This window comes from Mesorhizobium sp. M1004, from assembly GCF_040318795.1.
In the GTDB taxonomy this organism is placed as follows: domain Bacteria; phylum Pseudomonadota; class Alphaproteobacteria; order Rhizobiales; family Rhizobiaceae; genus Mesorhizobium.
Window position 1 is genome coordinate 1 of record NZ_JAMYNB010000024.1, and the last position, 56,679, is coordinate 56,679.

General features: G+C 62.9%; 52 protein-coding genes (1 of these 52 only partly in view). 26 read left to right on the top strand and 26 right to left on the bottom strand.

Going from position 1 to position 56,679, the window contains the following annotated elements; translation table 11 throughout:
• The 4 genes from NKH54_RS32580 to NKH54_RS30370 form a co-directional block, all read left to right on the top strand.
• On the top strand, positions 1-636 hold a 636-nt coding region (locus NKH54_RS32580; protein WP_502907580.1), incomplete at its 5' end, for an endonuclease domain-containing protein.
• 18 nt (positions 637-654) lie between these two features.
• The gene (locus NKH54_RS30360) at positions 655-3,225 is read left to right on the top strand and encodes a GcvT family protein (RefSeq protein WP_353029562.1); all 2,571 of its coding nucleotides are present in this window, start codon (positions 655-657) and stop codon (positions 3,223-3,225) included.
• A 98-nt stretch (positions 3,226-3,323) separates the two neighbouring features.
• The gene (locus tag NKH54_RS30365; protein ID WP_353029563.1) at positions 3,324-4,826 is read left to right on the top strand and encodes an ArnT family glycosyltransferase; all 1,503 of its coding nucleotides are present in this window, start codon (positions 3,324-3,326) and stop codon (positions 4,824-4,826) included.
• 112 nt (positions 4,827-4,938) lie between these two features.
• Positions 4,939-6,246, top strand: a complete 1,308-nt coding sequence (locus tag NKH54_RS30370) for a M24 family metallopeptidase (protein WP_353029588.1) — start codon at positions 4,939-4,941, stop codon at positions 6,244-6,246.
• On the opposite strand, the gene NKH54_RS30375 is transcribed toward NKH54_RS30370, so the two are convergent.
• Positions 6,211-7,038, bottom strand: coding sequence for a phosphate/phosphite/phosphonate ABC transporter substrate-binding protein (locus NKH54_RS30375; RefSeq protein ID WP_353029564.1), 828 nt, complete (start codon positions 7,036-7,038; stop codon positions 6,211-6,213). The two genes, NKH54_RS30370 and NKH54_RS30375, sit on opposite strands and share 36 nt — an antisense overlap.
• Positions 7,039-7,124: 86 nt before the next feature.
• Positions 7,125-8,135, bottom strand: a complete 1,011-nt coding sequence (locus NKH54_RS30380) for a fatty acid desaturase (RefSeq protein ID WP_353029565.1) — start codon at positions 8,133-8,135, stop codon at positions 7,125-7,127.
• A gap of 223 nt (positions 8,136-8,358) precedes the next feature.
• Here NKH54_RS30380 and NKH54_RS30385 point away from each other — a divergent pair, with 223 nt between their 5' ends.
• Both NKH54_RS30385 and bmt read left to right on the top strand, forming a co-directional pair.
• Entirely contained in the window at positions 8,359-9,216 is an 858-nt protein-coding gene (locus NKH54_RS30385) for a helix-turn-helix domain-containing protein (protein ID WP_023681768.1), read from the top strand.
• Between the two features lie 115 nt (positions 9,217-9,331).
• Positions 9,332-10,354: a betaine--homocysteine S-methyltransferase gene (bmt, locus tag NKH54_RS30390; protein WP_352859260.1), complete on the top strand. Its 1,023-nt coding sequence runs from the start codon at positions 9,332-9,334 to the stop codon at positions 10,352-10,354.
• Between the two features lie 8 nt (positions 10,355-10,362).
• Here bmt and NKH54_RS30395 read toward each other — a convergent pair whose 3' ends face one another.
• From NKH54_RS30395 to NKH54_RS30425, 7 genes are all read right to left on the bottom strand, one after another.
• On the bottom strand, positions 10,363-10,629 hold the full coding sequence (locus NKH54_RS30395) for a hypothetical protein (RefSeq protein ID WP_023724232.1): 267 nt from the start codon (positions 10,627-10,629) through the stop codon (positions 10,363-10,365).
• A 226-nt stretch (positions 10,630-10,855) separates the two neighbouring features.
• The gene (locus tag NKH54_RS30400; protein WP_353029566.1) at positions 10,856-12,952 is read right to left on the bottom strand and encodes a vWA domain-containing protein; all 2,097 of its coding nucleotides are present in this window, start codon (positions 12,950-12,952) and stop codon (positions 10,856-10,858) included.
• Positions 12,953-12,954: 2 nt separating this feature from the next.
• Complete coding sequence (locus tag NKH54_RS30405) at positions 12,955-13,515, bottom strand: RNA polymerase sigma factor (protein WP_023688122.1); 561 nt, start codon at positions 13,513-13,515, stop codon at positions 12,955-12,957.
• A gap of 215 nt (positions 13,516-13,730) precedes the next feature.
• Complete coding sequence (locus tag NKH54_RS30410) at positions 13,731-14,909, bottom strand: BaiN/RdsA family NAD(P)/FAD-dependent oxidoreductase (protein WP_353029567.1); 1,179 nt, start codon at positions 14,907-14,909, stop codon at positions 13,731-13,733.
• Positions 14,910-15,004: 95 nt separating this feature from the next.
• Positions 15,005-15,742, bottom strand: coding sequence for a dienelactone hydrolase family protein (locus tag NKH54_RS30415; RefSeq protein ID WP_023691017.1), 738 nt, complete (start codon positions 15,740-15,742; stop codon positions 15,005-15,007).
• Positions 15,743-15,846: 104 nt separating this feature from the next.
• Positions 15,847-16,533: a hypothetical protein gene (locus NKH54_RS30420; protein WP_023700324.1), complete on the bottom strand. Its 687-nt coding sequence runs from the start codon at positions 16,531-16,533 to the stop codon at positions 15,847-15,849.
• Positions 16,534-16,622: 89 nt separating this feature from the next.
• Positions 16,623-18,197, bottom strand: a complete 1,575-nt coding sequence (locus tag NKH54_RS30425) for a trimethylamine methyltransferase family protein (RefSeq protein WP_023670403.1) — start codon at positions 18,195-18,197, stop codon at positions 16,623-16,625.
• A 259-nt stretch (positions 18,198-18,456) separates the two neighbouring features.
• On the opposite strand from NKH54_RS30425, the gene NKH54_RS30430 reads away from it, so the two are divergent.
• Positions 18,457-19,155 (top strand): cobalamin B12-binding domain-containing protein, encoded by a 699-nt coding sequence (locus NKH54_RS30430; protein WP_023688118.1) that lies wholly within the window; start codon positions 18,457-18,459, stop codon positions 19,153-19,155.
• 88 nt (positions 19,156-19,243) lie between these two features.
• Here the strand turns inward: NKH54_RS30430 and NKH54_RS30435 are convergent, their stop codons facing one another.
• A complete protein-coding gene (locus tag NKH54_RS30435; RefSeq protein ID WP_023688117.1) occupies positions 19,244-19,384 on the bottom strand; it encodes an entericidin A/B family lipoprotein in 141 nt (46 codons plus the stop codon).
• 65 nt (positions 19,385-19,449) lie between these two features.
• Here NKH54_RS30435 and NKH54_RS30440 point away from each other — a divergent pair, with 65 nt between their 5' ends.
• Positions 19,450-20,091 carry a DUF1638 domain-containing protein gene (locus NKH54_RS30440; RefSeq protein WP_023733763.1) on the top strand — a complete coding sequence of 214 codons (642 nt, stop codon included), beginning with the start codon at positions 19,450-19,452 and terminating at the stop codon, positions 20,089-20,091.
• Positions 20,092-20,106: 15 nt separating this feature from the next.
• Here the strand turns inward: NKH54_RS30440 and NKH54_RS30445 are convergent, their stop codons facing one another.
• Positions 20,107-20,745, bottom strand: a complete 639-nt coding sequence (locus NKH54_RS30445; protein WP_353029568.1) for a hypothetical protein — start codon at positions 20,743-20,745, stop codon at positions 20,107-20,109.
• 11 nt (positions 20,746-20,756) lie between these two features.
• Here NKH54_RS30445 and NKH54_RS30450 point away from each other — a divergent pair, with 11 nt between their 5' ends.
• The 10 genes from NKH54_RS30450 to NKH54_RS30495 all read left to right on the top strand — a co-directional run bounded on the left by NKH54_RS30450 (position 20,757) and on the right by NKH54_RS30495 (position 29,125).
• Entirely contained in the window at positions 20,757-21,332 is a 576-nt protein-coding gene (locus tag NKH54_RS30450; RefSeq protein WP_023670399.1) for a DUF4893 domain-containing protein, read from the top strand.
• A gap of 110 nt (positions 21,333-21,442) precedes the next feature.
• Positions 21,443-22,225, top strand: coding sequence for a formyl transferase (locus tag NKH54_RS30455; protein WP_353029569.1), 783 nt, complete (start codon positions 21,443-21,445; stop codon positions 22,223-22,225).
• A 188-nt stretch (positions 22,226-22,413) separates the two neighbouring features.
• Positions 22,414-22,716, top strand: coding sequence for a virulence factor (locus tag NKH54_RS30460; protein ID WP_023670397.1), 303 nt, complete (start codon positions 22,414-22,416; stop codon positions 22,714-22,716).
• Positions 22,709-23,332: a methylenetetrahydrofolate reductase C-terminal domain-containing protein gene (locus NKH54_RS30465; protein ID WP_353029570.1), complete on the top strand. Its 624-nt coding sequence runs from the start codon at positions 22,709-22,711 to the stop codon at positions 23,330-23,332. The genes NKH54_RS30460 and NKH54_RS30465 overlap by 8 nt, the downstream gene beginning before the upstream one ends.
• Positions 23,329-24,420 (top strand): methylenetetrahydrofolate reductase, encoded by a 1,092-nt coding sequence (locus tag NKH54_RS30470; RefSeq protein WP_023681780.1) that lies wholly within the window; start codon positions 23,329-23,331, stop codon positions 24,418-24,420. Before NKH54_RS30465 ends, NKH54_RS30470 begins: the two co-directional genes overlap by 4 nt.
• 80 nt (positions 24,421-24,500) lie before the next feature.
• Entirely contained in the window at positions 24,501-25,475 is a 975-nt protein-coding gene (locus tag NKH54_RS30475) for a methyltetrahydrofolate cobalamin methyltransferase (RefSeq protein WP_023670394.1), read from the top strand.
• Entirely contained in the window at positions 25,426-27,555 is a 2,130-nt protein-coding gene (locus NKH54_RS30480) for an ASKHA domain-containing protein (RefSeq protein ID WP_353029571.1), read from the top strand. Before NKH54_RS30475 ends, NKH54_RS30480 begins: the two co-directional genes overlap by 50 nt.
• A 186-nt stretch (positions 27,556-27,741) precedes the next feature.
• Positions 27,742-27,909 (top strand): hypothetical protein, encoded by a 168-nt coding sequence (locus NKH54_RS30485; RefSeq protein WP_196813564.1) that lies wholly within the window; start codon positions 27,742-27,744, stop codon positions 27,907-27,909.
• A complete protein-coding gene (locus tag NKH54_RS30490) occupies positions 27,909-28,082 on the top strand; it encodes a hypothetical protein (RefSeq protein WP_352791350.1) in 174 nt (57 codons plus the stop codon). The genes NKH54_RS30485 and NKH54_RS30490 overlap by 1 nt, the downstream gene beginning before the upstream one ends.
• 77 nt (positions 28,083-28,159) lie before the next feature.
• Positions 28,160-29,125, top strand: a complete 966-nt coding sequence (locus NKH54_RS30495) for an alpha/beta hydrolase (protein WP_353029572.1) — start codon at positions 28,160-28,162, stop codon at positions 29,123-29,125.
• Between the two features lie 124 nt (positions 29,126-29,249).
• On the opposite strand, the gene NKH54_RS30500 is transcribed toward NKH54_RS30495, so the two are convergent.
• Positions 29,250-30,149 carry a LysR substrate-binding domain-containing protein gene (locus tag NKH54_RS30500; RefSeq protein ID WP_023670389.1) on the bottom strand — a complete coding sequence of 300 codons (900 nt, stop codon included), beginning with the start codon at positions 30,147-30,149 and terminating at the stop codon, positions 29,250-29,252.
• A 201-nt stretch (positions 30,150-30,350) separates the two neighbouring features.
• Here NKH54_RS30500 and NKH54_RS30505 point away from each other — a divergent pair, with 201 nt between their 5' ends.
• From NKH54_RS30505 to NKH54_RS30515, 3 genes are all read left to right on the top strand, one after another.
• Complete coding sequence (locus NKH54_RS30505) at positions 30,351-30,536, top strand: hypothetical protein (protein WP_353029573.1); 186 nt, start codon at positions 30,351-30,353, stop codon at positions 30,534-30,536.
• A 363-nt stretch (positions 30,537-30,899) separates the two neighbouring features.
• Positions 30,900-31,034, top strand: a complete 135-nt coding sequence (locus tag NKH54_RS30510) for a hypothetical protein (protein ID WP_023681787.1) — start codon at positions 30,900-30,902, stop codon at positions 31,032-31,034.
• Positions 31,035-31,383: 349 nt separating this feature from the next.
• Positions 31,384-32,322: a GlxA family transcriptional regulator gene (locus NKH54_RS30515; protein WP_348524244.1), complete on the top strand. Its 939-nt coding sequence runs from the start codon at positions 31,384-31,386 to the stop codon at positions 32,320-32,322.
• Between the two features lie 13 nt (positions 32,323-32,335).
• Here NKH54_RS30515 and NKH54_RS30520 read toward each other — a convergent pair whose 3' ends face one another.
• The 14 genes from NKH54_RS30520 to NKH54_RS30585 all read right to left on the bottom strand — a co-directional run bounded on the left by NKH54_RS30520 (position 32,336) and on the right by NKH54_RS30585 (position 49,682).
• The gene (locus NKH54_RS30520) at positions 32,336-33,133 is read right to left on the bottom strand and encodes an ABC transporter ATP-binding protein (RefSeq protein WP_023696446.1); all 798 of its coding nucleotides are present in this window, start codon (positions 33,131-33,133) and stop codon (positions 32,336-32,338) included.
• Positions 33,130-33,903 (bottom strand): ABC transporter permease, encoded by a 774-nt coding sequence (locus NKH54_RS30525; protein WP_353029574.1) that lies wholly within the window; start codon positions 33,901-33,903, stop codon positions 33,130-33,132. Before NKH54_RS30525 ends, NKH54_RS30520 begins: the two co-directional genes overlap by 4 nt.
• A 90-nt stretch (positions 33,904-33,993) precedes the next feature.
• Positions 33,994-34,944 carry an ABC transporter substrate-binding protein gene (locus NKH54_RS30530; protein WP_023688106.1) on the bottom strand — a complete coding sequence of 317 codons (951 nt, stop codon included), beginning with the start codon at positions 34,942-34,944 and terminating at the stop codon, positions 33,994-33,996.
• Between the two features lie 98 nt (positions 34,945-35,042).
• The gene (locus tag NKH54_RS30535) at positions 35,043-35,888 is read right to left on the bottom strand and encodes a DUF1194 domain-containing protein (RefSeq protein WP_353029575.1); all 846 of its coding nucleotides are present in this window, start codon (positions 35,886-35,888) and stop codon (positions 35,043-35,045) included.
• Between the two features lie 90 nt (positions 35,889-35,978).
• Positions 35,979-38,540, bottom strand: a complete 2,562-nt coding sequence (locus NKH54_RS30540) for a GcvT family protein (RefSeq protein WP_353029576.1) — start codon at positions 38,538-38,540, stop codon at positions 35,979-35,981.
• Positions 38,541-38,694: 154 nt separating this feature from the next.
• Entirely contained in the window at positions 38,695-39,450 is a 756-nt protein-coding gene (locus NKH54_RS30545; RefSeq protein ID WP_353029577.1) for an FkbM family methyltransferase, read from the bottom strand.
• Positions 39,447-40,682: a hypothetical protein gene (locus NKH54_RS30550; RefSeq protein WP_353029578.1), complete on the bottom strand. Its 1,236-nt coding sequence runs from the start codon at positions 40,680-40,682 to the stop codon at positions 39,447-39,449. The genes NKH54_RS30545 and NKH54_RS30550 overlap by 4 nt, the downstream gene beginning before the upstream one ends.
• Positions 40,683-40,716: 34 nt before the next feature.
• Positions 40,717-42,147, bottom strand: coding sequence for an aspartate aminotransferase family protein (locus NKH54_RS30555; RefSeq protein ID WP_353029589.1), 1,431 nt, complete (start codon positions 42,145-42,147; stop codon positions 40,717-40,719).
• A gap of 67 nt (positions 42,148-42,214) precedes the next feature.
• The gene (locus tag NKH54_RS30560; RefSeq protein WP_353029579.1) at positions 42,215-43,222 is read right to left on the bottom strand and encodes an NAD-dependent epimerase/dehydratase family protein; all 1,008 of its coding nucleotides are present in this window, start codon (positions 43,220-43,222) and stop codon (positions 42,215-42,217) included.
• Complete coding sequence (locus NKH54_RS30565) at positions 43,219-43,662, bottom strand: EamA family transporter (RefSeq protein ID WP_352500482.1); 444 nt, start codon at positions 43,660-43,662, stop codon at positions 43,219-43,221. The genes NKH54_RS30560 and NKH54_RS30565 overlap by 4 nt, the downstream gene beginning before the upstream one ends.
• 124 nt (positions 43,663-43,786) lie before the next feature.
• Positions 43,787-45,139, bottom strand: a complete 1,353-nt coding sequence (locus tag NKH54_RS30570) for an FAD-binding oxidoreductase (protein ID WP_353029580.1) — start codon at positions 45,137-45,139, stop codon at positions 43,787-43,789.
• A 3-nt stretch (positions 45,140-45,142) separates the two neighbouring features.
• The gene (locus NKH54_RS30575) at positions 45,143-46,576 is read right to left on the bottom strand and encodes a UbiA family prenyltransferase (protein WP_353029581.1); all 1,434 of its coding nucleotides are present in this window, start codon (positions 46,574-46,576) and stop codon (positions 45,143-45,145) included.
• A gap of 207 nt (positions 46,577-46,783) precedes the next feature.
• Positions 46,784-47,047: a hypothetical protein gene (locus NKH54_RS30580; RefSeq protein WP_023670370.1), complete on the bottom strand. Its 264-nt coding sequence runs from the start codon at positions 47,045-47,047 to the stop codon at positions 46,784-46,786.
• 145 nt (positions 47,048-47,192) lie between these two features.
• Positions 47,193-49,682 carry a mechanosensitive ion channel family protein gene (locus tag NKH54_RS30585; protein ID WP_353029582.1) on the bottom strand — a complete coding sequence of 830 codons (2,490 nt, stop codon included), beginning with the start codon at positions 49,680-49,682 and terminating at the stop codon, positions 47,193-47,195.
• A gap of 319 nt (positions 49,683-50,001) precedes the next feature.
• Between NKH54_RS30585 and NKH54_RS30590 the strand changes: the two genes are divergently transcribed.
• The 5 genes from NKH54_RS30590 to NKH54_RS30610 all read left to right on the top strand — a co-directional run.
• Entirely contained in the window at positions 50,002-51,261 is a 1,260-nt protein-coding gene (locus NKH54_RS30590; protein ID WP_023670368.1) for a sarcosine oxidase subunit beta family protein, read from the top strand.
• A gap of 11 nt (positions 51,262-51,272) precedes the next feature.
• Positions 51,273-51,569, top strand: a complete 297-nt coding sequence (locus NKH54_RS30595) for a sarcosine oxidase subunit delta (RefSeq protein ID WP_023670367.1) — start codon at positions 51,273-51,275, stop codon at positions 51,567-51,569.
• Complete coding sequence (locus NKH54_RS30600) at positions 51,566-54,577, top strand: sarcosine oxidase subunit alpha (RefSeq protein ID WP_023833846.1); 3,012 nt, start codon at positions 51,566-51,568, stop codon at positions 54,575-54,577. Before NKH54_RS30595 ends, NKH54_RS30600 begins: the two co-directional genes overlap by 4 nt.
• A complete protein-coding gene (locus tag NKH54_RS30605; protein ID WP_050588551.1) occupies positions 54,570-55,187 on the top strand; it encodes a sarcosine oxidase subunit gamma in 618 nt (205 codons plus the stop codon). The genes NKH54_RS30600 and NKH54_RS30605 overlap by 8 nt, the downstream gene beginning before the upstream one ends.
• Positions 55,188-55,340: 153 nt before the next feature.
• On the top strand, positions 55,341-56,679 hold the 5' portion of the coding sequence (locus NKH54_RS30610; protein ID WP_352460727.1) for an MFS transporter. It continues 104 nt past the right edge of the window; 1,339 of the gene's 1,443 nt are visible here — the first part of the coding sequence; it begins with the start codon at positions 55,341-55,343; the stop codon falls past the right edge of the window.

A 56,679-nucleotide genomic window follows, 5' to 3' on the forward strand; every position in this document is an offset into this window, starting at 1 on the left:
AATAGAATTTCGCTGGGCGGCGCGCGTACTTTTTTTTTATTTTTTTTGTTTATTAACCTGCCCCCCCCAGGGGGTCTTGCTGCGCCCTACACCTCTCCCCCGATCGGCGGGGGAGAGGAAAGGCGCGAAGCGATTCCAGCTGGCTCCCTTCCTCTCCCTCCGGAGGGGGGAGAGGTGGCGCCGCGAAGCGGCGATGGAGTGGGGGACGGCGCTCATGAAACCCGCAGTCGCCGCAAGATGGGCACCACTCAACGCGCGCGAACGCTGAGGCAAGGCGGCCACCAGGCGGAAGCATTGCTGTGGCTTGAATTGGAGGCGCACAAGCTAGGGGGCTATCGCTTCACCCGCCAGTTTTCCATCGGACCCTTCTTTGCAGACTTCGCCTGTCGCGAAAAATGGCTTGTCGTGGAAATCGACGGCCATCAACACGCCGACAGCTCCTATGACCGTCGCCGTGACGATTTCATGCGCGCGCAAGGCTATTCGATCCTGCGTCTCTGGAACCATGACGTCCTGAACCATCGCACTTCCGTCTGCAAAACCATCCTTGCCGCGCTTGATGGCAGGTTCCGAGAACGTCGCTGCGGCCGATTCCGCTTTGTTTTCACGCCCCGCCCATTCGATTCAATCTCTTAAAAAACGGACCTATCTCTCATGAAATCTCATGTAAAAGCGGTTGTCATTGGCGGCGGCGTCGTTGGCTGCTCGGTGCTCTATCACCTGGCCAAGGCCGGCTGGACCGACATCATGCTGATCGAGCGGTCCGAGCTCACCTCCGGCTCGTCCTGGCACGCAGCCGGCGGCTTCCACACGCTGAACGGCGATCCAAACGTCGCCAAGCTGCAGGCCTATACGGTGCAGCTCTACAAGGAGATCGAGGAAATCTCCGGCCAGTCCTGCTCGCTGCATCTGACCGGCGGCGTGATGATGGCCGATACGCCCGAGCGCATGGATTTTCTGCGCCTGGCCCACGCCAAGGGCCGCTATCTCGGCATGGATACCGAGCTGATCACGCCCTCCGAAGCCAAGGCGATGTTCCCGCTGATGGACGAGACCAATTTCGTCGGCGCCATGTGGGATCCGGTCGAAGGCCATCTCGATCCCTCCGGCACGACGATCGCCTACTCCAAAGCGGCCAAGAAGCTGGGCGCCGAGATCGTGCTGCGCAACCGCGTCGTCGAACTGACGCAGGAAGTTGACGGCACCTGGAACGTCGTCACCGAACAGGGCACCGTCCACGCGGAGCATGTCGTCAACTGCGGCGGCCTGTGGGCGCGCGAGATCGGCCGCATGGTCGGCGTCGAACTGCCGGTGCTGGCCATGGAGCACATGTACCTGCTCACCGAGCCGATGCCCGAGGTCGAAGAGTTCAACAAATCGACCGGCCGCGAGATGATCGGCGTGCTCGACTTCAAGGGCGAGATCTACACCCGACAAGAGCGCAACGGCATCCTGCTCGGCACCTATGAAAAGGCCTGCAAGCCATGGTCGCCGGTCAACACGCCGTGGGATTTCGGCCATGAACTGCTGCCGCCCGACCTCGACCGCATCGCGCCGTCGCTGGAGATCGGCTTCAAGCATTTCCCCGGCATCGAGAAAGCCGGCATCAAGCAGATCATCAACGGCCCCTTCACCTTCGCGCTCGACGGAAATCCGCTGGTCGGGCCGGTGCAGGGTCTGACCAATTTCTGGTGCGCCTGCGCCGTCATGGCCGGCTTCAGCCAGGGCGGCGGCGTCGGCCTCGCGCTGTCCAACTGGATGGTGCATGGCGATCCCGGCTTCGACGTCTGGGGCATGGATGTCGCCCGCTTCGGCGAGTGGGCCGGCCTGCGCTACACCAACGCAAAGGTGCGCGAAAACTATTCGCGCCGCTTCTCCATCCGCTTCCCCAATGAAGAGCTGCCGGCTGCGCGTCCGGCGCAGACGACGCCGCTCTATGACACGATGCTCGCCAACAACGCCGTCATGGGCGATAGCTGGGGCCTGGAGACCCCGCTGTGGTTCGCGCCGAAGGGCAAGGAGCCGAAGGACGTCGTCTCCTTCCACCGCTCAAACGATTTCGGTCCTATCGGCGAGGAAGTGCGCGCCACGCGCGAACGCGTCGGCGTCACCGAAATCGCCAACTTCGCCAAATACGAAGTGTCGGGACCTGCGGCTGAGGATTTCCTCAACCGGCTGATGACCAACCGCATGCCGAAGATCGGCCGCATCGTGCTGACGCCGATGATCAACGAGTTCGGCAAGCTGATCGGCGACTTCACCATCGCCAAGGCAGGCGACGACAGATTTATGATCTGGGGCTCGTCCGCCGCGCAGAAATACCACATGCGCTGGTTCGAAAAGCACCTGCCGAAGGATGGTTCGGTGCGCATCCACCGCTTCGACCAGACGCTGGTGGGTCTCTCCATCGCCGGGCCGAAGTCGCGTGACCTCTTGCAGAAGCTGGTCGATGTCGACATCTCGACCAAGGCGTTTCGCTTCATGGATTTCCGCGAAATGGCGGTCGGCGGCGCGCCCTGCATGGTCAACCGCATCACCTATACCGGCGATCTCGGCTATGAAATCTGGATGGCGCCGGCCTATGAGCGTCTGGTCTACAAGGCGATCAAGGACGCCGGCGAGGAGTTCGGCCTCGTCGATTTCGGCATGCGCGCTTTGCTCTCCATGCGCCTGGAGAAGAACTTCCCGACCTGGTACCGCGAGCTGCGCCCGATCTACGGCCCGTTCGAAGGCGCGATGGACCGCTTCATCAAGCTGGAGAAGAACGACTTCATCGGCCGCGAAGCCGCCGCCAAGGAACAGGCGGAAGGGCCGAAACTGCGCCGTGTTTCCTTCATCGTCGATGCGGCCGACGCCGATGTCATGGGCGACGAGCCGATCTGGGCCAAGGTCGGCAAGGACTATGGCACGGTGGAAAAGCCGCATGGTTATGGCGCGCCGCGCTTCGACATGGCGGGCAAGGAAGTGCGTGGCTCGAAGGCTGCCGAAGGCGCTTCCGCCGTGCGCGGCATCGTCGACGGCGACTGGCGCGTGGTCGGCTGGGTCACCTCGGGCGGTTATGCGCACTATGTGCAGAAGTCGATGGCGCAGGGCTATGTGCCGGCGGCACTCGCCGAGGACGAAAGTGCCGGACTGTTCGAGATCGAGATCCTCGGCCACCGGCGTCCGGCGCGCATCAGTGTCGAGGCGCCCTTCGACCCCAGCGGCGAGAAGATGCGGACGTAACGACAGGGCTGCTACATTGTGCAGGGCGCGGTTCTCATGTTAGCGGAGCAGGCGGCAACTGGGCCAGCACGGGCAACGAGAATCCCTTGAAGTATCCCATGAGATGGGCCGAATGGCTTGCCGAAAGCAGGATCGGCCCCTTCCCCGCAGCGATCGTGATGGTCGCGGCTTATTTTCTGTTCCAGACGGTCACATTGTCCGTGTTGACCTTTTGGGCGGGAACCGGTGTCGGCATCGATGACGCAGAGCAACTGATCTATCTTCCGCACCTTTGGGCTGGATATGGCGGCTCGCAACCGCCTCTCTACACGTGGATCAATTGGCTAGCCGCGCAAATTCTTGGCACCAGCGTTTTCACCTTGAAGATCGTCAAATATTCCGTGCTGTTCCTCGCCGCTTGCTGCGTGTTTGCCGCCATGCGCCGGCTCGCCTACACGAAGACGACGGCCGTGGCGGCCATGTTCGGCCTTTTCACCATCCCGCAAATTGCCTGGGAATCGCAACGCGCCTTGTCGCACTCCGTCGCCGTCGTCGGCTTCTGCGCACTGCTCCTGCTCGCGATGGTTTACCTCCTTGAGCGGCGAAGCGCGATTGCCTATGCGGTGTTTGGCTTGGCCATGGCTGCAGCAATTCTCGCCAAATACAACGACGTCTTTCTGGTGGCGGCACTTGTTGCGGCAGCGCTGTCGCTGCGCGAATTCCGTGGGACGATCCTCCATCCGAAATTCGCAATCAGCCTTGCCGTGGCGGCATTGGCGCTGACGCCGACGGCATATTGGAGCTTCATGCATTCTGCCGAATCACTGGCGAGAGGCTACAAGTTCGGAATAGACCCGCAACAAGAGCTCATGGCGGCTGCGGCCATTGGCGCTGTCAAGTTCATCATGGGGACTTTCAATTTCGCTGTCATGCCGACGCTCATTTCTGCGTTGGCTTTCGCCGTGGCCGGGTTTCGTTTCTCCGAAAACCATCCCAAAGGCCCAGCCAAGGAATATCTACTGTGGCGTACCTTGGCGTTCGGCCTAGCGATCGTGGCAATACTTGTGCTGGCCAGCGGGGCGACGGAAGTCAAGAGCCGCTGGCTGCTCCCAATCCTGGCCATGTTGCCGCTAGCAATGGCTGCCTACATGGAACGGCTCGCACCGCGCGGCAGGAACGCCCAGCTCTTTGTGATCGCAGCTGGAGCGATCACCGCCGTCCTGCTTGCACCCGCTTCCTGGTACAATCAGATAAGCGGCGGCAACGGTCTCGCGCAGGTACTACGGATGGATTACCCGGCTCTATATCGCGAACTGACCGCTGACGGGCCAATCAAAACTGCAATATCCGACAATTCATGGGTCGGAAATTTGCGGCTGGTCGATCGAAATACAGTTGCGCTTGACGACGAAGTGCCGGATTTCGCCGCATTGCTGCAAGAGCCGGCCGTTCTGCTCTGGCTGGACAACCCAAGCCCGGAGCAGGAAATCTTCGATCGCCTCAATCAGGCAGGTTATGTCTTGGACGGAGAAAGCCGTAGTGTCAGGGTTCCTGAATTCTTCGGTTCGAAGGACGGCCGGGTCGTGACCTTCGTCAAGTTGAAAAAGCGGAACGCAAAATGACCGCCCGGCGATCGACTGACATCCGCCGGAGACATGCGCCACGATCCGGCGCAAGGATCGCAACTTGAGCGAGCAAGGCATCGAGCGACGGTTCGGTCGTCATCGCAAGATCATGCCGTTCGAGCTCGGCTCCGTCGAAGCCTTGCGCGAAACATCGCGCCAGAAGGCGGCGTCGCTGAACCAGCATGTGCTGGGCTATGGCGCGCTGGCTGAAGCCGAATGGCAAGCGGCAGGCATCGCCGCGCCCGATCTTGCCGCGATGCGCAAATACCGGCTCGAGCGCCTCCGCGCCGAACTGAGGCGCCGAAACTACGCCGGCGCGCTGCTCTACGACCCCGTCAACATCCGCTACGCCACCGATTCGACCAACATGCAGCTGTGGGTCGCGCACAATCCGACCCGCCACTGCTTCGTCGCCACTGAGGGACCCGTGGTGCTGTTCGACTATTTCTCCTGCGAGCATCTGTCCGATCATTCCGGCGTCGTCGACGAGGTGCGGCCGGCAGTGTCGTGGATGTATCTCTATGGCGGCGAGCTGACCGAGCACAAAGTCCGCCGCTGGGCGGCCGGCATCGCCGATCTGGTCAAGGAGCATGGCGGCGGCAACAGCCGCATTGCGGTCGACCACATCAACCCGGAAGGCGTCGAGGAACTCGCCCGGCTCGGCATTTCGATCGGCAATGGCGAAGCGGTGATGGAAAATGCGCGGCTGATCAAATCGCCGGACGAGATCCTCGCCATGCGCCGCGCCATCGTCGCCTGCGAGGCGGCGATGGGCGAGATGGAAGCGGCGTTGAAGCCGGGCATTTCCGAAAACGAATTATGGGCGGAACTGCACCGCGGCAACATTGCGCGCGGCGGCGAATGGATCGAGACCCGGCTGTTGGCCTCGGGGCCGCGCACCAATCCGTGGTTCCAGGAATGCTCATCGCGCGTGATCGAAGCAGGCGACCTCGTCGCCTTCGACACCGACCTGATCGGCCCCTACGGCTTCTGCGCCGATCTCTCGCGCACCTGGCTTTGCGGTGACGCCAGGCCGTCGAACGAGCAGCGCGACCTGTTCCGCATTGCCGCCGACCAGATCGCCCACAACACGCAATTGATGCAGCCCGGCATGTCCTTTCGCGACCTGGTCGAACGCTCCGTGGTGCCGCCGGGAGATTGCTTCCCGGCGCGCTACGGCGTGCTCTATCACGGCGTCGGCCTCGCCGACGAGTATCCAACCCTGCCACATGCCAGCGACTGGACGCCGGACACGCCCGATGGCGTGCTGGAGCCGGGAATGGTGCTGTGCGTGGAAAGCTATATCGGCCGTCTCGGCGACCATGAGGGCGTCAAGATCGAGGAACAGATCCTGATCACCGAGACCGGTAACGAGCAGCTTTCAACCTACCCGTTGGATGCGAGGCTGCTCGGCTGATCCGGCAAGCGCCTCGCGCAGAGCCTTGAGCGTCTTTTCCGGCGTCGTCCTGGCGGTGATGTAGGGCAGGCCTTTGCGCCTTGCCGTCCAGCCGACGACCTTCACGGCGTTTGCCGCAGGCTCGAAACGCTGCGCCAGCGCCCAGCACTCACAGTCGATGGCAGCTATATCCGCCTTGCCCTCGGCGACCGCGACGATCGAGCCGCGATGGCCACCGCTCTCGCTGCGCGAGGGAAACATATCCATGCTCTCGCCGGCGGCCTGCAGGTCGCGCGTCAGCGCGATGATGCCCGACATCGAATCGAGGCTGTTGTAGGTAAAACGCTTGCCACGCATCAGATCGAGCGGCAGCAAGGCTTTGCCATCCGCGGGCGAGCGAACTTCCGATCCCTCGCCTGTGCGCATCACCAGCGCGCTGGAATAGAGTTCGCCCTGGCCGCCTTCGTAAGCGTCGTAGCTCGGCTGGCCGACCACCCGCACATGCTTGTTCAGGCCGAGTTCCATCGGCCCCCAGCAGGTCTGCGCGAACAGCAGCGCCGGATGGAGCCAAAGCTGGTGATGGTCGAGTTCGTTCGGCGGCAGTGTCGCCGGATCGGGCGCGATCAGTCTGCCCTCGGCGTCCCGGATACCGCCCGGCACCGGCGGCAGGTCGCCACTGCGGCGCACGATTGTCTGCGGCGCATCGATGCCCTTGTGCCGAAAAGCCTCGCGCAACGCTGCCCATTGCGCGTCGACCTCGCCGCGCACTTCGGGCCAGTCGTACATCGGCAATGCCGCAATCAATTCACTCATGCCGACACTCAATCATCATGGCTCGGGAAAGGATCGCAAAAACGCGGCGTTCAATTAGAATTGGCCGACACCGGGATGTCCGGGGATTATTCCTTCGGCGGCTCGGCCGGAACCGGCGCGCTGCCAAGCCCGCTGATGCTGCGCGCCCTGATGCGGGGCTTGAAAGCCCTGCCCGGCTCGGGCTGGCGGCGCAGCACCGGGTGCACGATCGGCTCCTTGGCCTTGAATGCGTAGGCTTTGATCAGTGCGAAATAGTTCGGATAGGCGTAGCCATTGTTCATCCGCAGCCACTCGTCGCGGCGGTCGGCAAACAGTTTTGGAAGTCTGTACCAGGCAACCGTCGGCGTCTTGTGGTGGACGAAGTGCAGATTGTTGTTGAGGAACAGGAACGACAGCGGCGAGCGCTCGATGATCACCGTGCGTCCTTCAGGGTGCTCGGACCACTGATGTTCGGCGAAAGTCCGGACCGCGATCAGCGACTGGCCGAGCCAGACCGGCACCAGAATGTAGAGCCATACGGGAATGCCGAAGCCGAACTGCACGATCGGCACTACGATGGCGAGGCCGATCGCATGCAGCAGCCATGCCTTGCCGATCACCTTGTCGCCGGCAATCACATGCTTGGCGTCGTCGACGAAGAAACCGATGCAGGACAGCCAGGGGCCGAGGAAGAAACGGCCGGCCATGGTGTTGTTGATCTTGAGCAGGAATTTCATCGTCGGCGGTAGATCGTCATGCATCCACAACGCCTGGTAATAGCTCTCGGGATCGTCGAGCGGATCGGTCAGGCGCTCGTCGGCGTGGTGGCGCAAGTGAAGCGTCTTGAAGCGACGGAACGGCCAGACCAGGCCGATCGGCAGGAAGACGAAGGCTTCGTTGATGAGCGCGCTGCGCGTCGGATGGCCATGCAGCACTTCATGCATGATCGACGACTGCAAGGCCAGGATGAAGCCGAGGAGAAGAAGTGCCAGGACCGGATAAGAGGGCCAGAGCAGGAGCCCGGCAGCGAGCCACATTCCGTAACAGAAGAAAGCGAGGACCACGGTCGGCCACTCGATGGCCGCTGCGTCGCGTCGCTTGATGCGCTTGCCTGTCATGCTGTCGACCACTGTCCCTCAGTCGCCGGAATTGTTCCTGACAGCATAGTGTCAGGAGAAGCGATTCCGCTCAACGAGACAAAGTGTACAAAATGTTGCGATTGCGCATTTTTGGCCGCAGATGTTATACATTGTAAACAACCCTACGGATTCATTTACGCTGGAAGTGCTGATTCGACGGCTCGGGCGCAAATTTTTCCTAAGAGAGTGCGGAGAACGAACAGTGGACAAACGGGACCTTTCGGCAATCTTCCGGGAGCGCCTGAAGCTGCTCCTGACACGGTCCGATCTCAACCAGTCAGCTTTCGCGTCAGCAGTCGGCATCGACCGGTCGGCGCTGTCGCAACTGATGTCCGGCGCCTCGACGCGCCTGCCACGCGCCGAAACGCTGCTCAACATCGCCGCCGAATTCAAGATCTCGCTGGACTGGCTGCTCGGCCTCTCCCAGGACGAAGGCGTCACCGGCGAAATCCGCGAAAGCCTGGAGATCGAAGAGGCGCCCGACGGCTTCGACCGCACGCTGCTCGCCAAATGGTTCGCCGAGGCCGCAGGCACCAAGATCCGCTATGTGCCGGCCGGCATTCCCGATCTCCTGCGCACACGCCAGCTGGTCGACTACGAAGCCAACATCACCAACCGCAGCCGTCTGGCGCAGGCCAGCGAGACGCAGTACCGCATCGAGTACAACCGGCGCCCTGAGACCGACATGGAGGTCTGCATGCCGCGCCATACGCTTGAGATCTTTGCCCGCGGCCTGGGCGTCTGGGACCGCTTTCCCGAGGCTGACCGCCGGCAGCAGCTTGCCCATATGGCGACGCTGCTTGACGATCTCTACCCCACCTTCCGCCTGTTCCTCTATGACGGCCGCATGCGCTATTCCATCCCGCTGACCATCTTCGGCCCTTATCGCGCCGCCATCTATGTCGGCGACATGTATGTCGTGCTGAACGCCACCCAGCCGGTCCAAGCGCTGACCCAGCATTTCGACAATCTGATCCGGGCCGCCGACATCAACCCGCATGAGGCCGCCGCCTACGCGCGCAATCTGGCCGGCGCGTCATTTCCATCGGGTTCTGCCTGATCCCCAACGCCCCGGAAAGGTGCGCCGCGCGGCAATTGCAGGTCGCAAACACATTGACTGGACATAAAGACTTCTTTATATCCTTATTCCATTCAAATATCTGAAAGTCGATCCGATGCCCGCCAACAATCCCATCGATGCTCTGCTGGCCGAAAAGGGCGTGCTGCTCGCCGATGGCGCCACCGGCACCAATCTGTTCGCCATGGGTCTGGAGGCCGGCGAAGCGCCGGAGTTGCTGAACGAGGCAGCGCCCGACACCATCACCAGCCTGCACCAGAATTTCGTCGACGCCGGCGCCGATATCATCCTCACCAACTCGTTCGGCGGCACCCGCCACCGGCTGAAGCTGCATCATGCGCAGGACCGCGTGCATGCGCTGAACAAGCGCGCCGCCGAGATTGCCCGCGCGGTCGCCGACAAGGCCGACAGGAAAGTCATCGTCGCCGGCTCGGTCGGTCCGACCGGCGAGTTGCTGGTGCCGCTCGGCGCCATGACCTATGACGAGGCGGTCGAGGCCTTCGCCGAACAGATCGAAGGCTTGAAGGAAGGCGGCGCCGAAGTCGCCTGGATCGAGACCATGTCGGCGCCGGACGAGATCCGCGCCGCGGCGCAAGCCGCCATCCGCGTCGGCCTGCCCTACACCTATACCGGCTCCTTCGACACTGCCGGCCGCACCATGATGGGCCTGCTGCCCAGGGATATCCACGGCGTCGCCGACGGACTTTCAGAGACGCCGCTCGGTGTCGGCGCCAATTGCGGTGTCGGCGCCTCCGACATCCTGGCCTCGCTGCTCGACATGACCGAGGCGAAGCCGGAAGCGACGGTGATCGTCAAGGGCAATTGCGGCATTCCCGAATTTCGTGGCACCGAGATCCATTATTCCGGCACGCCGGAGCTGATGGCCGACTATGTCCGGCTGGCGGTGGATGGCGGCGCGAAGATCATCGGCGGCTGCTGCGGCACCTCGTTCCAGCACCTTGCCGCCATGCGCAAGGCGCTCGACGCGCACACCAAATCCGAACGCCCGACCGTCGCGGGGATCGTCGAGCGCATCGGTCCGATGCGCAACAAGGTGGCGACGGAAAACACCGCCGAGACCAGCGAAGCCCGCCGCGAACGCCGCCGCAGCCGGGCCTGATATCGAACTTATTCGCTGTTTTCAGCGTAACGCGATAGCGCCGTCGTGAAATCCAGGGCGGTGCTGTCGGCGCTTTCATTCATCGTCACTAGGTCACCCGACGACTGCGGATTGCCGATCTGCTCCAGCATGACGCGAAAGCGGTCATTGGTCAGCGCCGACTTTGCGGTATTCCGGGCTGCGTCGACGTCATCCATGATGCGCCTGGATTCTGGCGACAGCGTTCCCGACGCCTGCGTGTGTCTCACCGCCGGCGTCGTGTTTCCAATGTTCATGATCTGCAATTCCCGGCTCCCCAAGCCCAGTCCCTAACCATGGGATAACATTCGGAGCATTGCGATGACGTTCCGGAAAAGCCACACAATTTAATGATCGGCCGGACATCGCCAGTACCCGGAAAAAAGGCCGGCAGGGTTTCCCCCGCCGGCCTGCCTCACCCGCCCGTAGCCGGTTCCCCGTATCAGAACGACCCCCGTCTGAAAGGAACCGGCGTTATTGCCACTACCGGTTACCGCCCAGCGCCGAGGCAAGGCGCACAAGCGAAAGGAACTCGGACCTGTACCCAAACGGGTCGGCTCCTCGGGCGGCGGTGGCAATCTCCATGATCTTGTCGTAGCCGAACTTCGCGGTCGCATCCTCGTCGCGCAGCTTCTGGCCGAAGGCGGCGACAGCGACGGAGAAACGCTGGTCGGTGCTGGCCTGGTCGAAGGACGCGACCTCGTTGGCCGAGGTCACCGGCGTGGTGATCAGCTTCGAGACGTCGTCGTTCGGCAGCTTGTAGCGGATTTTCACGAAGGCATATTCGTCGGCATTGGCGACACCGCCATTGTTGACCGTCGCCTGGCCGTAGCGCAGCGGATCCATCTGCTCGCCGCCACTGCCCTTCGGCGTGATCTCGTAGATGGCGGTCACCGAATGACCGGAGCCGATATCGCCGGCATCGACGCGGTCATTGTTGAAGTCCTCGCGGTTCAAGGCACGGGTTTCATAGCCGATCAGCCGGTACTCCGAGACCTTGTCCGGATTGAACTCGACCTGGATCTTGACGTCCTTGGCGATGGTGAACAGCGTCGAGGAGGCATCCTCGACCAGAACCTTCTCGGCCTCGGCCAGCGTGTCGATATAGGCGGCGGTGCCGTTGCCGTTCTGGGCGATGGTCTGCATCATCTGGTCGTTCAGATTGCCGCGGCCGAAGCCGAATACCGACAGGAACACGCCGGTCTTGCGCTCCTGCTCGATCAGCCGCTTCAGATCGTCGTCATCGGTCTGGCCGACATTGAAGTCGCCGTCCGTGGCCAGCATCACACGGTTGATGCCGTCCTTGACGAAGGACTGCTGGGCAAGCCTGTAGGCTTCCTTGATGCCCGCCTCGCCGGCCGTCGAGCCTCCGGGCGACAGATTGTCGATGGCGTTGAGGATCTTGTCCTTCTCGGTAACCTTGGTCGGCATCAGCACGGTGCCGGCGTCACCGGCATAGGTGACGATCGAGATGGTGTCGTCCGCCTTGAGCTTGCTGACCAGCAGCCGGAAAGCCGACTTGAGCAGCGGCAGCTTGTCAGGCTCGTCCATCGAACCCGAGACGTCGATCAGGAACACCAGATTGGCCTTGGGCTGCTCGACCGGCTTGATGTCGAAGCCCTTGATGGCGACGTGCATCAGCTTGGTGTGCCCGTTCCACGGCGTCGGCATGACGCTGACGGTCGAGTTGAACGGCGTCGAAGCCGAGTCCGGACCCTTCCAGTCATAGGGGAAGTAATTGACCATCTCCTCGACGCGGACCGTATCGGCCTGCGGCAGGTAGCCCTGCTTCAGCGAGCCGCGGACGAAGGAATAGGAAGCCGTGTCGACGTCGATCGAGAAGGTCGAGACCGGATCCTGAAGGGCTGCATGCACCGGATTGGTCTTGAAATCCTCGACGCGGTCGCGGTTAGGCTCCTGCGGCGCAATCTGGTCGGCCGGCATCGTCGAAGGCTGTGCCAAGTACTTCGATTCGGTCGCGCCGGCCATGCGGTCGACCCGCGCGCCGACGGCCGGGGCAGCGGTGCCGTCAAGCGAAAACTCGCGGCTCTCAACTGGCGCAGGCTCGGCCAACACGCCGCGCCCAAGCGCATCCTGCTGCGCCGGGGCGACAGCAACGGTCGATTCGGGCTTCGGCGGCGCGGGTGGCGTAAGCGGCGTAGTGGTGTCGCGGTTTCGCACATCGGCGTCGGCCTTCTTGTCGCCTTCAGGCGCCTGCTTTTCTTTTACCGGCGCGTTGATCGCCGGCTTGTCGGCCAGCGTTTCGGTGATCTTCTCGTCGCCGCCGAACGGCAACGGCTGTTCCCTCAGCATGTGGAAGGTGGCGTATCCGGCGATCGGCAGGGCGACGAGCCCGGCAATGGCTGGCGTGGCGATGAGTTTCTTTTGCATGATCTCGCTCCAGAGCTTTTGTGCTCGCTCTGTGAGACGAAGCCCGCCGACCGATCCTTGGGTGACGGCAGAAATATTTTCCTGATCATAGGCGCGCATGGCGGCTTCGAAGGCGCGTGTCTTCGCGCTCTCGCCCGGCGCAGGTACTGCTGCATCGCGCAGCCTGTTGAGTTCGTTGTCGTCGACCATGGTCACACTTCCCCGGCTGAACGAATCAACGTCTTCAGCCGTTTCTTCGCTTCATGGATGTGCCAGGAAACCGTCGTCTCCGAGATTGCCATCGCCTCGGCGGCGGCCGCATGGCTCAAACCTTCGCCATAGACCAGAAGTACTGCATCGCGCTGCTTGTCCGGCAATTGCCGCACCGCTGCCCAGAGCGCCTCAGTCGGATCTTCGGGCTCGGCGGATGCCTCTCCCGATATCATGCTGTAGGCGCCGAAAGCCTCGGTCTTGACGTTTTCGCGCGTCGTCTTGCGCATCATGTCGCGCGCCGCGTTCAGCGTCACGGAATAGAGCCATGTCGTAAACGCGCCGCCGCCGCGGTAGTCGCGGATCGCCTTGCCGAGACGGACACAGACCTCCTGGGCGATGTCTTCGGCATCGGCCTTCTTTCCGCACCAGCGATAGGCGGCGCGATAGACGAAGTCGTAGTGCCGCTCCAGCAATTTGCCGAAGGCACCCCTGTCTCCGCCCTTCGCCCGCCCGATCAATTCGGCGTCGGAGGCTTCGCTTTCATCCAGCATCATCGCCATCATTTGCCTGTTGGACGAAGGCTAATGGCCAATCCTTGGGGTTATGGAAAGATTTTTTTCCGAGGCGACGGATGCACGCGCAACAGGTGCGCTGAGATTCAGGTGAGGCCGAGCCGAAAACGATGGATTTCGAGAACCGGAGCGGAGCGTACTTTTGGTACGCGAGCACCGGAAGCACAGAAAGCCGTCGTTTGCAGGCCGGCCTCACCTGAATATCAGCACACCTGGCCCGAGGCCCAGCCGGACGACCAAGCCCACTGAAAATTATAGCCGCCCAGCCAGCCCGTGACATCGACGACTTCGCCGATGAAAAACAGCCCCGGCACGGATTTCGCCTGCATCGTCTTCTGATCGAGCCCGTTGGTATCGACACCGCCAAGCGTCACTTCCGCCGTGCGGTAACCCTCGGAGCCGGCCGGCTTGATGCGCCAGTCGTTGACGGCGGCTTCGACGGTTTTCATTTGCAGGTCTGTCAAATCAGCGAGATTGCCATCGATCCCACTGCGCTCGGCGACTGCTTGCGCAAGGCGCTTCGGCAAATGGTTTGCAAGCACCGTCTGCACCGCTTGCCTGCCGTTGACGCGCCGGGCGGCGCGAAGCAGTTCCGCCACATCCCTCCCCGGCAGCATGGCGATGCGGATCTCGTCGCCCTCGCGCCAATAGGACGATATTTGCAGGATGGAAGGCCCGCTCAAGCCGCGATGCGTAAACAGCATCGCTTCTGAAAACCGCGTCTTGCCGCAGGCGACTTCGGCATCGACGGCATTGCCGGCCAAAGGCGCCAGCCGCTCCAGCGTTCTTGCGTCGAAGGTAAGCGGCACCAGCGCCGGCCGTGTTTCCACCACCGCAAGGCCGAATTGCGCCGCAAGCTCGTAGCCGAAACCGGACGCGCCCATTTTGGGGATCGACTTGCCCCCGCAAGCCACGACTAACGAGCTGCAAGCGACGCTGCCAGCGGAGAGCGTCAGCACAAACCCGTCCGCGGTCTTGCTGACGTTCCTCACCTCGGTCGACAACGCCAGTTCCACACCCCAATCCTGCATGTCGGAAACCAGCATGTCGATGACCTGGCGCGCCGAGCCGTCGCAAAACAGCTGTCCCAGCGTCTTCTCGTTATAGGCAATGCCATGGCGTTCGACGAGCGCGATGAAGTCGCCTTGCGTGTAGCGGCTGAGCGCCGAAATGCAGAAATGCGGATTGCCGGAGATGAAATTCTTCGGGCTGGTGTGGATGTTGGTGAAATTGCAGCGGCCACCGCCGGAGATGCGGATCTTCTCGCCGGGCTTTGCCGCGTGATCGAGCACCAGGACCGAGCGGCCGCGCTTGCCCGCCTCGATGGCGCACATCATTCCGGCCGCACCGGCGCCGATCACCACGACATCATAGGATTGCATCAGGCTGTTCGTTCCCGCTCGACTGGCGCTGTTTTAACAGGCCGCGCCAATCGTGCAGTCTCTACCCGTTCGTTGCGACTTCAGGCAACGCCTCGTTAGATCAGCGTCTCGGCGAACAGCGTCGTCAGTCGCTTCCAATGACGTTCGGCGCCGGCCGCGTTGAAGACGCTGTGGTCCGACACGCACCAGCCATGCGCCATGCCGGCATAGTTTTCGATGGCGTGGTCGACCTCCGCCACGCGCAGCGCCTCGACCAGCCGCGCCGACTGCTCCGGCGGAAAGCTGCGGTCGACGCCCGATGTCCCGACATAGACGCGCGCCTTGATCATTGCGGCCTTGCGGTGCGGGCTGTCGGCGGCATCGCTGGCCAGATTGCCGCCATGGAAGCTCGCCGCCGCCACGATGCGATCGGGATAGGTTGCAGCCGCATTCAAAGCCCGCGCCCCGCCCATGCAGTAACCGACGACACCGACCGGTCCGGTGACACCTTCAGCGGTAAGCGTGTCGAGGAACGCCCTGCTGTCGCGGATGGTCATGTCCTGTGTCGTGCCGTGGACCAACGCCGTCAGCGCGACCTTGGTCTCCTCGACGACGAAAGCGGTCTTGGGCTCGAACGGCCCGTAGGGTGCTTTGCGATAGAAAAGATCCGGCACCAGCACGGCATAGCCCTCGCCTGCCAGCCGTTCCGCCATTGCGTCGAGCGCCGGTCGCGGACCGAAAGCGTCCATATAGAGAATGATGCCGGCCCTGGACGAGGAAGCGGTCGCCGAGCGGAACAGCCCGGCTTTCGCCACGCCGTCCCCGGTCTTGATCTCAATGTCCTGCTTCGCCATGGCCCGCTCCGTTAAATGTCGTGCGATACATATAAGCAGGCACCGTCAGGGCAAGCCGTTCCCTGACAATCCCGTTCAACACTTTGTGCGGGCTTTCGACCCGGCTACAGGCCGGCAAACGCCGTCATGTGAAAGGCCTGAACCTCAGGCGGATAGCGATGGGCCGTGCCATACGGACAGGCGTTGCGGTCGAGGCAGCCGCCGCCGCGGCATGGTTCGCCCTTCGATCCCCGCACATGCGCCAGGCAAGCCTGATGAGCGAAACCATCCGCGGAATAGGCGTCAACCGGACAGGATTTCAGGCAAGGTTTTGCAACACAGGCGTCGCAAAGGTGAATCGCTTCGCGACGTTCAGGAAGCGCGATCTCATCCTCGAACAGCAACGCGCCGCGATAGGCATGCCAGAGCCCGTACTGCGGATGCATCAGGATGCCCAGCGGCGACGGTCTCAGCCCCTCCGCTCGCATCGCCCATTGCTGGAACGGCAGATAAGGTCTGTCCGAAGGCGAAACGGCGCGCGCGCCGAATTTCTCCGCCACCGCACCGATCACTGCGCGCGACCATGTGTCGAGCGGATTAGCAATGGTTTGCGGTTGCCGGTCGCGCCAGCGCAGGAAATGCGGCCAGGGTGCCGCTCCCGCCTGCCCCACCAACAGCACGGATTTGGCGGGGGCAACTGAAGGGCCATGCGGCGGCGTTTCGCTTGTTGCGAAATTGAAGCCGCCGCGCAGCATGAGGCCGTCGGCGGAAAGCGCGGCCGCTATCTCGTCAGCCCGGCGCCGCGCAATCATCCCTTCTTGTCCGGGTCGGAGAAAGCGCTCCGCCAGACTTCCTTGTGGATGATGTTGGCGACTTTAGCCCCGCCTGACTCGGGCTCCTTTCAGGTGAAGGCGTCAGCCATCGACGCCTTCTTCGTCGCGATGTAGTCCTTCAGCCCGTCGTCGATGCCCGGATCGAGATACGGCGCCTCATAGGTCTCCAGCCAGCGGCGGGCGAGTTCGTTGGCGCGCTGCGGCGCTGTCTTCTCGCCCTCGGCCAGCCACTGCTCGTAGGAATTGTTGTCGGCGATGCTGGAGCGGTAGAAGGCGGTCTGGAAATTGGCCTGGGTGTGGTCGCAGCCGAGATAGTGGCTGCCCGGGCCGACCTGGCGGATGGCGTCCATCGCCTGGCCGTTTTCCGAGAGGTCGACGCCTTCGGAAAACTTTTGCGTCATGCCGAGCTGATCGATGTCCATCATGAATTTTTCGTAGCAGGACGCCAGTCCGCCTTCGAGCCAGCCGGCCGAATGCAGGACGAAATTGGTGCCGGCAAGAATGGTCGAGTTGAGCGTGTTGGCGCTCTCGTAGGCGGCCTGCGCATCCGGAACCTTGGAGGCGCAGAGCGAGCCGCCGGTGCGGAACGGCAGACCGAGCCGGCGGGCAAGCTGTGCGGCGCCGTAGGAAACCAGCGACGGCTCCGGTGTGCCGAAGGTCGGCGCACCAGACTGCATGGAGATCGACGAGGCGAAGGTGCCGAACAGCACCGGCGCGCCGGGACGGATCAACTGCGTGAAAGAGGCGCCGGCCAGCACCTCTGCCAGAACCTGCGTCAGCGTGCCGGCCACCGTGACCGGGCTCATCGCGCCGGCAAGGATGAACGGCGTGACGATGCAAGCCTGGTTGTGACGCGAATAAACCTTCAGCGCGCCCAGCATGGTTTCGTCGAACACCATCGGCGAATTGGCGTTGATCAGGCTGGTCAGCACGGTGTTGTTTTCGACGAAATCGTCGCCGAACACGATCTTGGCCATGGCGACGGTGTCTTCGGCCCGCTCTGGCGCCGTCACCGAACCCATGAACGGTTTGTCCGAATATTTGATGTGGCTGTAGATCATGTCGAGATGGCGTTTGTTGACCGGCACGTCGACCGGCTCGCAAACCGTGCCGCCCGAATGGTGAATCGACGGCGCCATATAGGCGAGCTTCACGAAATTCCGGAAATCCTCGATCGTCGCGTAGCGCCTGACACCGTCGAGATCGCGCACGAAGGGCGGACCATAGACCGGCGCGAAGACCGTGGCGTTGCCGCCGATCTGCACCGAACGTTCGGCGTTGCGCGCATGCTGGGTGTAGATGGGCGGCGCGGTCTTCAGCAGCGAGCGGCAGAGGCCCTTGGGAAAATGCACGCGCTCGCCCTTGACGTCGGCGCCCGCCTCTTTCCAAAGCTGCAGCGCCTCGGCGTCGTCGCGAAAGATGATGCCGATCTCTTCCAGCACCGTATCGGTGTTGTTTTCGATAATCGCCAGGCCTTCCTCGTTGAGGACCTCATAGATGTTGATCTTGCGCTTGATATAGGTGAGCTGGGTGCCCGGTCCGCCGCCCGAGCGCGCCGCCCGCCTTGCAGCCGCGCCGCCGCTGGCAGCACGTCCACGTCGCGCATTGGACGCTTCCTGGTCGACTGACGCGTTTTCACTCATGATCGTTTTTCCCTAAAAACCGTTTGCGGCCGCGTATGGCGGCTTCTCGCCCGGATCGTAGCCATGCACCCTATTCGAAACGGCCCGCCAGCGCCAACGCCTGTCGCAAAATCGACAAGAATTCCAATAGATTTGCGGTCGCTTTCCTTTTGCGGGAAGTCGCAAATCAGCTATGGATACCTGCCCCCGCCGGGTTAGGTATTGACGCGATTATTTTAAGCCGCCGTGAATCATCCGCGCGGCAAGGAGCCCGAGAAAAATGGCCGACGACGAGATCATCCTCTCCGAGCTTTCCGACGACGAGTTGGTGCAGCAGATGCACGACGATCTCTATGACGGGCTGAAGGAAGAGATCGAGGAAGGCACCAACATCCTGCTCGAGCGCGGCTGGGTGCCCTACAAGGTGCTGACCGAAGCTCTGGTCGAAGGCATGCGCATCGTCGGCGAGGACTTTCGCGACGGCATCCTGTTCGTTCCCGAGGTGCTGCTGTCGGCCAACGCCATGAAGGCCGGCATGTTCATCCTGCGCCCGCTGCTGGCCGCCACCGGCGCGCCGAAGCAGGGCAAGATGGTGATCGGCACCGTCAAGGGCGACATCCACGACATCGGCAAGAACCTCGTCGGCATGATGATGGAAGGTGCCGGCTTCGACGTCATCGATCTCGGCATCAACAATGCGGTGGAAAAATACCTCGACGCCATCGAGCAGCACCAGCCCGACATTATCGGCATGTCGGCGCTTTTGACCACGACCATGCCCTACATGAAGGTCGTCATCGACACGATGAAGGAAAAGGGCATCCGCGACGACTATGTCGTCCTGGTCGGCGGCGCGCCGCTCAACGAGGAATTCGGCAAGGCAGTCGGCGCCGATGCCTATTGCCGCGACGCGGCTGTGGCGGTCGAGACCGCCAAGGACTTCATGAAGCGCAAGCATAACGTGCGCGCTTCAGCCTGATCTGTTCCGCAAGGCGTCTGGCCCACAATAGAAAGCCGCGCCTTGCAGCGCGGCTTTTTTGTTCCAGCTATTGGAACGGATGGCTGCGTCAGGGTTTGGTGACGGTGTCGTCGACGGCTTTCGCAGTCGATTTGATATCCCGGCCGACGCCACGGACGGTGTTGGCACAGGCCGTAAGCGCCAGGATGCAGGCAAGGATTGCAATCGGCGCAACGCGTAACAGTTTCATGGACGGTTGATCCCTCTCTCGATAGATTCGCCCCACAGCAACGAAGGCCGCTTCGACCGGGTTCCATGGCCAGAATGCAAAAAACGAAACCGAATCAAGACGACAGGCTGCTGGTCATCGCCTGTGGAATGATTGCGCGCGAAGTTTTGGCCGTCAAGGAGCAGCTCAAGCTCGACCATCTCGACCTGACCTGCCTGCCGGCGGAGTTCCATTTCTACCCCGACCGCATCGCACCGGCGATGGACAAGGCGATCGAAAAGGCCAAGGCGGAAGGCTATAGCAACATCTTCGTCGGCTATGCCGATTGCGGTACCGGCGGCATGCTCGACCGGGTCCTGGAGAAGCACGGCGTCGAGCGCATGGCCGGGCCGCACTGCTTTGCCTTCTACCAGGGCATGGACGCCTATGCGAAGGTCGCCGACGACGACATGATGTCGTTCTACATGACCGATTTCCTGTGCCGCCAGTTCGACGCCTTCTTCATGAAGCCGCTCGGCCTCGACAAGCACCCGGAGCTGATCAAGGACTATTTCGGCAACTACCAGAAGCTGATCTACATCGCCCAGACCGACGATCCGGAACTCGACAAGGTCGCCGAGAAGGCCGCGAAGATGCTTGGCCTCGCCTATGAGCGCCGCTCGACCGGCTATGGCGACCTGACGGCTGAATTGGCGCGGGTGGCGGCACATCCAGAAGAATTGCGTTAGGCGCCCGACTTCGGATTATTTGCTCTCCGGTTGCGGATCCGACACGAAATTGACAACGCGGCCGTTGTCTAACCGGATCGGCCCTCTTGCAGTTGGATCCTTGCGCAAAGCCTCTGCAAGCAGAGCGTCGACTGTGTCGAGATTGACCTGCAGAATTGTGCGGTCGCCCAGTTCCCAGTACTCGCCTTCATCGAAGACGTCGAACTTGTCGAAAAAAGGAGCAACTTTGCGAAGCAACTCGATGATCTCGATATGCGCCTCCGACCCCGCAAACTGGGTCTTGCAATATTGCTGCATGAAGAGGTCCCTGTCGAACTCGAACCTTAGGCGATCCGACTTGGGATGCGGCAGGCATTCTATCCCCATGACCGGGCCGATATAGTCAACGCTGCGTTCGTCGATGACCCGGTTGAGAACCATTTCGGCCTCGTCTATCGGCCGAAATCGCCAGTCTCGAGCGATGGCAAGCGCTTCAACTTCCTGCAACAGCGCAAGATATTGTTCCTCTCCGCGCAGTTGTCCCTCAAAATGGATTGTAACCCCCACGCGCACCTCCCGCGGAACATACCGCTGTTTAAGCACGGATGACAGGCCGCCGCGAATGGGTAAGTGTGCACTGGAAGATAGAATCGGCTGCTCCAGCCGCGCCAACATGGATACCACCGATGACCCCTCGCGTCCTGCTCGCCGCCCTTGGCCTCCTCTGCCTCGTCTTGCCCGCTCGCGCCGACGGCGAGGTGCAGAAGATCATCACGCCTGCCGACAAGGTTCGCCTCGACAAATATGGCGAGACCCGCAAGGCGGCGCTGGCCGAGGCAAAAGCGGGAGACCCGGCTGAGGTCAGCCAACTCGACGCGCTGCTGGCAAAGCCGATAGTGGCCTTTTCCGACAAGGACCTGAGCGGCAACTGGCAATGCCGAACCATCAAGGTGGGCCTGACCGGCCCGCTGGTCATCTATGGCTGGTTCAAGTGCAAGGTCACGGACGATGGCTCCGGCTGGCAGCTGGAAAAGGTCAGCGGCTCGCAACGCACCAAGGGCCGTTTCTTCGACGATAGCGAAAAACGCGCGATCTATCTCGGCTCCGGCTATGTCAATGACAACAAGCCAAAACCCTATGGCAGCGGCCCGGAAAGCGACCAGGTCGGCTATGCCTTCCGCACCAGCGCCAATGAATGGCGCATCGAATTCCCGGCGCCCTACTACGAATCGAAACTTGACATCATCGAGTTCAAGCGCTGATCCGTTGGTCTCTCGCTGGCCGGGCGGTCATCAAGATTTAACCTCGCCCGGCACAGAATTGAGCCGGGCAGCGCACGGCAAATGGTTGCGCGCCGGCAAGAAAGCGCGCCATGGCATCAGCGGTTGAAAAAAGTGCTGCGATCGTCATCGTCACCGAAGGCGGGCCGCACATCTGGGCCATCGTCAACGCCATCGCCGACCAGTTCGGTCCTGTCAGCGTCATCCTCGAAAGCCCTGAATCCAAAAAACAATTGCTGCTCGGCCGGGCGCGCCGCCAAGGCTTGTTTTCGGCCATCGGCCAGCTTGGCACGATGGTGCTGACCAGGCTCGGCAAACGCTTCTTCGCCGGGCACGCGGAGCGGCTGATCGCAGCGCAAAAACTGCAGACAGAGCCGAGGCCGGGACAAAAGATCATCCACGTCTCCTCCGCCGACGGGCCCGATTGCCTGCAGGCGGTCGCCGACATCCGCCCGGGCGTGGTGCTGCTCGCCGGCTGCCGGATTTTGTCCCGGCAGACGCTGGCGCAAATGCCCTGCCCGGTGCTCAACTACCACGGCGGCATCGCGCCCAAATACCGCGGCATGAATGGCGGCTACTGGGCGCTGGCCTCCGGCGATCTCCAGAATTTCGGCACCACCGTGCATCTGGTCGACGCCCGCGGCGCCACCGGCGGCGTGTTGAAACAGGCGCGCGGCAAGCCGGAGCCCGGCGACACGATTTCGAGCTATGCGTTGCGCCAGGCGGCGTTCTCGCGCGACATCTGCGTCGAGGCGGTCCGCGACGCCTTGGACGGAAAGTTGGCCACGATCAAGCCGGACCTGCCCTCGAAACAATGGTACCACCCGACGATCTGGTTCTATCTCTGGACCGGCCTGACCAAGCGGGTTTGGTAGCCAGCCTTCCCTCGGAATCTCGCCTTTCTTTTTGCGACTCTCAATAGCGTCGCTTTTGAATGCGCGCGCGTCGTCCCATAACAAGCAGCCCCACTGCGCATCCGGCAATGCTCGCACCTGCTGGACAAAGTGGTGGAGCGTCGTTTCCCGCATGGACGCACGGCGCTCTACAGGGAGTGAGAGAATTCATGGCCGATCTGATCGTCGTCTATTGGCGCGACATCCCCGCCCAGGTCATCGTCAAGAAGGGCCGGCAGAACGCCAAGCGCGAACTGCCGCTGCGCTTCACCGAGGCGATCGATATGTGCGCCATGCGCACCGGCGCCGGCGGCACCGACGATTACCTCGCCGAATGGCGCAAGGCCGATCCGATCCCGGTCGGCGACGACCTCGAAGCCGAGGTCGAGAAGGCATTCAGCGACATCGACGCGAAATACGACCGCGAGCGGCTGGTCGCTCTGGTCAAGGCGGGCGGGAAAGAAAATGTCTGAAACCACTCCTGCCAAAGAGGGGCCAAGGGTTACCCAGCCGGTTACCCAGGCCACTCAGGTCAAGAAAGCAGCGCCGAAATCCGACTACAAGCCGGCCGACGTGTCGCCGCAGCGGCGCGTGCAGCGGTCGTTTGCCATCAGGCTGTGGTCCATTCGGCACTCGCGATTGCTCGAATGGTTCTACTCCAGGTTCGCCGACATGTTCCTGCTTCTTCATCCGCTTTGGAAAGGCCTCGGCTATGGGCGCGTCGAGGCGCCGATCAAGTTTGTCGAAAGGCGCGTCAAGGGCTTCATGTTCGACTGCCGCATGTGCGGCCAGTGCATCCTGTCCTCGACCGGCATGTCGTGCCCGATGAACTGCCCCAAGCAGCTGCGCAACGGCCCTTGCGGCGGTGTGCGCGCCAACGGCAATTGCGAGGTCGAGCCCGATATGCCTTGCGTCTGGGTTAAGGCCTGGGAAGGCTCGCAGAACATGGAGCATGGCGACAGGATCCTGACCGTGCAGAAGCCGGTCGACCAGTCGCTGCGCGAAACCTCGGCCTGGCTGCGGGTGACGGCGCAGTCGGCAGCGGCCCGTGAAGCCGCTGCCAAAGCCAATACCGGAGCGGGCGCGTGATCGGCCGTCAGCGCGATGAAAACCCGGCCGGCATCCATCTGCCGCTAGATCCCCTGCCCGGCCACTCCTCGCGTGGCCGACTGGAGCGCGTGCTGCGACGCGGCGAATTCGCCGTCACCACCGAGCTCAACCCGCCCGACAGCGCCGATCCCGAAGACGTCTACAACAGGGCGAAAATCTTCGACGGCTGGGTCGACGCCATCAATGCCGTCGATGCCTCCGGCGCCAACTGCCACATGTCGTCGGTCGGCATCTGCGCGCTTTTGACCCGCATGGGTTACGCGCCGATCATGCAGATTGCCTGCCGCGACAGGAACCGCATCGCCATCCAGGGCGACGTGCTGGGCGGTGCCGCCATGGGCGTCGCCAACATGCTGTGCCTCACCGGCGACGGCGTCCAGGCCGGCGACCAGCCCGGCGCCAAGCCTGTCTTCGACCTCGATTCCATGTCGTTGCTGGAAACCTGCCGCATCATGCGCGACAACGGCAAGTTCCTGTCCGGCCGCAAGTTGACGACGCCGCCGCAAATTTTCCTCGGCGCCGCCGTCAACCCCTTCGCGCCACCCTTCGATTTCCGCCCGATCCATCTCGGCAAGAAGATCGCCGCCGGCGCGCAGTTCGTGCAGACGCAATACTGCTTCGACGTGCCGATGTTCAGAACCTTCATGCAGAGGGCGCGGGACTTGGGGCATACGGAAAAAGTTTTCATCCTGTGCGGCGTCGGCCCGCTGGCTTCGGCCAAGACGGCCAAATGGATCCGCTCCAACGTGCCGGGCATTCATATTCCCGACGCCATCATCAAGCGGCTGGAAGGTGCGCAGGACCAGAAGAAGGAAGGCAAGCAGCTCTGCACCGACATCATCAACGAGGTGAAGGAAATTCCTGGTGTCTCCGGCATCCATGTGATGGCCTACCGCCAGGAGGAATATGTCGCCGAGATCGTCGATGAATCGGGTGTGCTGAAAGGCCGCCAGCCATGGAAACGTGAGATCCGCCACGACGATCAGATGGTCGCCGACCGGCTCGAGAGCATACTGCACGACGACATTACCGAAACGCAGGTGGATATGGTGAAGACCGCGCACTGACAGCGCGGACGGCCAGCCATTCGCTTGAATGAAACCAGACAACGATATAAAGAAATCTTTATATCAGGCGGAGAGACTTCATGACCCGGACCATCGTCGCCTCGGCGACACGAGAGATCATCATCGGCTTCGACCAGCCTTTCTGCGTCATCGGCGAGCGCATCAACCCGACCGGCCGCAAGAAGCTGGCCGCCGAGATGATCGCCGGCAATTTCGAGACCGTCATCAAGGATGCGCTGGAACAGGCCGCCTGCGGCGCCACCATGCTCGACGTCAATGCCGGCGTCACCTCCGTTAATCCGAACGAAACCGAACCCGGCCTGCTCGTGCAGACGCTGGAGATCGTCCAGGGCCTTGTCGACCTGCCGTTGTCGATCGACTCGTCGGTGACCGCCGCCATCGAGGCAGCGCTCAAGGTCGCCAAGGGCCGGCCGCTGGTCAACTCCGTGACCGGCGAAGAGGAAAAGCTCGAAGCCATCCTGCCGCTGGTCAAGAAGTACAACGTTCCGGTCGTCGCCATCTCCAACGACGAGACCGGCATTTCGATGGATCCGGATGTGCGCTTCGCCGTCGCCAAGAAGATCGTGCAGCGCTGCGCCGATTTCGGCATTCCGGCGCATGACGTCGTCGTTGACCCGCTGGTGATGCCGATCGGCGCGCTCGGCGATGCCGGCCGCCAGGTCTTCGCGTTGCTGCGCCGTCTGCGCGAAGAGCTCAAGGTCAACACCACTTGCGGCCTGTCCAACATTTCGTTCGGCCTGCCGCACCGCCACGGCATCAACGCCGCCTTCATCCCGATGGTGATCGGCGCCGGCATGACTAGCGCTATCATGAACCCGGTTCGCCCGCAGGAAATGGAAGCCGTGCGCGGCGCCAATGTGCTCAACGGCACCGACGAGAACTGCACCAACTGGATCCGCACCTACAAGGATTACAAACCGGCCGAAGGCGGCCAGGCGGTCGCAGCGCCCACCGCCGTTAACGCTCCGGGCGAAGGCGGCGGCAATGGCGGTCGCCGGCGCGGCGGCCGTGAAGCCCGCATGGCCAGGGGATAAGCGCGCAATCGTGAACTCGCCTGCAAACATTACCGATCCGCTCGTGCTGTTCATGCCGTCAGGCAAGCGCGGGCGGTTTCCCGTCGGCACACCGGTGCTCGATGCCGCGCGTCAGCTCGGCGTCTATGTCGAGAGCGTCTGCGGTGGCCGCGCCACCTGCGGTCGCTGCCAGATCGAAGTGCAGGAAGGCAATTTCGCCAAGCACAAGATCGTCTCGTCCAACGACCACATCTCGCCCAAGGGCGCCAAGGAAGAGCGCTATGAGCGCGTCCGCGGCCTGCCCGAGCGGCGCCGCCTGTCCTGCTCGGCGCAGATTCTCGGCGACCTCGTCATCGACGTGCCGCAGGACACGGTCATCAACGCCCAGACCATCCGCAAGGATGCCGACACGCGCGTCATCGCCCGCGATGCGGCAATCCGCATGTGCTATGTCGAGATCGAAGAGCCCGACATGCACAAGCCGCTGGGCGATCTCGACCGCCTCAAGATCGCCTTGATGAAGGATTGGGGCTTTAAAAACCTCGAATTCGATTTCTACCTGATGCCGCAGGTGCAAAGCATACTGCGCAAGGGTAACTGGACCGCGACCGCGGCCATCCACAAGGATGCCGAAAGCGACATCGCCCGCGTCATAGCACTCTGGCCCGGCCTCAAGAACGAGGCCTATGGACTGGCCTGCGACATCGGCTCGACCACCATCGCCATGCATCTGGTGTCGTTGCTGTCGGGCCGCGTCGCCGCTTCGTCGGGCACCTCCAACCCGCAGATCCGCTTCGGCGAGGATCTGATGAGCCGCGTCTCCTATGTGATGATGAACCCGGACGGCCGCGAAGGCATGACGGTCGCCGTGCGCGAGGCGATCTCGGGCCTGGTCGACAAGGTCTGCGCGGAAGGCAATGTCCAGCGCAACGACATCCTGGATTCCGTCTTTGTCGGCAATCCGATCATGCACCATCTGTTCCTCGGCATCGATCCGACCGAACTCGGCGGCGCGCCCTTCGCACTCGCCGTCTCGGGCGCGGTGCGCATCAAGGCCTCCGATATCGGCCTGAAGCTCAACCAGGGCGCCCGCCTCTATATGCTGCCTTGTATTGCCGGCCATGTCGGCGCCGACGCCGCAGCCGTGACGCTGTCGGAAGGCCCGCATCGCCAGGACGAGATGATGCTGATCGTCGACGTCGGCACCAATGCCGAGATCGTGCTTGGCAACCGCAAGCGGGTGGTCGCAGCCTCCTCGCCCACCGGTCCCGCCTTCGAGGGCGCGGAAATCTCCGGCGGCCAGCGCGCTGCCCCCGGCGCAATCGAGCGCGTGCGCATCGACCCCGATACGCTGGAGCCGAAATACCGCGTCATCGGCTCTGAACTCTGGTCCGACGACCCCGGCTTCCTGGATAGCGTGCAGGCGACCGGCGTCACCGGCATTTGCGGCTCCGGCATCATCGAGATCGTGGCCGAAATGTACCTCGCCGGCATCATCTCCGAGGATGGAGTGATCGACGGGTCGCTGGCCGAGCGGTCGCCGCGCGTCACGGTCAACGGCCGCACCTTCTCTTATGTCTTGAAGGAAGGCGAACCCAAGATCACCATCACCCAGACCGACGTGCGCGCCATCCAGCTTGCCAAGGCGGCGCTCTATGCCGGCACCAAGCTTCTGATGGAAAAGCAGAACACCGAACACGTCGACCGCATCCATTTCGCCGGCGCCTTCGGCTCGTTCATCGATCCGAAATACGCCATGGTGCTTGGGCTGATCCCGGATTGCGACCTCGACAAGGTCTCGGCCGTCGGCAACGCCGCCGGTGCCGGCGCGCGGATGGCGCTGCTCAACCGCGGCTATCGCCGCGAGATCGAGGACACGGTCAGCCACATCGAGAAGATCGAGACCGCACTGGAGCCGAAATTCCAGGAGCATTTCGTCTACGCCATGGCGCTTCCCAACAAGGTCGATCCGTTCCCGAAACTGTCGGCGGCGGTGAAATTGCCGCCACGCAAGACCGTCAGCGAGGATGGCGTCGCCGGCGACGCCGCCCCGCGCCGGCGTTCGCGCGAAGGCCATGCCGCCAGGCGCAGCCGGGAATAAGCCGCCTTACGAAGGCCGCCAATTCGCCCAATTTCATTTGTATGCAAATGTTTCCAGATCGCACCGATCTGGAAACCGAAACGCTGTTTTGGCGCAATCCGTCCGATACAGACGTGAAGCATTTAACGGACATCGAATGGCGGACCGGACTATTCCGCCGCCACAACGCTCCAAAGGAGAATAGAGATGTTCGAGACCCTGGGCCGTTTTCGTGCGGCCATGAAGAATGCACAGGCCGTGCGCGCCATGAACAACCTGCCACCCGAAATCCAGAAGGACATCGGCTGGCCCGTGTCGCCGCGCATCGACGCCCAGACCAACCTGTCGCGTCTGATCCTGGGCTCGGGCCGCTGATGACCTTCGCCGACAAGTGCAAATTGCTGACCAAGCGCCAGGGCCGCCGCATGGTCCCGGCTGCGACCGACATCAAGCTGCGCGCCGCGCTGCTGCCCGGCGCTGAGCCGCGCTGCGCAAAACAGCGGACCTGGCTGATCAAACAACCGTGTTGGCTTGGGCCAGAATCTTGACATTTCGGCTGGAGGTACGATCTTCGAGACAGTGGGGGAATTCTCTTAGTCGGCTGCGGCCGAGCTTGTGTACGCGAATGCCCAGTTTCAAAAGCCACCTCGTTTCCTTCATCCTCCGGCACAGCCGCAAGAAGGCATTTGCCAGCCCGGAAAACCTGCAGCGCTGGATCGCCTATGCCCGCAAGACCGAGGATCATCATCCCCCGGCATTGCTGCGGGAGCAGCTCGATATCACCGAGCGCAGCGTCGATGGCTTCCCTGTCTACGAGATCGCGCCGAAGGCCGGCGAACGCAGGCGCATCCTCTACATGCATGGCGGCGCCTATGTCTTCCAGATCACATCCTATCATTGGGGGTTGATCGCCGAGATGGCCGAGCGCTTGGGTTTCGGAATCACCGTGCCGATCTATCCCATCGCGCCGGAGCATGATTTCCACGCCATGTTCGGCATGGTCGGCGACGTCTACCGGCAGATGCTGGATGAGACCGACGCTGAAGACATCGTCTTCATGGGTGATTCCGCGGGCGGCAACATGGCCGTCGTGCTGACCATGATGGCGGCTGAGGAAGGCCTGCCCTTGCCGTCGCGCCACGTGCTGATTTCACCCGGCCTCGACATGTCGCTGTCCAACCCCGAAGTGTTCGAGGCGGAACGCAACGATCCGTGGCTCGGCATTTCCGGCGGGCTGGAAGCGATCCGCATGTACAGTGCCGGCATCGATCGCAGCGACTGGCACATCAGCCCGCTCTATGGCGACCTCTCGGTGCTGCCGAAGACCCTGCTTCTGACCGGCTCGCACGACCTGCTCAGCCCCGACAATCTGATCTTCGCCAAAAAGGCGCGCGCTGCCGGCGTCGACGTCGAGGTCGTCTACGAGGAAGGCATGTTCCACGTCTGGCCGCTGATCGAGATGCCGGAGGCGCGTCGCGCCAGGGACAGCATCGTCACCTTCCTTGAAGGTGAGCCCACCAAGCGGCGCGCAACTGCGCGGCGCACGGCGCGACCCGCTCTCGCGGCGCGCCCCGCCCAAGCAGCGGAATAGCAGAGCAATTCCAGGAAAAGTGTAAAACGGTTTTCCCGGGAAAAGCGTGTAGCGCTTTCCCTTGGGAATTGCGTCAAAACAAGGAGTTAAAGCGGCTCGCGTTTCCGTGAAACGGTGAACCGCTCTAGAACTTGCCGGTTTCGCGGAAAAGCTCGAACGTCGCGCGGATATGGTCGGCGACGGCCTTGACAGGCGCGCTGGCGTCCGGCGACACCACCATCGCCAGATTGTAGGTGCCGATATCGGGCATGCCGTCCTTCGGGCAAAGCTCGACCATGTCGTTGCCGAGGAACGACTTCGGCAGCGGCGCAACCGCGAGGTCGGACATGATGGCGGCGCGCTGGCCGGCCGTGTGGGCGCTCATATAGGCGATGCGGTAATTGCGGCCTTCACGGCTCAGCGCATCGAGCGCGCCGGCCCGCCAGGCGCAGCCCTCTTCCCACAGCGACACCGGCAAAGGCTCGCGCAGATGCGCGCTGCCGCCCTTGGCGCCGGCCCAGACGATCGGCTCGGTGAGCAGCACCTCGGCGCCGAGCGCGCTGGTCTTGTAGGAATTGGTCAGCAGCGTGATGTCGAGCGCCCGGTCGTCCATGCGACGGCGCAGATTGCTGCTCTGGTCGATGGTGACGTCGACGGCGATCGACGGATGCGACTGCGCGAAACGCTTCAGCACATGCGGCAACACGCGCTCGCCATAGTCGTCCGGCGAGCCGAGCCGCACCACGCCGACGATCTCGGGGATGATGAACTTCGACACCACCTCGCGGTTGATCGACAACAGCCGGCGGGCATAACCGAGCAGCATCTCGCCATCGGTGGTCAGCGTCACCGAGCGCGCATCGCGCGCGAAGACTGAGCGCCCGAGAATGTCCTCGAGCTTCTTGATCTGCATGGAGACCGCCGACGGCGTGCGGAACACCGCATTGGCCGCCGTGGTGAAACTGCCGGTCTCGGCAATGGCCACGAAGGTGCGCAAAACGTCGAGATCGAGCAGCGGCAGCGGATGATTGAGTGGGGCGTTCATCGGGATCGACCTTCAATTTTTCTGATGTGAAGCATCATTCCATTTCGTTTGATTGAACATCAGATTGGGAGGATAGTCAACTCCATCGAAGGCAGGACGTGCCATGGCTCCAACGCTCCTGACGCGAATTGCACTCGATGCGGAATATCCAGGCGACGGAACGCGTTCATGCGGGACGTGCCACAACCAAAGGAGAATGAAATGTCTATCCTGTCATCCATCGGTCGGTTTGCGACCGAATTGAGCGCGGCCCGCGCCCGCTTCCAGACCGAACGTGCGATCCGCTCGCTGCCGATCGAACTGCAGAAGGATATCGGCTGGCCTGAAGCTGCCGACACCAAGACCGGTGCACGCCACGGCGTCGGATCCTGGGCTGGAGCAAAGTAAACCATTGTGTACCTTGTGCTGAAGGCCTGCCGCGCAGACCAGCCCGGCAGGCCTTCTCTATTCGCCCTGCAGGCTTTCTCCAACTTATTTGCACTCAAATGATTTTCAGAGCCGTGTCACCGCTGCATGGCGCATATGCGTCACTTGCATGGCGCCTCAATGTCGCCGGTAACACACTGTAAGTAATCGTAAATTTTGGGCACCATGCCCAATAATGTCGCAAACGATGTCGCATTTCCATTCAAGCGCTTCGCATTTGCGATTTAGTTTCTGCTCACGCAGGCCTATATCACCGTCAGCAAACGAGCTGCCCCACTCCATCAAGCGAAGGCGACCCGTCTGAGCAACCGATAGGAGATGATGATGAAGCTTTTTGCCCGCCTCTTTGCCCGCCGCGAAATGAACCTGACGACCGCTCTCGAGCGCCAGCGCCTTGCCAATACCATGCCCGGCCAGACCGGTGCCATGAATGCGGTGCGCCTCGGTTTCGTTGCCTGAGATAACGGCTAGCGCTCAGCGCTTCCCTGCCGCTGCCGATAGTCGATAACAGCGCCGCTTCGGCTTGACCGAAGCGGCGTTTCTCATTTTTGGCACCTATGCCGCCGCCACCATGCCCAATCCGTCGGCAGCCCGTGCCTGTCATCCCGGACGATTGCTCATTTGCGACCCATGTCGCAAATATAGTTTCCGCTTAGCCGCCTAGCCAATTGACAGGAATGGTTTTTCCTGATGTCGCTGTGCTGTTCGCGACATCCTGTTCGCGCCATGGCCGCGTGAGGTTCCCTTGAACGCCGTAAAGCATCCGATCAAGCGATCGTTTGTATTCTTCCTTGTCCCGGACTTCACCATGATCGCCTTTGCGACGGCGCTCGACCCGCTGCGCTCGGCCAACCGCATGCTTGGCTATGAGGCCTATCGCTGGCGCCTCGCCAGCATCGACGGCAAGCCGGTGCGCGCCTCCAACGGCGTCGAATGCGCCGTCAACACCTCGCTCGAGGAAGAGCGCAAGAAGATGGCCGGACCGGATCGGCCGAACATGGCCATCGTCTGCAGCGGCATGAATGTCGAGCGCTACCAGAATAGGTCTGCCTTCGCCTGGCTGCGCGAGGAATACAACAGAGGCGTCGCCGTCGGCGGCCTGTGCACCGGCGCGCATATCCTTGCCGCCGCGGGCCTGCTCTCCAACAAGCGCTGCGCCATCCATTGGGAAAACCTGCCGGGCTTTTCCGAAGCTTTTCCGAAGGCCAATGTCTTTGCCGACCTCTTCGAGATCGACCAGAACATCTACACCTGCGCCGGCGGCACCGCCGCCCTCGACATGATGCTGAAGCTGATCGGCGACGATTTCGACGACAATCTCGTCAACCGCGTCTGCGAGCAGGTGCTGACCGACCGCGTGCGCAGCCCGACCGACCGCCAGCGCCTGCCGCTGCGCGCGCGCCTGGGCGTCCAGAATTCCAAGGTGCTGACCATCATAGAACTGATGGAAGGCAACCTCTCCGAGCCGCTGTCGCTGATCGAGATCGCCGACCACGTCGACCTGTCGCGCCGCCAGATCGAGCGCCTGTTCCGCACCGAGATGGGCAGATCCCCAGCCCGCTACTATCTCGAGATCCGCCTCGACCGTGCCCGGCATCTGCTGATCCAGTCATCGATGCCGGTGGTCGAGGTAGCGGTCGCCTGCGGCTTCGTCTCGGCCTCGCATTTCTCCAAATGCTACCGCGAACTCTACGCCCGCTCGCCGCAGCAGGAGCGTGTCGACCGCAAGCAATTGCTGGCGGCCTGATCCGAAAACGCACTCAGGCTTCGGCGGGCTGCGCCTGTACTGTGCGCATCGCCTCGACGCGGATATCCTCGGTCAGCCGCGCCTTGAGCGCCGAGAACTCCCGGCTGGTCTTCAGCGTATAGTGACGCGGATGCGGCAGGTCGATGGCGACATCCGACTTGATGCGGCCTGGCCGCGCGCTCATCACGATCACCCGCGAAGCCATGAAGATCGCCTCCTCGATGTCGTGGGTGACGAACAGCACTGTCTTCTTGCGCCGCTCCCAGATGCCGAGCAGCAGTTCCTGCATCAGTCCGCGCGTCTGGTTGTCGAGCGCACCGAACGGCTCGTCCAGCAACAGGATTTCGGGGTCGTTGGCCAGCGCCCGGGCGATCGCCGTGCGCTGCTGCATGCCGCCGGACAGCTGCTTTGGCCAATGGTTCTCGAAGCCCTTGAGCCCGACGAGGTCGACATAGGAAGCGACGATCCCGTCTCGCTCCTTTTCGGCCATGCCACGTTCGCGCAGGCCGAAGGCGATATTCTGCGCCACCGTTAGCCACGGAAACAGCGTGTAGGACTGGAACACCATGCCGCGATCCGGTCCCGGCCGCGTCACCGCCTTGCCGTCGAGCAGCACACGGCCTTCGCTCGGCGCTTCCAGGCCGGCAACGATCCTGAGCAGCGTCGACTTCCCGCAGCCGGACGGCCCCAGAATGGTGATGAAGTCGTTGGCCGCGACCGCAAGGTCGACCGGCATCAGCGCCTTGACCGGCTGCCCGCCGCGCACGCCGGCGAAGGTTCGCGAGACGCCTTCGATAAGCAACTTGCTCATGCCAGGCTCCAGGGAAAGAGCCAGCGATTGAACGCCTTGAAGGCGAAGTCGGACAACAGTCCGATCAGCCCGATGACGATGATGCCGAAGATGATCTGCCCTGTCGCCAGCCGCGACTGGCTGTTGATGATCATGTAGCCGATGCCTGAGGACGAACCGATCAGCTCGGCGACGATGACATAGGTCCAAGCCCAGCCGAGCACCAGCCGCAGCGTCTCGGCAATCTCGGGCGCATTGGCCGGCATGATGACCCGTTTGACGATACCGCTGTTGGTCGAGCCCAGCGTATAGGCCGCCTCGACCAGGTCGCGCCGCGTCGAGCCCACCTTGACCGCGACGATCAGGATGATCTGGAACACCGAGCCGACGAAGATGACCAGCAGCTTTTCCAGCTCGCCAATGCCGGCCCACAGGATGAGCAGCGGAATGAAGGCCGAAGCCGGGAGGTAGCGGGCGAAGGAGACGAACGGCTCCAGAAAAGCCTCTATTGGTTTCCAGGCGCCCATGGCGATGCCCATCGGCACGGCGACGATCGACGCCAGCAGGAACCCGCCGAAGACCCGCCAGATGGTGATCAATATGTCGAGCCAGAAGCGGTCCTCGACCAGCAGCCGCCAACCATCCCGCAGCATTGACAGCGGGTCGGCGAGGAAGATGCGGTTGACGTGGCCGCCAAGCGTGATCCACGCCCAGAAGGCGACGAACAGCACGAAGAAGGAAATGCCAAGCACGGTTCGAATGCCCGGCGACACCGGATGCAAGGGGCGCATCTTCAGATCGTCCGCATCGTCAAATCATCACTTGTCCAGGAGAGAGCGACGGCCTAGGCGCCGCCGCACAATGGTCAAAGGCGAGGCCTGTCAGTTCGCCACCGCGCTGGTGTCGGCCAGCGTGGCAACATCTGGCGCTTCCTTGATCAACCCCATCTGCAGCAGAAGCTCGCCGGCGGTCTTGGAAAAGTCCTGGAATTCCTTGGTGAAGAACTGCTTGTTCTCCGCCTTGTCGGCCCATTTCAGGTATTTCGCCGAATCCTCGAATTCTTTCGCAGACTGCTTCACGTCGGCGCCCATGATCTCGTAGGATCTCTGCGGATCGCTCTTGATCAGGTCGAGCGCTTCGAAATAGCTGTCGGCCAGCGCCTTGGCGGCGTCGGGATTGGCGGTGAGGAATTCAGGCGTGCAGCCGACCGTGTCGAGCACCATCGGGTAGTCGAGCGTGGTCGCCAATATGTGGCCCTGATCGGACTTGTCGCGCACCGCCGAGATGAACGGCTCATAGGTGACCGCCGCATCGTTCTGGCCGGCGAGGAAGGCTTGCGCCGCCGCATCCGGTTCCAGGTTGACGACGGTCACATCCTTGGTCGACAGGCCGTTCTTGTTCAGCACCCAGGCCAGCATGAAATAGGGCGACGTGCCCGGCGCCGAGGACGCGACATTCTTGCCCTTGAGGTCGGCGACGGTCTTGATGTCGTTGCGCACGACAATGCCGTCGGCGCCATAGGATTTGTCGAGCTGGAAGATCTGCTTGGTGGTCACCCCTGAGGCGTTCCACACCAGCCAGGTCTCGACCGTGGTGGCGGCGCATTGCAGATCGCCGCTGGCGATGGCGAGCGGCCGGCTGGCCTGCGGCACCTTCTTCAGGGTCACGTCGAGGCCATGCTTCTCGAAGATGCCGGCCTGCTTGGCGAGCGTCAGCGGCGCAAAGCCGGTCCATCCGCTGATGCCGATGGTGACCGATGTGGCAGCCTCGGCCGGCACGGATATTGCAGCCGCAAGCGCCAATACCGCGGCAGCGACGATGGTCTTGTTCATGTCGGTTCCCCTTGTTTTTCGGATGCCGAATTGTGTCACAGACGCCCATGGGCTTGTCAATGAAACCGGCCCTTCACGGCAGCGTGATGATGCGCACGCTAACGCGCATCGAACATCCAGCTGCGGTCGCGCCACATCTTTTCGCCGACCTGGCAGTCGGTCGGTCGGTCCTGCGCCAGCACCACCGGCGGACGCCCGGCCTCCTCGCGCGCCCGTTGCGGCGAAGCGGCGCCGGCCAGTTCCAGCACCAGCTTGCGGCGGATGGCTTCGGGAAACTGCGTCCAGTCATTGACCGGGATCATGAAGGATCCGGGACCGCCGACGACGCAGTCGCTGTAGTAGCGGTCGAGATTGTTGACGTCATAGGCGCCGCCGAACCCGCCGCGCGTCATCAGCGGCAGGCCGTTGATGATGATGCCTTGCTTGACCACCGCGTCGCGGGTGATGTCGACGGGCGCGCCCTGGTTGTTGGGCCCGTCGCCGGAAATATCGATGACGCGCTTTGTCCCCTGAAAACCGCTTTCGGCGAACAGATCGCTGCCGAATTCCAGCGCGCCGGAAATCGAGGTGCGCCGGGCGCTGGCCGGCGGATGGGCGGAAAGCTGCGCGGCCACCCGCTCGGCATCGGCCCGGCTGGCGATCACCGTCCACGGCACGACGACCTGCTGCGTGGTCGCTCCCGCCCATTCGACATAGGTGACGGCGACCTTGCCGTAGGCGCCATCGGCGATGGCCTGCAGAACATTGTCGTGCGTCAGCGCAGCAGCATAGCCGTGACGCTGGATTTCAAGTTCGCCCGGCGACATCGACAGCGACACGTCGACGGCCAGCACCAGCTCGACGTCGACCGGCTCGGCGGCTTGAACCGGCGGCACCAGCCAGAGCCCCAGCGCCAGCGCGGCGCTGCCTGAAAGGAAATGTCGTGCGCAAGAAAAAGCAGACATACCCGAAGGTAAGCGAAAACCGGCTGCTGACAAAGCAAAAAGCCCGGCGAGGTGCCGGCTTTTCGATATGTTGGTTGGAACCGATGAAGCTCAACTCCTCGGCTTCAGATTCTCTGGATCGTAGAGCGGCTTGTAGCCGACGGCAGCCACCTCGACCGGGTAGGTCTCGCCGAAATATTCGATGGCAAACTTGCGGCCCTCCTGGGCATGGGCCCAGGGCAGATAGGCGAGGCCGATGTTCTTGCCGATGGTCGGGCCGTAGGCCATCGATGTGGTGAAGGAGCGGCGGCCGAGTTCGTCGACCAGCGTCTCGCCGGTCTTCGGATCCATCACCGGCATGGTGCCGACGGGATAGCGGGCAACACCCTTCGAATCGACGTTTTCCGTCATCACCAGCGTGCACAGGATCGCCGGCTGGTGCTCGCGGGCGCGGTATTCGACATGTTTTGCCTTGCCGCAGAAATCGTTCTCCTTGACCTTCGGTCGGGCAAGGTCGGCCTCGAGCAGATTGTACTCGGTCAACAGGTCGGCGTTCTGCAGGCGCAGGCTCTTTTCCATGCGCCGGGTGTTGGCATAGGTCTCGACGCCGAACGGCATGACCCCGGTCGAGCGCAGCGCGTCCCAAACGGTCAGGCCGTCTTCGTAACGCATATGCAGTTCCCAGCCCTGCTCGCCGACATAAGAGATGCGGAAGGCGGTGACGTCCTTGCCGCCGATCCTGACCGGCTTGATCGCCGCGAAGGGGAAGTTCTCGAGCGAGAGACCATCCGGATTTTCGACCACTTTCTGCAGCGTCGCCCGCGCGTTCGGTCCCCAGATGCCGATGGTGACATATTTTTCCGTCACGTCGGTGATGGTGACGTCAAAGCCTTTGTCCTGCGCGGTGCGCTGCATGTAGCGGAAGTCGCGCGGGCCGGCGTCGGCGCCGTCGATCAGGCGGCAGCGGTCGGCCATGCGGATGACGGTGAAGTCGGCGCGCACCATGCCTTCCTCGTCGAGGAAGTGGGTGTAGATACCCTTGCCGATGTTGTTGTCGCCACCGATCTTGGCCGCGCACAGCCACTCCAGCAGCGCGACATGATCCGGCCCTTCGATGTCGTACATCGAGAAATGCGAGAGGTTGACGATGCCGCAATCCTCGCTCATCGCCAGGTGCTCGGCATTGGACACCCGCCAGAAATGGCGATTGTCCCACTCGTTCTCACGTATGGGAACCCGGTTGCCATACTTCTCCAGCAGATGCTCGTTGGCGGCATAGCCATGCGCGCGCTCCCAACCGCCCAGCTCCATGAAGTAACCGCCAAGCTCCTTCTCGCGCTCCCAGAATGGCGAGCGGCGGATGTTGCGGCCTTTGGAGAACGGCTCGCGCGGATGCACCGCCGGATTGTAGACCTTCATCGCCGTCTCGGTGCAGCGATCCCAGATGAACTGCTCTTTCGTCTGGTGCGGATAGAAGCGCGCATAGTCGATGGCGTGATGGTCGATTTCCGTGCGGCCGTCCGTCATCCAGTCGGCGATCAGCTTGCCCATGCCGGGGCCGTCCTTGACCCAGATGGCGACGGCGTACCAGAGGCCCCTCACCTTCTGGCTCTCGCCCATGGACGGGCCGCCATCGGCGGTCACCTGCAACAGGCCGTTGAAGGAATGGCTTTCGTTGTAGCCGAGTTCGCCCAGGATCGGCGTCAGTTCCATGGCGCGCTCCAGCGGCGCCAGGATCTGCTCCATGTCGAGATCGCGCTGCGACGGCGACAGCCGCGCCTGATCCTTTTCCAGCAAATCGCGCGGATGGCAAAGACGCGGATTGGTCTCTTCGTAGTAACCCCATTCGATCTGGCCGCCTTCGGCGGTCTTGGGATCGCCGGTGTCGCGCATATAGGCCGAATTGCCTTGGTCGCGCAGCAGCGGCCAGCCGATCTCCTTGCCGGTGCCGGCGAATTGATTGTAAGGCCCGAAGAAGGTCAGCGGATGGTCGATCGGCATGACCGGCAGGTCCTCGCCGACCATCTCGGCGATCAGCCGGCCCCAGATGCCGGCGCAGACGATGACATAATCGGCCATGATCGTGCCGCGGTCGGTGACGACGCCCTTGATGCGGCCTTCCTCGACGATGAGAGATTTGGCGGGCGTGTTGGCGAAGGATTTGAGTTTCCCCGTAGCTTCCGCCTGGTCGACCAGCTTGCCGGCGACGGTCTGCGAGCGCGGGATGACCAGGCCGGCGTCCGGATCCCACAGGCCGCCCTGCACCATGGACTCTTCGATCAGCGGGAATTTTTCCTTGATCTCGGCCGGTTCGATCAGCCGGGCGCGGGTGCCGAAGGATTTGGCCGAGGCGATCTTGCGCTTGATCTCGTCCATGCGGCTGTCGTCGCCGACGCGCGCCACTTCGAGGCCGCCGATGCGGGCATAATGGCCCATCTTTTCGTAGAAATCGATCGAGTAGAGCGTCGTCCAGCACGACAAGAAGTCGTGGCTGGTGGTGTAGCAGAAGTCCGAGGCATGCGCCGTCGAGCCGATGTCGGTCGGGATGCCCGACTTGTCGATGCCGACAATGTCGGTCCAGCCGCGTTCGATCATATGATGGGCGATCGAGGCGCCGACAATGCCACCCAGGCCGACGATGACGACCTTCGCCTGTTTCGGAAACTCTGCCATTGCCCGCGACTCCAAGGGATAAAGCGGGCGTGTCCGCGCCCGTTCGAATGGCGCACAATATGCAGAGGACGTGGATGGAGCTACCGCCTGTTTGCGACACGTCGCAGATGCGACGCGACCCGGCGCGCCGGCGTGCCGCCAGTGGCGATCTATCTCAGGCGAAGGCCCAGATGTCCTCGGCCTGGAAGCCGACCTGGTAGCCTGATGTCTTGAGCTTGACCACGACCTCGCCGATTTCAGCCGCCGGCAGCGCGCCGACCTCGACCTTGATCATGCCGGGGCGGTAACGCTTGAGGTCGAGCTGTTCGAAGACGATCCAGTCGGCGCCCTCGCAATCGACCAGGAAGGCGTCGATATGCGTGATGCCGTTGCGGTCGAGCAGCGTCTGCAGCGTTTCCGACGGCACCTCGATATCCCTGAGGTGCGGCGCGAACTTGTTGAAATTGGCGTCGGCCTCGCCCCAGGCATTCTTGCCCGACATCAGATTGGTGTTGGTGACCGATGAGCAGCCGATGAACTCGATCGGCAGCGTGCCGGCCTCGAGTGCCGCGGCATCGAAAGTGTGGACGGTGATCGTGCCTTTGGTTTTTGTCACCGCGACCGGCTCGATGACGAAGCGTTCCGTGTCGGGATAGTTGGCGCGCAACCGCTTCTGGTTGTACGGGATCGGCTCGACCAGCACGGCCCGCGCCCGCGGAATGCGGTGCAGCCACGGCGTGACGTCGTCGAACAGCGCGCCGTCGCAAGCGCCGACATTGACCATCTGGAAGGCTTGCCCACCGCCAAACCGCGCGTTCAGCGCCGCCTTGGCCAGGAATTTCGTGCCACGCAACGCCGGCCCGCGATCGAGCAGGCCGGCGGGCAGGCCGAGCGAAAGGGCGATGCGCGCCAGGCCGGAAATGGAACTCATGGCTTATCTCCAGGTATGGCCTGCAAGGCGATGGGCCGCCTTCCATTCAGGCTTGCCGACGCCCACAGCGCCATGATCGGGCCGACGAGCAAAAGGTAGGGCGGCAGAAGGTTCGGGAAGTAGATGCGGGTGTCGTGGATCGGAAAGACGGTGAATTTCGCCAGCACGCCGAGCACCAGCGCTGCAAGCAGGATGCCGGCGCGACGATCGAGCCGGAAGCCGGCGCGGCCGAGCGCAAGCCACCCGGCCAGCGCCAGAACCGAGACGCCGACCCAGCTGTTGATGCTGATAGCGCGAATGAAGGATGCGGCAAACGCCTTGAGATAGGCGCCAACCGAGAACGGCGGCTCGAAGCCATCCATATTGTAGTGCTGCTCGATGCTGGAGAACCACAGATGCGGCCACCAGCCGGGATGCTGCGCCCAATGCGAAATCGCGAAATAGGCGACGAAGGACGCGGCAAAGCCGGCCAGCGCGCCCCACGCCCGCTGCCGGAAGACCAGCAGCAGCACGGCGAAAATGGCCAGGAACACGATGTTGTCCGGCCGCGCCATGAAGGCCAGGAAAAGCAGGACAGCGGTCGCTGCCTCGCGGCCGCGCACATAGGCAAACAGCCCGCCGAGGAACAGGGCCGAGCACATCAGATCCGGAGTCGAGGCGCGCGCCGCGTCGCCGAAATCGGCCATGATCAGTACCGCGCCGGCCACCGGCGCCAGCGCCAGCGCGCCTTCGGTTCGCAGCCACAGCAGCGTGATCATCCCGAACAGGAGCACCGAGACCACCTGCAGCACCCGCATCGCCTCGACAGGCGACATCACCGAATTCATCGTCGAAAGAATCTCGGCGTAGAGGAACTTGATCCGGTACATGCCAAGCAGCGAGTGAAAGTCGGCGGCATTTTGCGCCATATGGCTGCGGAAACCGCCACCATCGTCGGTCAGCGTCTTGTAGTCGCCGGCCGACACGCCGGCCTGGACCGTGCTGTAGGCATAGTCATGCAATGCCTGCGCATCGGGATAAGCGCCCTCCTCGGCGATGGCGAGATAGGGCAGCATGTCCCAATTGGCGTCGGGCATCGTCAAGGCCATGAACGCCGTCAGCAGGATATAGAGCGAAAACGCGATCGCGCCGACCGGAGCCGCCCATCGCGCATAAGTCCCCTCGCCCCACGCGAGAGCGGCCGCAGTCAGCCGGTCGAGTGTGTTTTGCGGGGCGGGAGACTTGCTCAGCATTGTCGGACTCAGGACTTCGCTCAACGGACTTCTTTTAACGGACTTGGCTTTTGACGAAATCCTTGACGATTCCCACGATGCCGCGCGACAGCAGGCTGTCGAAGGCATCGACGAAACGGTCGACATGCTCGCGCTGGCAGATCAGCGGCGGCTCGAGACGGATAACGTTGCGATTGTATTCGGTGAAGGCGACGAGCACGTCATAGTCGCGCAGCAACAGCGCGCCGACGAAGCCCGACAGCGAGCCCTTCAGCTTGTCGTCGAGGACGCTGACGATCGGACGTAGCACCATCGGCAAGGTCTGCGAGAAGTCGTGGAACTCGAGCCCGACCATAAAGCCTTTGCCGCGCACATCCTTGATGATCTTCGGGTACTTCTCCTTCAGCGCCTGCAGGCGCTGCAGCAGATAGTCGCCGGTAGTGGCGGCGTTGTCGATCAGCCCCTCATCATAGAGCACGTTGATGCCCTCGATCGCGGTGACGCAGGCCTCGCCCATGCCGCCAAAGGTGGCCATGGCATGGATCATCGCCGTCTTCGGCGTGCCATAGGCCTTCATATAGACCTCGCGCCGGGCGACCATCGCGCCGACCGCCGCCTTGCCTGCGCCGAGCGACTTGGCCAGCGCCGTCACATCGGGCACGACGCCATAATGTTCGAAGGCGTAGAAGCGGCCGGACCGGCCATAGCCGCACTGCACTTCATCAGCCACCCACAGCACCCCATAGTGGTCGCAGAGCGCTCGCAATTTCTGCCAGTATTCGGCCTCGGCCTGGATGATGCCGCCGCCGCCCTGGATGGTCTCGAGTACGATGACGCCGACCTCCGGGTCGGAGCGGAACAGCCGCTCGACCGCTTCGATATCGGCGAACGGAATGCGCACGGTGTTCTCAGCCATCTTGAAGTCCGCGCGGTAGAGCTGGCCGTCGGTGATGCCGAGCACGCCCTTGGTCTTGCCGTGGAAGGAATTCTCGGCATAGACGATTTTTGGCCTCTTCGGCCCGGCGGCGCGCTCGGCGAGCTTCACCGCCGCTTCCATCGCTTCCGAACCCGACGAGCCCAGAAACACCATGTCGAGATCGCCGGGCGAGCATTTGGCGATGTTGTGCGCAAGGGCCGATGCATATTGCGACATGAAGGCGATGGCGATTTCCTGGCGCTTCTCCTCCTGGAATTTGCGCCGGGCCTCCAGGATGCGCGGATGGTTGTGGCCGAAGGCCAGCGAACCGAAGCCGCCGAAGAAGTCGAGAATCTTGCGGCCGTTCTGGTCGATGTAGAACATGCCTTCGGCACGCTCGATCTTGATCTTGTGGAAGCCGAGCAGCTTCATGAAATGCAGCTGGCCCGGATTGAGATGCGCCTTGAACAGGTCGGTCATGCGCGCGACATCCATCGCCTTCGCCTGCTCGACGCTGATCAGGTCGGGCTTGGCGATGGCGGTAGGCGACAACGCCGGCGCGCCGACCATGGTGCGCGCGTTCGTCTGCTCAGGCTTGGCCATGACGGTCATTTCGGAGTTCTCCTGGTCGTCCCACTTATTCGGCGGGGGCATGATTGGCGGTGACGGCAAGCCCGTCTTTCTTGGCGCGGTATTCGCTGTAGGCGGCGATCAGCATGTCTTCGTCGCGATATTGCGGCACCCAGCCGAGCTGGCGCTCGGCCTTGGATACGTCGAGCACGCACTCCTCATCGGCGATCAGATATTGTTCGGGATCCATGATCGGCATGTTCATGAGATCGAGCAGGTCGAGGGTGCGCTTGACCGCCCAGCCCGGCGTCGGGATCAGCAGCGATTTCGAGCCGGCATGCTTGATCAGGTCGCCCAGCAATTTCTTCACCGGCGGCGGATTGAGGGAGCCCAGATTATAGGCCTGATTGGGCACGCCTGCCTTCCAGGCCGCGCGGGCAGCTTCCGCGCAATCGAACACCGAGATGAACTGATAGGGGTTCTTGCCCGAGCCGATCATCGGCACAGGAAAATTCCAGTCGATCAGTTTGAACAGCTTTTCCAGGATCCCGAGCCGGCCGGGACCGATGATCAGACGCGGGCGAAACAGCGAGATCGACATGCCGCGCTTGCGCCATTGAGCGGCGAGCTCCTCGGTCTTCTGCTTCGACCAGCCATATTCGCCGAGCGGCGCGACCGGGTGCTCCTCGGTCATCGGCTGGGTGACCGTGTGGCCGTAGATCATGTCGGTGGTGTAGTGGACGAGCTTGGACGCGCCGGCCTTGTCCATCGCCTGCATGATGTGTTCGGTGCCGTGGAAATTCACCGGAAAGAAGAAGTCGTGACGCTTGGCCCGCACCTGGATCGGCGACAGCATTTTGGCCGACAGGTTGTAGACCATGTCGTCGGCCTTCAATCCGATGTTGGCCACCGAGGCCGTATCCGTGACATCGCAGGTGACGAAGCGAACGTTGCGATAGTGCGTCAGGTCGCTCTTGACGATGTCGGCAACGACAACCTCTTCACTATCGGCCACAAGCTTCGGGGCAAGATGACGGCCGACGAAGCCGTCGCCGCCGAAAATAACATGTCTCATCGAACGATCTCGCTGGTCTTGTCGGGGATGATGGAAGCGGTTTGGTCGTCATGCCCGCTCCCGCCCAAGTCTCGACCGCTTTGCGCGATCAGCACGGTGCCGATGCAGATGAAGGCGATGCCGGCAATGCGCCAGGCATTGAGGTCCTCGCGGAAGATGAAATAGGCGAAGATCGCAACCGCGACATAGGCAAGGCTGAGGAACGGATACGCAAAGCTGAGCTCGACCTTGGACAGCACATAGAGATGCGAAGCCATCGAGATGACGAAGGTGCACAGACCGAGAAACACCCATGGGCTGAAAACGACCTGCAACAGCCTCAACAGCGGATTGGTGCCTTCGAACGAAATCGGCCCGAGTGACATCATGCCTTGCTTCAGCATCAGCTGCGCGGCGGCATTGGTCATGACCGTGAACAGAATGAAGACGATGTATTTCATACTTTGCACCCGCCACTCGCAACGGTCCTATTACGAACCTGCAAACATTTCATGAAGTCACGACAATGCTTTGAGTAAACCACGGAACTTACGATCTATTCACCATGACTTATTCGGATTGTACCTATTCAGCTGCCTCGACACGCCCTGGCCGGACGTTGAGCTTTTTCGCCGTCCGCAGCCAGAAACTGGACACGAACGCCGGGTCGCGCAGCGCTTCAAGCCGCTGCCAATTCGGGAAGGAGGCCGCGAAAGTATCAGCGCCCATGCGCGCATCCTTGTACGGGTTGACCGCGCCGCCGGCCGCGACCGTGATGCGGTCGAGTTCGCTGAGCAGGGCCAGCGTCCTGTCGCCGCGATTGGGGAAATCCAGCGTCAACGTGAAGCCTGGCCGCGGAAAGGACAGCAGCCCCGGCGAGCGGATCGAGCCGAAGCGCTTCAACACCGTGAGGAAAGAGCCCTGCCCGGCCCGACGCGCCTCGTCGAGCAGCGCCGGCACGGTCTCACGCGCGACATTTTCCGGCACCACGCTCTGGTGCTGGTAGAGACCTTTCGGACCATACAGCCGATTCCAGTCGCCGACACCATCAAGCGGAAAGAAAAAGCCCTGGTAGCCGGTTTGGCTCGGCCCCGGCGAGCTCCCCTTCTTCCACCGATAGGCGGCGTTGAAGGCGGTGAGGAACGGCCGGTTGAGCACATTGAACGGCGGCTGGAACGGCACTGAAAAACGGGAGCCGGCGCGAGACGCCGCATGCGAGCCATACTCGGCATGATTGCCTGTCAACAACAGGCCGCGCCCGCGGCCATGGCCCCCGGCAAGCTGGTCGATCCAGGCGACGGCATATTCATTGGCCTGGTCGGCGGCCTCGGCCAGTTCGAAGAATTCGCTAAGATCGGCAAACCGCGTTACCTTCTCGGCGATATCGAGCGAATGCACCCGCATCAGCCGGATCGAGGCCGACAGGATCAGGCCGGTCAGCCCCATGCCGCCGATCGTCGCCGCAAACAGCCTTGCATTGTCGGTTGCCGAGCAGGTGTAGGTCCGCCCATCCGAGCGCAGCAGCGTGAACGACTCGACATGGCAGCCAAAGGTGCCGCGCCGGTGATGGTTCTTGCCATGGACGTCATTGGCGATCGCGCCGCCAAGGGTGACGAACTGGGTGCCTGGGACCACAGTCGGAAAGAAGCCGTAAGGTGCCGTGTGCGCAATGATATCGGAGAGGAACACGCCGGCCTCCGCCTCGAGCAGGCCGGTCTCGGCATTGAAGGCGCCGATGCGGTTCAGCGGCCGCATGTCCACGACCGCACCTGGCTCGTTCTGGCAGGAATCACCGTAGGAGCGGCCATTGCCATAGGCGAGCAGAGCGTTCTTTGTCGCCTTGCCGCTTCGCATCAGCGCGATGGCATCGTCGGCCGCGATGGCTCGCTTTGCGGCCGGCGTGGCGAGGCCAAAACTCCGGTACCGTTCGCCGGCCATGCCCTACCAGCCTCCCGCGACCAGAAGGGCGGCGCCGATCACCACGACGATCTGGCTTCGCCAGTCGCGAATGATGAAGATGACCGGATCGTCATTCATCTCGTTGCGGCGCGCCAGGATCCAGACCCGCATGGTCAAATACAGCACGATCGGCGCCAGCGGCCAGACCAGCCAGGGATGCGGATAGAGTTCGCGTACCGCGACGCTGTCCATGTAGAGCGCCAGCACCAGCGCCGAGGAGAAGGCCGACGCCATTCCTGCCTGGGCGACGATCTCCTGATCTTCGATGCGGTAGCCGCGACCGGCAATGCGCTCGCCCACCGGAATGGCTGTGGTGCGCAGTTCGACATAGCGCTTCACCAGCGCCAGCGACAGGAAGAAGAAAATCGAGAAGGCGAGCAGCCAGAACGAGACTTCGACCCCGGTCGCCGCAGCACCTGCCAGCACACGCACCGTGTAGAGCCCGGCCAGCGTCAGTACGTCGGCCAGGAGCATGCGCTTGAACGACAGCGAATAGGCTGTGGTCACCACCAGATAGCCGGCTAGCACGCCCAGGAACTCGATCGGCAACAGAAGCCCGGCGGCGATGCCGATCGTCAGCAGAGCGGCCATCGCGCCGAGACCGAACGGTATCGACAGCGCGCCGCTGGCGAAAGGCCGGTTGCGTTTGGTCGGGTGCTTGCGGTCAAGCGCAAGGTCGAAGAAATCGTTGAGGATGTAGATGGCGGAAGCCACGGCGCTGAAGGAGACGAACGCCAGCAGGCATTGCCAGATCATGTTGATGTTGAAGTATTCATGCGACAGAACCATCGGCACCGCTATCAGCGAATTCTTCAGCCACTGATGCACGCGCAGCATCTTGACGAATGTCTTCAATGTCCTTTTCGGCGCCGGCATCCTTTCGGCGCTATGCGCGGCCTGCCAGCGCCTCGCATGGCGGTCGGGCGCCACGACGATGGCGTTGCGTGCGGCTCCGAAAACTTTGAGGTCGCGCCGGCTGTTGCCGGCATAGTCGAAACCGCCGTCGCCATAGGCGGCGATGAGCGCGTCGCGCTTGCGGCCCGAGGTCATGTTGTGGGGACCGTCGGTCGCCAGCACATAGTCGAAGACGCCCAGATGCGCGGCGATCGTCTCGGCGAACTTGCGTGGCGTACCGGTCGCCAGCACGATCTTGCGTCCGTCGCGATGGTCGGCGCGCAGCCGCTGCAGCAGCGCTTCGCGATAGGGCAGCGAGGCCGGATCGATGTCGATGCGGTCGGCGATGGCTTGTTTCAGCCGCGCCGGGCCGGCGGCCAGCCAGTACGGAACCAGGAAAACATAGAGCGGATTCTTCTTGAGCAGGATGAACAGGCCTTCCCAAAGAAGATCGGTCGCAATCAGCGTGCCGTCGAGGTCGACCGCAAGCGGGATTGCGTTCTTGTCCGACCGCGCATCCATATCTTTCCTGCCCAGCTCAAAAACCCGTCGCGCCACGTTTCGGCGTCTGGATATCCGGCATAGCGAGCAACGGCGCAACGAACGTTAAAACGTCTGGTTGCAACGGATATGCGCCGGGGTATTTCCCTCGTCATCGTTAAGCAACCGTTGCCGTAGACGAGAAAAGGCCGGGCATTGCCCGGCCTCTGCAAGAGCTGCTTGCCGACTTTACTTGATGCGGGCAACGCCACCCGAGATTTCGACCGTTTCCGAGCCGGTCAGGGCCTCGAGGTCACCATTGGGCAAGGTGACGAAACAGCCGTTCGGGCAGAATTCCACGGTTTCGCCGGCGGCCAACGCCAGCTCCGTCTTGCCGCCGCCTTCCGTCACGATCAGCGTACGGGTCTCAGCATCCTTGTTGACCGCGCTGGCGGCAAAGGCCGAGCCACTCGCTGCGGTAAGAGCGATGGCGACGACGAGCGACTTCCACATTTTGCAATATCGGTGTTTCCACACCGCCTCTGTTGCATTTCGCAAGGCATTCTCGCCTTTGCATGTGAGCTTATATGAGATGCAAGCTGAACCGCAACTGAATGCCGCATTCATGCCGCAATTGGTTTGGGAGGAGCTTGGGGCCTTAGCTGGGATCGGGTTTGCGGGCCTTGCGACCAGTTTTGGCCAGCCGCTTCGCCTCGGCGGCGGCTCTGGCCTCCGCCTGCTCCTTCTCGGCGAACTCGACCTCGATCTTGTCGTCGTCGATCGGCCATGCGTCGGTCTTCTTGACCTTGACCTCGGCGCGCGGCGTCGAGGGGATTTCTATGTGCTCGGCGTCAAAAGCATCGAGAACGGCAAAGCGGATATCGTTCTGAACGATGGCGCCGTTCAGCACATCGGCCAGGAACACGCGAATCTCGAACTCGAGTGCTGCCGGCCCGAAATTGGTGAACAGCACGAAGGGTTCCGGGTTCTTCAGCACCAGCGCATGGCCGCGCGCAATCTCAAGCAGAACCGCGTGTACCCGCTTGACGTCGCTGCCATAGGCGACCCCGACCTTGATCTCCACACGTCCGAGCTTGTTGCGGTGCGTCCAGTTGCCGACGGCGTTGTTGATGAGGTTCGAATTGGGCAGGATCACCGATTGCCGCTGGAAGGTCTCGATTTCGGTGGCGCGCACGCTGATCTTCTTGACCGTGCCTGATGTGTCGCCGGCGACGATCCAGTCGCCGACCTTGAACGGCCGCTCGGCGAGAAGGATCAGGCCCGACACGAAGTTGGACACGACATTCTGCAGGCCAAAGCCGATACCCAGCGAGAGTGCGCCGGCAACGAGCGCCAAATTGGAAAGATCGATGCCCGCCGCCGAGATGCCGACGAGGCCGGCGAGCGCGACGCCGGCATAGCCGACCGCCAGCCGGATCGAGTTGCGCACGCCGGTATCGACCTTGCCGCGCGCCATTACCGAGCCGTCGAGCCAGCCCTGGAACCAGCGGGTCAGGAAATAGCCGATGATGAAGACGACGATGCCGGTGAGGATGCCGGTGACCGAAATCGTCACCGAACCGACGGTGACGCCTGTCGCCAATTTATAGCCCCAGGCCTGGATATCGCCGGGCTGGAAGCCCCACATCAACAGGATCAGCGGCAGGAACACCAGCACGATCATCAGGTTGATGGCGACGCTGACGACGAGGCCGAGTTGGTCGAGCGCGGTGTCCTCATAGCTGGAATTGGTCTTCAGCCAGCGCCCGATGGACGTGCCGGCGAAACCACCCTCCTCGCCGATCTCGCGCGCCGACAGGAAGCCGATATAGGCGGTGAGCAGGATGGTGCCGGTGACCACGACCTGCAACGAGACGAAGATGGCAAGACCGATATAGCCGAACAGCGCCGCCGCAATCGTGAACAGGCCGAGCGCGACACAGGTGTAGCGCAGCCAGGCCGGCCAGGGGCGCCAGCGCCCGTCGGCGTCCTTGTAAGGCTTCAGCAGCGCCATCAGGATCAGGATGACGCCCACGATGACGGTGGCGACAAAACTCCTGGCCACCGTCAGCGACAGAGGCGAGCCCATCTTGTCGTTGACGATCGACAGGAAATTGTTGATGCCGATGACGACTGCCATGGCCGTCGTCAGTCGCACCAGCCAACGCGCCGGGCCGGTCTCGACCTGGATCAGGCGCCAGTTCGGCATCCTGGGCGACAGCGCCGCATTGGTCAGGCGGTTGACACAGAACACTATGGCGATGACGGCTGCCAGAGCGTTGAGGAACACGCCTATGTCGCCGCGCAGCACATTGTAATAATTGTACAGGAACACCGTCGAGGCGAGGAAGGCGCTGACCGCCAGCGTCGGCAGCAAGGTCGACCAGAACGCCACCGACAGGCGACTGAGATACGTCGGATCTTCAACCGACGCGTCGGGCTCGAAGATGCGCCCAAACAGACGGCGCCCACCGACCAGAAGCACCACGGCCAACGCAAGCGCCATGAGGGTCGCCGCGAGCATCGCCTGGAACTTGAACTTGAAGGCAAAGCTCAGCCACGACGACACCGCCCTGTAAAAATTGGCGTATTCGTCCCTTGCGTCGGAAAACACCTGCGGGCTCAGTGCATCGGACAGCACATAGCGCTTGGTTAGGCCGCTGCGAAACAGCTCGCTGCGCATATTACCGATCTTCTCGATCAGCGAATTGATGCGAATCGACAGGTTCTGCGCCCCGGCGATGACGGCGTTGATCTCCGCCTTTTCCGACGCCAGCGCCTGGCGCTCGCCGGTCACGATGTCCGGTTCAGGGGGCTGTCCGGCAGCCGGCGGGGCGCCAAGCTGCTCGAGCCTCGAATTGATCTCTCCCAGCCGCGAACGAAACGCCAGCGCGCTGTTCAGCGCAGCGCGCGACAGCTCTTCCAACTGCAGGCGGATCTCGACAAGGGTGGTGTCGTCGACGCCGTCCTCCTGGACCTTCTTCTCCAGAGCGTCGGTTTTCGTCGTCAAACCCTGCAGGATTTTCTGCTGGTCGGCGACCAGCCCGGCAGGCGCCTGGCCAAGCCCCTGCGCCATCGCGCCGAACGAATGCGGCGCCAAGGCAACGAGCGCGAGGACCAAGATCAGGCGAAAGAAGCGAAAAGACATAATGGTGGCGACTCAAAGGGCGGCAAAGGCCGCTTCTAAAGCGGTCCTTGATAGAGACGCTCATCCCGTGGGGCAAGTCGTGGCGAAGTCATGACAGTTGGGCGCCTTGCGGGAGTCGGCCAGTCGAAAAGCCATGGCGCAATCTTGGCTTTGCGCACGCCGCCTGCTCTATAGTCTGCCGCATCGCACCCGAGCCGGATGGCTTCAGGTCTGTTGGACATGAAATCATCCGGCTCTAAAAATCAAAGATATAGAGCATGATGTCGTCCGAAAACCGCTTCACACTTTTCGGCATCATGCTCTAGGGATGACATGAAGAATGGCGGAATATTCAGCCCTTTCGCTTCTCACGAACGCGCTCAAGGGAAACAAGGACTGGAAGCCGGCCTGGCGCAAGCCCGACCCCAAGGCTTCCTATGACGTCATCATCATCGGTGGCGGCGGCCACGGCCTGTCGACGGCCTACTATCTGGCCAAGGAGCACGGCATCACCAATGTCGCGGTGCTGGAAAAGGGCTGGCTGGGTTCCGGCAATGTCGGCCGTAACACCACGGCGGTGCGCTCCAACTACCTTTTGCCGTCCAACACCCGCTTCTACGAACATTCGATGAAGATGTGGGAGAACCTTTCGCACGACCTCAACTACAACGTCATGTTCTCGCAGCGCGGCTGCCTGAATCTGGCTCACACGCCGGGCCAGTTCGACGACCTGGCAAGGCGCGGCAACGCCATGCGCCATCTCGGCGTCGATGCCGAGCTGATGAGCACCGCCGAGATCGCGCGCCTGGTCCCGGCGCTGGACATGTCGGCCTCCGCGCGCTTTCCCATCGTCGGCGGCCTGATGCAGCCGCGCGCCGGCACCGCCCGTCACGATGCGGTTGCCTGGGGCTATGCCCGCGGCGCCGACCGACGCGGCGTCGACATCGTCGAGAATTGCGAGGTCACCGGCTTCCTGCGCGACGGCGACCGCATCACCGGCGTGCAGACGACGCGCGGAGAGATCCGCGGCAAGAAAGTCGCCGTGGCCGTTGCCGGCAGCACCGGACGGGTGATGCAGCTTGCCGGCATCGACAGGATGCCGATCGAGAGCCATGTGCTGCAGGCCTTCGTCACCGAATCGCTGAAACCTTTCGTCGACACGGTGCTGACCTTCGGCATGGGTCATTTCTACATGTCGCAGTCCGACAAGGGCGGCCTCGTCTACGGCGGTGACATCGACGGCTACAACAGCTACGCTCAGCGCGGCAACCTGCCCATCGTCGATGAGGTGATGAGCGAGATGCTGGCGCTGTTTCCCGGCCTTGCGCGTGTACGCATGCTGCGCTCCTGGGGCGGCGTCTGCGACATGTCAATGGACGGTTCGCCGATCATCACCACCGGCCCGCTGCCCGGCATGTATCTCAACTGCGGCTGGTGCTATGGCGGCTTCAAGGCGACGCCGGCCTCGGGCTGGTGCTTCGCATACACCATCGCCAAGGACGAACCGCACGCGTTCAACGCGCCGTTCACGCTCGACCGTTTTTATCGCGGCCTAGTGATTGACGACAAGGGCCAGGGCGCAACGCCCCGGCTGCATTAGGGTTCAAACAAATGCTTATCACTTGTCCCTATTGCGGCCCGCGCGACGTCATCGAGTTCACCTATCAGGGCGACGGCAACCGCGAGCGCCCGCAGCCCAACTCGCAGGACCTCGACGCCTGGAACGCCTATGTCTACGATCGGCTGAACCCGGCCGGCGACCACAATGAGATCTGGCAGCATTCGGGCGGCTGCCGCACCCATCTGAGGATGGTGCGCAACACGGTCACGCATGAGATTTCCAGCACCGGTTTCGCCCGCGGCGACCACAATGCCGCCGCCCGGCACAAAGCCGGAGGCAAGTCGTGAGCCCGCGCCGCACCGAGACTGGCGGCCGCGTCGACCGGCTGCGCACCATCCGCTTCACCTTCGACGGCACGCCCTACACCGGCCATGCCGGCGACACGCTGGCCTCGGCGCTGCTTGCTAACGGCGTCACGCTTTTCGGCCGCTCATTCAAATACCACCGCCCGCGCGGCCTGCTCTCGGCCGGCGTCGAGGAACCGAACGCGCTGGTGACGGTGCTGCGCGGCGAAGTGCGCGAGCCCAACATCGCCGCAACCATGGTCGAGATCTATGACGGGCTGGTGGCCGTCAGCCAGAACCGCTTTCCCTCGCTCGCCTGGGACGTCAACGCCATCAACCAGCTCGGCGGCAAGCTCCTGGCCGCCGGCTTCTACTACAAGACCTTCATGGGTCCGGTCTTCGGCCCGCTGAAGGGCACCAGATTCTGGATGTTCTGCGAGCATTTCATCCGCCGCGCCGCCGGCCTGGGCCGCGCCGGTATTGCCGCCGACACCTCGCGCTACGAGCGCATGAACGCGTTTTGCGACGTGCTGGTGGTCGGCTCCGGCCCGGCCGGCCTGTCAGCCGCCAAGGCCGCTGCCGACCAGGGCGCGCGCGTCATCCTGGCCGAACTCGAGCCGCGTTTCGGCGGCTCGGCCAACTGGTCCGGCGAGGCCATCGACGGCGCGCCGGCCGCCGACTGGGCGGCGCGCGCCGTCAGCCAGCTCGAAGGACATGACACGGTCCGCCTGCTGCCGCGCACCACGGTGTGGGGCTATTACGACGGCAACACGCTAGCCGCGCTCGAGCGCGTCACCGACCACAAGGAAACGCCCGGCAAGGGCGAGCCGCGCCATCGCTACTGGGCGATCCGCGCCAAGACGGTGGTGCTGGCCACCGGCTCTTTCGAGCGGCCGCTTGTGTTCCCCGGCAATGACCGGCCGGGCGTCATGCTGGCGCATGCCGCCGAGCGCTATGCTAACGATTATGGCGTGCTGCCCGGCGACAGGATCGCGCTGTTCACCAACAATGACAGCGCCTATCGCTCGGCGCTGGCGCTGAGGAAGGCCGGGGCGGCTATTGTCGCCATCGTCGATGTGCGCCCCGAGCTTTCGGCCGAAATGCGCAGCCTCGCCACCGAGGCCGAAGCCGAAATCCTCTCCGGCCATGCCGTGGTCGCCACCGAAGGCGGCAAGGCGCTCTCCGGCCTCAAGGTGCAGCGCTTCGACATGACCTCGGGCGCGCTCAGCGGTGACGCCCGCAGCATCCACGCCGATAGCCTGCTGATGTCGGGCGGCTGGTCGCCGACCATCCACCTCGCCAGCCAGGCTGGCGCGAGAGCCGAGTGGAATCCTGCGCGCCAGGCCTTCCTGCCGCCAAAGCAAACGCAACAGCGCTGGCCAAATCAGCAATGGATTGGTGCGGGTGCTTTCAACGGAAGCTTCTCGACCATCGAAGCAATCACTGAGGGCCGCGCAGCCGGCTTGTCCGCAGCGGGCGGAGCGGCTGCGCCGGCAGCCTTGCCGGATGTCGAAGCAGCCCCGGGAAACCCAGATCCGGCTCCGGTGTTCGAGATCAAGGTGAAAGGCAAAAGCTTCGTCGACTTCCAGCATGATGTCACCGCCGAAGACGTGCGGCTGGCGCATCGCGAAGGCTTCGTCTCGGTCGAGCACCTGAAGCGCTACACCACGCTCGGCATGGCGACCGACCAGGGCAAGAACTCCAACGTTCCGGGTCTCGCCATCATGGCCGAGGCGTTGGGCAAGCCGATCCCCGAAGTCGGCACGACCCGCTTCCGCCCGCCCTACTCCGCGGTGTCGATTGGCTCGCTCGCTGCCGAGCGTTTCGGCGATCTGAAGCCGGAGCGGCTGACGCCGATGCATGACTGGCACCTCGCCAATGGCGCGACGATGTATTCCGCTGGCCTCTGGTATCGACCAATGATCTACGGCCTTGCCGGGGAGACGGTCGAGCAGGCTTATGTCCGTGAAGCCAGGGCGACGCGCGAAAGCGCCGGCATCGTCGACGTCTCGACGCTGGGCAAGATCGCCGTTCAGGGGCCGGATGCGGGCGAATTCCTCGACCGCGTCTACACCAACATGTTTTCCACCCTCCCCGTCGGCAAGGCCCGCTACGGCCTGATGCTGCGTGAGGACGGGCTGGCCTTCGACGACGGCACCACCTGGCGGCTTGGCGAACAGGATTTCCTGATGACGACCACCACGGCCAACGCCAGCAAGGTGATGCAGCATCTGGAATATTTCCTCGACGTCATCTGGCCGGAACTCAAAGTGCATGTCACCTCGGTAACCGACGAATGGGCGGGCGCGGCCATCGGCGGGCCGAAGGCGCGGGCCATCCTCGCCGCCTGCGTCACCGGCACCGCCGTCGACAACACAGCCCTGCCCTTCATGGGCATCGTGCGCGGCGAGATATCAGGCGTGCCGGTGATGATTTGCCGGCTGTCCTTCTCCGGAGAAATGGCCTTCGAGGTCTATTGCGGCGCCGGCTACGGCACCCATGTCTGGGAAACGCTTGTCGAAGCCGGCAAGCCGTTCGGCCTGGTCACCTACGGGCTGGAGGCGTTGGGCACGATGCGCATCGAAAAGGGCCATGTCACCGGCGCGGAGATCGACGGGCGCACTACGGCGCGCGACCTGCATCTCGACTGGATGCTGTCGAAGAAGAAGCCGTTCATCGGCTCGGCGATGATGGACCGCGAAGGCCTGATCGCGCCCGAGCGGCTGCAGCTGGTCGGCCTAGTCTCGCTCGACAATCGGCCGTTCAATGGCGGAGCCCACCTCGTCGAGGAACTGGACGAAGCCAATCCGCACGACTCCATCGGCCATATCACCGCCTGCTGCTACTCGCCGGCGCTGGGCAAGCACATCGCGCTGGCTTTGGTCGAGGGCGGCAAGGCGCGCCATGGCACCCGGGCATTCGTCTCCGATCCGCTGCGCAAGCGGTTCGGGCCGGTCGAGATCGTCTCCAACCATTTCTACGACCCGGACGGGAGCCGCATGCATGGCTGAGCGCCAATCACCCGAACGCCAATCACCCGAGCGCCTCTCGCCGCTCGAGCCGGTGTCCCATCCGGGTTCGCACGGCAATTTCGAGCATGGCGTCGATGTCATCCTGACCGAGACCCGGCCGGGCTCGATCCTGCAGCTGGCCGCGTGGCCGGGCGCGGAAAAGCAACTGATCGACGTGATCGGCAAGGTCACCGGCCTCGATTTGCCCGATGGCGCCGGCGGCGGTCTCGCCAAGGACGGCAAGGCCGTGTTCGGTTTCGCGCCTGGAAAATTCACAGTCGTCGACGAGGCCGAGGGCCTGGCGGCGAGTTTTGCTGGGGACGTAACCCCGGCAATCGGCACGATCACCGACCTGTCGCATGGCCGCACCGCTATCCGCATCGCCGGCCCTAAGGCCGAATGGGTGCTGGCGAAATTCTTCGCCATCGACTTCGCCCTGCCCGCCTTCCCCACAGGCTCCGGCCGTTCGACCACCCATCACGACGTCTTTGCGCAGATCCAGCGCACCGGCGCCGACCAGTTCGACATCTATGTCTTCCGCTCCTTCGCCCGATCGTTCTGGAAGGCGCTCTGCCATGCCAGCGAGGAGGTCGGCTACGAGGTTCAGTAGGGCCAAAAGCCGTTCTGGCCTCAAGGCCAGCCGGTTCTGCCGCTAGAGAATGCTCCAATGGAAGCCCATGGTGGGGAACGTGGCCCAACCGGCCCAGGGGATTAAAAAGATCCCGTCTCAGAGTCGGCATCGTCGTTTGGTTCGAACATCCCCATGACCGCAGAACTATCCGCCGGCGCCACGGATTGCGCCGATGTGTCGGCCAGAGCCTTGCTCCTGCTGCCGCTCACGGTCGCCTGCGGCGTGTTCATGACCAGCCTCGACCAGAATGTCGTGGTCACCGCCCTGCCCGGCATCAGCGACAGCCTCGGCCGGCCGCCGAGCCAGCTCGGCCTGTTGATCACCGTCTATGTCGCCAGCCTGATCATCTCGATGCCGCTCGGCGGCTGGGCCGCCGACCGCTTCGGCCTGCGCAACGTTTACTGCTTCGCCTTGCTGGTGTTCGCCGCGTCATCGGCGCTGTGCGGATTGTCCAACGACATCTGGACGCTGGTCGGCGCCCGCGCGCTGCAAGGCTTCGGCGGCGCCTTGATGGGGACGCTCGGCCAGGTCGTCATCCTGTCGACCTTCCCGCGCAGCCGCACGCTGAAGATCAACATGTATATTTCGCTGGCCGGCCAGTCCGGACCGCTGGTCGGCCCGCTGGTCGGCGGCGCGCTGACGACTTATATCTCCTGGCGCTGGATCTTCTTCATCAACGTGCCGTTCGCGCTGGCGGCGGCCGTTCTTGCCGCCTCGCTGTTTCCGACTGTTACCAAACCGGTGCGCACGCCGTTCGATTTCCCGGGCTTCCTGCTGGTCGGCGGCGGCATGGTCCTGCTGGTCTTCGGCATGGATTCGCTTGCGGCGAAAGACGCCGCCGGCAGCATGATCGCGGCCGAGCTGGCGCTGGCGATCGTCATCCTGACGCTTGCTTCCTTCTACTGCCTGCGCGCCCGCAACCCCTTGCTGGACCTGAAACTCCTGCGCATCCGCACCTTTCGCATCTCCTTCCTCACCGGTGGTGGGCTGGACACGATCGGCCTGAGCTCGGTCGTTTTTCTTTTGCCGCTGATGTTCCAGCTCGGCTTCGGCATGAGCGCGGTGCAGGCGGGATCGCTGACTTTCGTTGCCGCAATCGGCTCGCTGATCATGCGTGTCTTCATGCCGCGCCTGCTCAACCGCTTCGGCTTTCGCCGCGTGCTGGTCGTCAACACGCCGATCGTTGCTGCCATGGTAGCGGGCTTCGCCTTGATAGAGGCAACCACGCCGGTCTGGATCGTGCTTGCCTATATCTTTGCCTTCGGTGTCCTGCGCTCGGCGCAGTGGGCGTCGACCGGCAATCTCGCCTATTCCGACATCGCGCCCGACCAGCTCGCCCGCTTCAGCGCGCTCTACTACATACTGTGGCAGCTAGGGGTGGCGATCAGCGTCGGCCTGGCGGCGGCGCTGCTGTCGTTCCTGGCCGGCGGCGGGCCGGCGGTGACCAACGATTTCCGCATCCTGTTCGTGG

What these genes read in the sequence shown, in the direction of transcription:
- NKH54_RS30465 (WP_353029570.1), top strand. Translation starts at nt 22,709, where the DNA reads ATGTCTGAAACCACTCCTGCCAAAGAGGGGCCAAGGGTTACCCAGCCG.
- NKH54_RS30375 (WP_353029564.1), bottom strand. Translation starts at nt 7,038, where the DNA reads ATGAGTGAATTGATTGCGGCATTGCCGATGTACGACTGGCCCGAAGTG.
- NKH54_RS30450 (WP_023670399.1), top strand. Translation starts at nt 20,757, where the DNA reads ATGACCCCTCGCGTCCTGCTCGCCGCCCTTGGCCTCCTCTGCCTCGTC.
- NKH54_RS30425 (WP_023670403.1), bottom strand. Translation starts at nt 18,197, where the DNA reads ATGAGTGAAAACGCGTCAGTCGACCAGGAAGCGTCCAATGCGCGACGT.
- NKH54_RS30565 (WP_352500482.1), bottom strand. Translation starts at nt 43,662, where the DNA reads ATGAAATACATCGTCTTCATTCTGTTCACGGTCATGACCAATGCCGCC.
- NKH54_RS30405 (WP_023688122.1), bottom strand. Translation starts at nt 13,515, where the DNA reads ATGGCGATGATGCTGGATGAAAGCGAAGCCTCCGACGCCGAATTGATC.
- NKH54_RS30415 (WP_023691017.1), bottom strand. Translation starts at nt 15,742, where the DNA reads ATGGCGAAGCAGGACATTGAGATCAAGACCGGGGACGGCGTGGCGAAA.
- NKH54_RS30380 (WP_353029565.1), bottom strand. Translation starts at nt 8,135, where the DNA reads ATGACAGGCAAGCGCATCAAGCGACGCGACGCAGCGGCCATCGAGTGG.
- NKH54_RS30410 (WP_353029567.1), bottom strand. Translation starts at nt 14,909, where the DNA reads ATGCAATCCTATGATGTCGTGGTGATCGGCGCCGGTGCGGCCGGAATG.
- NKH54_RS30520 (WP_023696446.1), bottom strand. Translation starts at nt 33,133, where the DNA reads ATGAGCAAGTTGCTTATCGAAGGCGTCTCGCGAACCTTCGCCGGCGTG.
- NKH54_RS30485 (WP_196813564.1), top strand. Translation starts at nt 27,742, where the DNA reads ATGTTCGAGACCCTGGGCCGTTTTCGTGCGGCCATGAAGAATGCACAG.
- NKH54_RS30360 (WP_353029562.1), top strand. Translation starts at nt 655, where the DNA reads ATGAAATCTCATGTAAAAGCGGTTGTCATTGGCGGCGGCGTCGTTGGC.
- NKH54_RS30435 (WP_023688117.1), bottom strand. Translation starts at nt 19,384, where the DNA reads ATGAAACTGTTACGCGTTGCGCCGATTGCAATCCTTGCCTGCATCCTG.
- NKH54_RS30545 (WP_353029577.1), bottom strand. Translation starts at nt 39,450, where the DNA reads ATGAGTTCCATTTCCGGCCTGGCGCGCATCGCCCTTTCGCTCGGCCTG.
- NKH54_RS30595 (WP_023670367.1), top strand. Translation starts at nt 51,273, where the DNA reads ATGCTTATCACTTGTCCCTATTGCGGCCCGCGCGACGTCATCGAGTTC.
- NKH54_RS30430 (WP_023688118.1), top strand. Translation starts at nt 18,457, where the DNA reads ATGGCCGACGACGAGATCATCCTCTCCGAGCTTTCCGACGACGAGTTG.
- bmt (WP_352859260.1), top strand. Translation starts at nt 9,332, where the DNA reads ATGCCCGCCAACAATCCCATCGATGCTCTGCTGGCCGAAAAGGGCGTG.
- NKH54_RS30590 (WP_023670368.1), top strand. Translation starts at nt 50,002, where the DNA reads ATGGCGGAATATTCAGCCCTTTCGCTTCTCACGAACGCGCTCAAGGGA.
- NKH54_RS30580 (WP_023670370.1), bottom strand. Translation starts at nt 47,047, where the DNA reads ATGTGGAAGTCGCTCGTCGTCGCCATCGCTCTTACCGCAGCGAGTGGC.
- NKH54_RS30515 (WP_348524244.1), top strand. Translation starts at nt 31,384, where the DNA reads ATGATCGCCTTTGCGACGGCGCTCGACCCGCTGCGCTCGGCCAACCGC.
- NKH54_RS30535 (WP_353029575.1), bottom strand. Translation starts at nt 35,888, where the DNA reads ATGTCTGCTTTTTCTTGCGCACGACATTTCCTTTCAGGCAGCGCCGCG.
- NKH54_RS30560 (WP_353029579.1), bottom strand. Translation starts at nt 43,222, where the DNA reads ATGAGACATGTTATTTTCGGCGGCGACGGCTTCGTCGGCCGTCATCTT.
- NKH54_RS30370 (WP_353029588.1), top strand. Translation starts at nt 4,939, where the DNA reads ATGCCGTTCGAGCTCGGCTCCGTCGAAGCCTTGCGCGAAACATCGCGC.
- NKH54_RS30400 (WP_353029566.1), bottom strand. Translation starts at nt 12,952, where the DNA reads ATGGTCGACGACAACGAACTCAACAGGCTGCGCGATGCAGCAGTACCT.
- NKH54_RS30505 (WP_353029573.1), top strand. Translation starts at nt 30,351, where the DNA reads ATGTCTATCCTGTCATCCATCGGTCGGTTTGCGACCGAATTGAGCGCG.
- NKH54_RS30550 (WP_353029578.1), bottom strand. Translation starts at nt 40,682, where the DNA reads ATGCTGAGCAAGTCTCCCGCCCCGCAAAACACACTCGACCGGCTGACT.
- NKH54_RS30540 (WP_353029576.1), bottom strand. Translation starts at nt 38,540, where the DNA reads ATGGCAGAGTTTCCGAAACAGGCGAAGGTCGTCATCGTCGGCCTGGGT.
- NKH54_RS30490 (WP_352791350.1), top strand. Translation starts at nt 27,909, where the DNA reads ATGACCTTCGCCGACAAGTGCAAATTGCTGACCAAGCGCCAGGGCCGC.
- NKH54_RS30440 (WP_023733763.1), top strand. Translation starts at nt 19,450, where the DNA reads ATGGCCAGAATGCAAAAAACGAAACCGAATCAAGACGACAGGCTGCTG.
- NKH54_RS30500 (WP_023670389.1), bottom strand. Translation starts at nt 30,149, where the DNA reads ATGAACGCCCCACTCAATCATCCGCTGCCGCTGCTCGATCTCGACGTT.
- NKH54_RS30555 (WP_353029589.1), bottom strand. Translation starts at nt 42,147, where the DNA reads ATGGTCGGCGCGCCGGCGTTGTCGCCTACCGCCATCGCCAAGCCCGAC.
- NKH54_RS30455 (WP_353029569.1), top strand. Translation starts at nt 21,443, where the DNA reads ATGGCATCAGCGGTTGAAAAAAGTGCTGCGATCGTCATCGTCACCGAA.
- NKH54_RS30525 (WP_353029574.1), bottom strand. Translation starts at nt 33,903, where the DNA reads ATGCGCCCCTTGCATCCGGTGTCGCCGGGCATTCGAACCGTGCTTGGC.
- NKH54_RS30480 (WP_353029571.1), top strand. Translation starts at nt 25,426, where the DNA reads ATGGCGGTCGCCGGCGCGGCGGCCGTGAAGCCCGCATGGCCAGGGGAT.
- NKH54_RS30585 (WP_353029582.1), bottom strand. Translation starts at nt 49,682, where the DNA reads ATGTCTTTTCGCTTCTTTCGCCTGATCTTGGTCCTCGCGCTCGTTGCC.
- NKH54_RS30460 (WP_023670397.1), top strand. Translation starts at nt 22,414, where the DNA reads ATGGCCGATCTGATCGTCGTCTATTGGCGCGACATCCCCGCCCAGGTC.
- NKH54_RS30530 (WP_023688106.1), bottom strand. Translation starts at nt 34,944, where the DNA reads ATGAACAAGACCATCGTCGCTGCCGCGGTATTGGCGCTTGCGGCTGCA.
- NKH54_RS30570 (WP_353029580.1), bottom strand. Translation starts at nt 45,139, where the DNA reads ATGGCCGGCGAACGGTACCGGAGTTTTGGCCTCGCCACGCCGGCCGCA.
- NKH54_RS30365 (WP_353029563.1), top strand. Translation starts at nt 3,324, where the DNA reads ATGAGATGGGCCGAATGGCTTGCCGAAAGCAGGATCGGCCCCTTCCCC.
- NKH54_RS30395 (WP_023724232.1), bottom strand. Translation starts at nt 10,629, where the DNA reads ATGAACATTGGAAACACGACGCCGGCGGTGAGACACACGCAGGCGTCG.
- NKH54_RS30605 (WP_050588551.1), top strand. Translation starts at nt 54,570, where the DNA reads ATGGCTGAGCGCCAATCACCCGAACGCCAATCACCCGAGCGCCTCTCG.
- NKH54_RS30475 (WP_023670394.1), top strand. Translation starts at nt 24,501, where the DNA reads ATGACCCGGACCATCGTCGCCTCGGCGACACGAGAGATCATCATCGGC.
- NKH54_RS30420 (WP_023700324.1), bottom strand. Translation starts at nt 16,533, where the DNA reads ATGATTGCGCGGCGCCGGGCTGACGAGATAGCGGCCGCGCTTTCCGCC.
- NKH54_RS30510 (WP_023681787.1), top strand. Translation starts at nt 30,900, where the DNA reads ATGAAGCTTTTTGCCCGCCTCTTTGCCCGCCGCGAAATGAACCTGACG.
- NKH54_RS30495 (WP_353029572.1), top strand. Translation starts at nt 28,160, where the DNA reads ATGCCCAGTTTCAAAAGCCACCTCGTTTCCTTCATCCTCCGGCACAGC.
- NKH54_RS30445 (WP_353029568.1), bottom strand. Translation starts at nt 20,745, where the DNA reads ATGTTGGCGCGGCTGGAGCAGCCGATTCTATCTTCCAGTGCACACTTA.
- NKH54_RS30575 (WP_353029581.1), bottom strand. Translation starts at nt 46,576, where the DNA reads ATGGATGCGCGGTCGGACAAGAACGCAATCCCGCTTGCGGTCGACCTC.